We start from the raw sequence: 43175 nt of genomic DNA on the forward strand, positions 1-43175 counted from the left end.
AGCTTCCAGTTGCCGCTCCGTCCGGGGCAAGCCCGGCGGAAGCACTCAACGTCGCGGTGAGAATGAAACCTGCGCAAACGAGAACTGATGCAATACCAAAGATTTAGCGGTCCAGGCATCGCCCCGCGCGTCGTGCGGCACCGAACGCGCGGGGCGATGCCCAACGCGGTTAAACGATTTAAAAACCCTTCACGGCGTTGGGCGTCAGCCCCGCGTAGACGAAATCGTGGACAGAAAGTCCCGAAGGGGCGACAGCAATAGGATCCGTAGCTAACATGCTGCCACCCCTTCGGGACTCCCGAACTAGCTTTCCTATACATTTTGGGGCTGTCGCCCAACGCCGTGAAGAGTTTTGGTCTCGGAAAACACGTGTTAGTTCGTTTAGCCGCGTGGGCATCGCCCCGCGCGGTCGGTGCCGCACGACGCGCGGGGCGATGCCCAACGCGGTTAAACGATTAAGAAACCCTTCACGGCGTTGGCTGTCGCCCCAGGCTAAATGCTGTCGCCACTTCGTGGCTGAAAAGCACTTCACCCCAGCATTCCTCTCATGACAAATTTCCAACGAGGCCCCTACCCTGCCACGCGCATGCGACGCACCCGACGACATGATTGGGCGCGACGGATGGTGGCGGAAAATCAACTGAGTGCCAGTAACCTGATTTGGCCGCTTTTTGTTTTCGATGGCCAGGGTCGTCAGCGCATCGATAGCCTTCCCGGTGTGGATCGATTGGGAACCGATCAGATTCAACTTGAAGTCGAACGGGCTGTCGAACTAGGCATCGCCGCTATCGCCATCTTTCCAGCAACCGATCCTTCGTTAAAGACTGAAGACGCAGCGGAAGCAATCAATCCAGACAATCTGGTCTGCCGAACGGTTCGACAAGTCAAACAAGCATTCGGTGATTCCATCGGATTGATTTGCGATGTCGCGTTGGATCCCTACAGCAGCCACGGACAGGACGGATTGGTCCAAGATGGCTACGTCGTCAACGATGAAACGATTCCGGTCTTGCAGCAACAAGCAATCGTCCAAGCCCAGGCTGGTTGTGACATCATCGCGCCGAGCGACATGATGGATGGGCGGATCGGTGCGATACGAAAATCGCTGGACGCATCTGGTTTTACCGAAGTTCAAATCATGTCGTACGCCGCCAAGTACGCCAGCGCGTTTTACGGACCGTTTCGCGACGCCGTCGGATCATCTGGCAATTTGGCCGGTGGCAGCAAAGCGACTTACCAACAATCGCCGACTCAATCCGACGAAGCCCTGCATGAAGTCGCTTTGGATTTGGCCGAAGGTGCTGACAGCGTGATGGTCAAACCGGGGATGCCGTACTTGGACATCGTTCGCCGCGTCAAAGATACCTTTGCGGTACCAACCTATGCGTATCAAGTCAGCGGCGAATACGCGATGATCAGTGCGGCGGCGCAAAATGGTTGGCTGGATCGAAAGGCATGTGTGATGGAAAGCTTGATGGCATTTCGGCGTGCCGGCGCGGATGGCGTGCTAACCTACTTTGCCCCCGAAGCCGCCCAGTGGATTCGAGAATCAGAGTCACAATCATGAATCAGCAAAGTCAGGAAGCACTCGATCTTGCACAGCACAAAACCTTTAATTTTGCTTGGCACTGGGAAACCACCCGCATCGCTGGCCGTGATCTGCCGCTAGCTGTCGCGTCAGACCCCGACGGCATGTTGATCGATGCGTGCGAGCGCCAGGATGCTGGCGAACAAGGCGTGATCGATCCGTTTTGGGCCGCCACATGGCGTGCGGCGTCAGGGTTGGATCGATATCTCGAACAAATTCCCATTACCGGAACCAGGATCTTGGAAGTCGGCTGCGGAACGGGACACGCAGGAATCGCCGCTGCCGTACGAGGTGCTGATGTCACCCTGACCGATGGCGTCGATGATCCGCTGGGATTGGTCGAAACGAGTGTCCGTAAGAACGAACTTGATTGCCAAATTCAGCGATTACGATTTGGACAAGACCAAATCGATGGCGACCGCTTTCCGCTGATCTTGGGCAGCGATGTCACCTACTTGCGAACGCTGTGGCCAGAGTTGATCCAGTGCCTAGAAACGCACCTAGCCGACGGCGGGCAAGTTCTGTTGAGCGATCCTTATCGAATCATCGCGAATGAGTTTCGCCAGTGGATCAAAGATCATCCGTGGCGATACGAAGAACATCAAATCGATCTAGAAGATGACCCGGAGCATCCCATCCGCGTGATGCGACTGACGCGAAATCCTTAAACCATCGCCGGACAGACGGGTTCAAATGCTTCCAGGCTTGGGTCGTGGCGACTGACCAATGCTGCGCCGATTTCGTAGCACTTGCTGGTAATTCGACGGGCGCGTCGAACGTGCAATCGACACCAGAATGTCGGCAGAACGATTCGGATGTTCTCTTCAGGAAAAATCTCAAACGAGCTCAAGAAACCAGTGCCGTTTCTTGAAAAGTCGCGTGTGTAGACACCGATCGGTTCTGTACTACGCGACCGAAACGGAAGCGAACGCTCGACCCATGCGATCCCATGCGTCCGAACCTTCAAACGCTGGCTCGAACGATCGTCGTCAACGTAGGATGGAACTTCCCCACGCTGTTCAAAGAAATCTTGCCACTGCATCGGCAATTCAATGTCCCATCGAACTGATTGGATCAGGTCTCCAAATTGCGTTGGATAATCGCTATCCAGCATTGCAAAATCTCCGGGTCAAAGGCGATGCCACTGTCACGTTGAAGCACTTCGATTGCTTTGCGATGGGGCATTGGGCTGCGGTAAGGGCGTTGGCTGGTCAAGGCTTCAAAAACATCGACGACTGAGCAAAGCTTTGCCCACGGGTGGATACAATCTTCTTTTTGACCGACGGGATAGCCTGTGCCATCGAGTCGTTCGTGATGCTGATAAGCCATCATCAACTGGGCTTCGGAAATATCCGTTCGATGAGCAAGCTTGCGAAAACCCAACAACGGATGCATCTTGATCCGACGAAATTCGCTTTCATCTAGTCGTCCTGGTTTGCAAAGAATCTCTTCGCCGATTTCCAACTTGCCAAGATCGTGAAGCAAGCCGCCGGTCGTGACGGCCTGGATATCTTCTTTGCTAAATCCAAGTTCGGCACCAAGCATCCCGCAATAAAAGGCAACGTTTGCTGAATGAGTGAACGTGGCGTAATCGTGGTGCAACACGTCAAACAAATCGCTTGTCGCAAACTCGTCACTCGTGATGATATCCGCAGTCAGGCTGCCCAGTTTTTCTGCCGCACTGATCGTTTGATCGGCATTGTCACGAGTAAACGCAGATTGCAAGACATCGCGAACGACTTCGTTGAGTGCGCCGGCTCGGGCGGTCAGGGGAATGGAGCTATTGGCGGCACTGGTCGCAAGCTTGCGAAGATACTTCTGGTAAGTCGGCTGCGACGATTTGCTAATGTACAAGCGATGGACACCGCGACCACGCAATCGATCGAGATCATCGATCGTTAGCGGATACTCGGAAGCTCGATACAGATTGTATTTTTCCAGTACTTCTTGATGGCCGGCTTGCAGCTTGCCAGGCACTTCTTGTTGAAAAAGATCCAAACCAACGACTTCAGTTGGCAACAGAGTTGCAACGCTGATCGGTACGTAGTCGGATTTGGTGGGCATCGAATCGAAACAGGCTCGAAGTGCATCAAGTGAAGGAGTGAGGAGATGTCCTCACACCAAAACTAGGACGCGTTGTTGACCCACCGCTCGAATGTTCACCTAATTTTGCCAGCGGAAGAGCGAGCCTTGGCAGGTTAACCCTTCCTTTTGTTTTTTCCGGCACAACTGGAACTTTGGAGTGTCAGCCTGTAGCCGAGTTTGTCTTAAACTCGTTGGCTTTGCAAACGAACCGAAACAGGAGGTTGGGACAACCTCCGCTACAATCGGCTAAGCGGGTGCGGACAGTTTTGCTTCCTCGGATGCAATCATCTGCGACAGAATATCTCGCAACGAAACGCGGATATCCCAATCCGGATAATCCCGACGAAGCTTTCGCAGATCGCTGATATAACAGATGTGGTCGCCCTTGCGATTATCTTCGCCCAGCTTGAAATCGATTTTGTGACCACCAATTTCTTCGATCAGCGAAATACACTCCAGCACGCTGGCCGCGTTGTCACGTCCGCCGCCGATATTGTAAACCTCGCCCGGTCGGGGATTCTTTGAAAATGCCTCGAATGCTTTGACAACATCACTGCACTCGATCTGATCACGAACCTGCTTGCCTTTGTAACCAAAAATCGTGTACGGCTTTTTGGCAACGGCAACGTGAACGAGATAACTGAGGAACCCGTGCAGTTCGACGCCGCTATGGCTGGCTCCCGTCAAACATCCGCCTCGGAACACACCCGTTTTCAGACCAAAGTACTTGCCGTATTCCTGAGCCAGAATATCGGCGGCTGCTTTGGAGGCACCAAAAAGCGAGTGCATCGTTTGGTCAATGCGGCAGTTTTCATCGATGCCATGGAAGTCTTTTTTGTCCGCATACTCCCAACGTGTTTCAAGCTCATCGAGTGGCAATTCATTGGGCGCGTCACCGTAAACCTTATTGGTGCTCATGTGGCAAAACACAGCCTCAGGTGCAAACTGCCGCGTTCCTTCCAACAAATTCAAAGTACCGTTCGCATTGACCTCGAAATCCAAGAACGGGATCTCGGCGGCCTTGTCATGCGACGGTTGAGCGGCACAGTGGATAATCAGATCGGGCGTTTCGTTCTTGAACAGATCCAAGACCTTTTCGCGATCGCGAATGTCGATTGAAACAGTACGGAAATTCTTGGTCTCTTTTTCAAGCTGAGACTGGTTCCACTTGGTGCTGCCGTCCGGGCCGAAAAAAGTCGCCCGCATGTCGTTGTCGATGCCGATGACCTCATCACCAAGAGCATCCCAGTGACGGACAGCCGCCGAGCCAATCAAACCACTTGAACCTGTAACAATGACACGCATCGAACGAATCGCTTTTCTGTTGAAATCTTGATAATCCAGCCACACCGGGCAACAGCGGCCCAGTGTAATCGCTGATCCCGGTTCTAAAACCCGATTCGTGCGTCCGCCGGAACGAAAATGACCAAGTCGATTGGTGACTAAAGAATTGGCCCAAAACAACTTCATGAGATTGGATCCCACCAAATCCCAACCCGAACGCGTAAGCGAGGGATACCGGGCGGATCCGGTCCCTTGCTTACGCGTTCGGGTTGGGACAAATTTACGGTCTGAGATCGAGAGGCGACATTTTTACGCTACGGCTGAAATTCCGGTGGCAGTGCGTATTCTTTTGTTTGTGCCGCCTGACGCGTCGTCACTAAGATCTGACGGTCGTCCGATGCCCCGGTCACCACCCAAATCAGCGATTGCTTCTCGTCCGCCGGGCCAGTCGCCGATTTGTCGGGATTGGCCGCGACGACCAAATCAGTCAGCACCTGCCGCAGTGGTAGATCTTGCTTGGCAAAATCCCGAATCTGCTGATTTTGCGTGATCCCCATCAACTGCAAATCGCCTCCGATGATTTGAATCGTTGGAACCTTGTTGCCCGACGGCAATTGTTGGCCAAGCGAATCCTTGATCGCATCGATCGCAAATTCCAACGATTCTTGTCCGAACGAAACCGACATGGGCCGATCCAGAATTTGATCGACCGTCAACAATTCGCCATCGACTTTGTCTGCATCAGCGATTCCCCCGACGGGCGTGTTCATTGCCAAAACGGTACCGAGCGATATCTGCGGCACCGCAATCGCCGGCAGGTAAACATTGGCGACCGCCGTTCGGTCATCGACTCCGACTCGGATGCGATTGGCGACAAACTTGACCATTGCCGGTAATCGCCGAGCGAGCGGTTGCCAGGATTTATCCGGACGGGCGGCGGCAGAAAACTGGTCTGCCCATTCTGGCCATTGCTCAATTCTATCACCAACCAACCTGGCAAGAGATGCACCCGTGATTCCGCCTAAGGCAGAAAACCTGATTTCCGAATACACCTGCTGCGTATCCGAAGACTGCGTCGGAGAATCCGCAACCAACAAAAACGCTGAGGTATGAGAAACTAGCAGTCGTCGTAGTGGATCGATTGCTTGCGGCATCGACTGTTGCAGCAATGATCGACCATCGGCGAACAAAAAATTCGAACTCACCAATACACAAACGTCGGTGTCCTGATCAGTCGCATCCCAAAGTGATTTCAATGAACGGGGCAACGGAATCGGTTCGCCGTCAATGGATGCCAACTCGGAAATTGAATCAATCGACCCGACTGCAAAACGATCGATCAGCTTTTCTTTCGCTTGGTCCAGCGGCAAGTAGTAGGCGTCTGAATTGGGTTCATCGCCGACATAGATGGTTTGCCCTTCACGAGTCCTGGCGGCACTGACATCCCAGACTTTTAAAAGCGATTGCATCGGTTGCGGCTGTTCTAGCGTCACCGAAACCGCAACTTCGATTGGATCACTTCCGCGGCCCGAGTAAAAGGCCGCCGTCGCGCGGGAAACTGTATCGGCGGAAACGCCCATTCGTTTGACCATCGAATCGATGATCGATTGCAGGTCGGGCGAAAACGCGTCCAACATCGACTGGCCAAACGTCGATTTCTGAAGATCGGCCAAACGTACCGAAACGACCATCGCTGGCCCCGGCGGTAACAGATCAAGCGTGATCGGATTCGCGGCGGTTTGCGAGGGCGGAGCGTAAAGCAGACGTTGATCTTGGACTAGCTGGTATTCGTCCGATTCAATCGTCGAACTAGAAGCCTGCTTCGGTTTTGTCGCGTCGGAAACCACACTCTCGCGTACCGCACGATTGGACACACGCGGGATAACGGCGGGCGGAACAAATTCGGCTCGGCGACGGACAACCGGTTGGGTTGGATCCATCAAGCTTAATGCGATGATTTGCAAAACCACCACGCCCGCCAGCCCGCCCAGCACCCATGGCGCACGGCTCTTACGTTTCCGGCGTGAACGCATCATTGGCTGCGGCGGTACGGTTGGCTGCGGATTCTCTGGCTCTACGTTTCCTGACTTTGTGCTGGCCTGCTTTTTCTCTTTCCGCTTCTCTTTTGATGCAGTGGCCTCAGGCGATCGGGACGTAGCCTGTGCCGCTGTTGCCGGAACTTCGCTTCGCTTGTTCCGGCCTACTTCAGTGCCGACAGCTTTCAGGGCGGTTGCCAATTGGCTGGCATCGGCAAACCGGGCTTCGGGCGACTTGGCCATTGCGTATGCCAGCACTCGATACAGCGGAGCTCCCTTCTCACCCTGCTCAATCGCAGTGGACAATTCGATCGGAATCTCGGTCGCATGCAGACCGAGTGTTTGCTCGGTCGTTCTGCCAACCACCGGATACCGACCACTGGCCAAGCGAAACAACAAACAACCGAGGCTGTAGAGATCCGACGACCGAGTTGGAATTGACTGATCAGTATTTCCAGAATTTGCAGAACTTTTACCAGAGTCATTTCCTGGGCTCAGTAAAAGTTCGGGTGCGATATACAGCGAAGGATCGTCGATCGTTTCGAGCCAATCATTGGCTAGCGAGGCTTGCGACATTGCCAATGCAGGGCCCGATGGTTCACGCAGCAGGATCGCTTCACCATCATCTCGAATCCAAACACGATCCGCTCGCACTGCCCCGTGAACGATGTCCGCGTCATGCATCACTGACAAGGCGCTGGCAAGTTTGATTCCTAGCGAAACGACCGATTGAGTTGACCAGGCCTGATCGCTCAGCCTCCGCGACAACACTTTCCCTTCGCCGATAGCGCTAAACACGGCTTGGTAATCACCGATGATATCTGCAGCCAGTGGTTGCAGGTTTGGTGCATCGATCGCGGCATGCTTTTCCAGCCAAGGATTCTCGATTCCAGCTCTTAGCAAAATGCCGATCGCTCCGTCTGTCGTGCGTACTGCTTGGGCGAACCGTCCAAACGGCGCAGCGGTTTTCGGATCGCGGATCAGATACGGTCCCAGCCGCAATTCGACTGGCTGCGGCGCAAGAAACGCGTCGGACTGGAACGGAGTAATCACCTTCTTCTTGACAAGAAAACGGGCGATCTCGTCTGCCTGGCTAGGTGAATTTCCGCCGCTGGCTTCTTGATACTGCTGCGTCAGCAACTTGCACCGGCGTGCGTCAAGCACGCCAGCTTGCACCAGCCGACTCCAGAATTCGTTTAGCTCGATCGCCATCGTAATGATTGTAACGAACATGACTTGATGATCCGATAGTGTTCATAACTGACAGTTCAATCCCAAGACGCCGCAGGCCAATTTGATTAAACTCAGGACCAGAACGTTCCCCTTTGGATCGTCGGTTCAGCTCGACATCAATCGTTTTGACGATTTCCAAGCCGCTTCCTCCTTGTTCAGACCTCACACGATCCATTGAATATTGTTTATTTGACGACTGAGGCAGTTCCGTTTGCAAAGACAGGTGGACTTGCGGATGTATGCGGAACCCTTCCTAAACGAATTGCTGATCTTGGGCATCAAGCGGCCGTGATCATGCCAGCTTTTCGCAGCGTTCATCAAGCTGGCATTCCGATCAAAACAACGAACATCAGCTTTGCCATTCCGCTGGGACCAGAAAACATTGCTGGCGCGGGAAAGCTGGTCGGCGCTCGATTGCTGACCACGACCTTGCCCGACAGCGATGTGCCGGTGTGGTTGATCGACCAGCCGCAGTACTTTGATCGCGACTCACTTTACGGAACCCCAGCGGGCGATTACCCCGACAACGCCGAACGGTTTATTTTCTTTTGCCGCGCAGCGATGCAGGTCATTGCTCGGATGGACTGGTCGGTCGATATCGTTCACTGCAACGATTGGCAAACCGGATTGGTGCCCGCGTTCATCAAAGCCGAATCGGATCGCTGGTCGTGGATTGGTCCGCAAACAAAATCGATCATGACCGTCCACAACTTGGCTTATCAAGGACAATTTGATAAGTCGGTGTTTCCTATGACTGGTCTGGATTGGCGTCATTTCAACAAAGACGAATTCGAGTACTACGATCAAGTCAATTTCCTGAAAACAGGGCTAGTTACTGCTGACCAAATCACGACGGTCAGTCCGCGATACTCACAGGAAATACGCACTCCTCAGGAAGGATGCGGTTTGAATGAAGTTCTCTCCACCGCTTCGGATCGCCTGACCGGAATCATCAACGGGATTGATGTCAACGTCTGGAATCCAAAACTGGATCCGCATCTGATCACCAACTTTGATGTCGATGACTGGCAAGCTGGCAAATCACTCAACAAACTTGCCTTGCAGCATCACTTCGGCATGCAAGAAAGTCGCGACGTGCCGTTGATCGGATTGGTTGGGCGACTTGCCAGCCAAAAAGGTTGGGACATGATCCTGCCGGTGCTGCGCCGACACTTAGCCGAAAAACGTCCGACTCAGTGGGTCGTGCTTGGCAGCGGTGAAGAACAGTACGAGGAAGAACTACTGGCACTTGCCAAGGAATATCCTGGTCAATTTGGTTTGCACGTTGGCTTCAGTGACAAATTGGCTCACCAAATCGAAGCGGCCAGCGATGTCTTTGTGATGCCAAGCCACTATGAACCGTGCGGACTGAATCAGCTTTACAGCCTTCGTTACGGAACGGTTCCTATTGTCACACCAACCGGCGGATTGGCTGACACCGTTGTCGATTGCAACGAAGAAACCATCAAGCTGGGAACCGCGTCGGGCTTTTACGTTGAATCAATCGATGCCGACGGATTAGATGCAGCGATCAACCGCGCCATGGAAACTCGATATCATCGACCGGATGTCTGGGCGCAATTGGTTGCCGCCGGAATGAACCAGGATTGGTCGTGGACACATAGCGCAAAAGAGTACGTAAAGCTTTATGAGCAAACTCTTACCCTTAAGCGCAATTGAGGTGACACTGCCCGCGAGGTTTTTCAAAAATCAGTCTAAAAACTATCGTTTCTGGTAGAGAAGACCGAAGCAATCAGGTAAATCTAATGTAGGTGAGCGATGCAACGTAGTATTTAGCTCCCCCCTGGGACTCTGGTTCAGTGACTTTTGCATTGTTCGGAACGCCCGAACCTGCCACCATCATTTAATATCTAAAGGCCACGCAATGTCACAGGCAGCATCTTTCAAGCATGCCAAGATCAGCGTGGATGCCCTGAATGGTGATGAGCATCCGGAAGCCCTATTCCCAGTTTCATCACCGGGAAAACCGTCGATTGGTCAAAACTCGCACACGCGGTTCGATGTGCTGCGGAATACGTGGACCGTCTATGCGACCGGTCGCGAAGATCGTCCGCACGAGTTTATCGAAGCCGGTGTTACGACGAATAAAAATCTTGATTGCCCGTTTTGCTGCGGCAACGAAGACCAGACGCCGAGCCCAACATGGGTCGGAAAAGTCGTTCGCACCAAAGATTCGGCATTCCGAATCGACACCAATCCGGATGACAAGCAACCATGTGATCCTGCGTGGACGGTTCGAGTGGTTCCAAACAAGTATCCGGCGGTGGACGCGTCACCTTTCCCGTCGGACAGCAAAACCCAGCTACCGCTCGCGCTATCAAACAGCTCGCCACTATTCCCCAGCAGCCCGGTCTTCGGCGGTCATGAAGTCGTCATCGAAAGCCGTCGCCACGCTCACTCGCTGACCGACGTCTCCATCACCGAAGCCGAACTTGTTTTTCGTGCTTATCGTGATCGTTTGCTGCACTTCCGCAACGATCCAAATGTGAAGTACGCCAACGTCTTCAAAAATGTCGGTCAACAAGCTGGTGCTTCGTTATCTCATTCGCACAGCCAGATCGTTGCGACGAACCAAGTCCCGCCGATGATCGAGCAGTCGTTTGGTCGCATGAAACGCCACCGTGCAAGCACCGGATGCTGCCTGATGTGCGACATGGTTCGCGAAGAGCGGCGTCAAAAAGAACGCGTGATCGCTAGAGATGAACACTCCATTGCGTTTTGTCCCTTCGCCAGTCATTTGCCGATGATGGTCCGCGTCACGACCAAGCAACACCAAGAATGCTTTGAAGATCTGGACGATCAATCGCTCCGGTCAGTTTCCCGGATGGTTTACCGAGTGATCGGTTGGCTGGAAACGTTGCAACCCGGTGCGGCGTACAACTATTACCTCAGCACGAAGCCAAGCGGTATCGAAGATTCGTCCGAAGCCTTTCATTGGTCGATCGACATCTTCCCAAGAATCACGCAAGTTGCTGGCTTTGAATGGGCCAGCGGATCGATGATCAATCCGGTATTGCCCGAATTCGCCGCACGCCAGTATCGGTACCGAGCGATCGCGGAAGATCCGCGTCTGACGCTTTAGAGTTTTCCAGTTAACCCTGTAAAATTTGACAGCAAGGCACCAGACTCAGTTTAAGTCAACTCTGCCAAACGCCACAACCGATACAGCTCTAACCAGGAAGCTGCGCTGACACGGTAGACCATTGCTTTGTCAGTTTCATGCGATCTGGCTTTTAACATTCTTGGTCTCCCACCCAGATAGATACCGCTCTATGACTGCTGCCCATCTTTGCTTGGTTCTTCACAACCACCAACCTATCGGCAACTTTGACAACGTCTTCGAGCAAGCGTACCAAGACAGTTACCTTCCATTTCTGGAAGTCTTTGAGCCTTACGAAAAGCTGCGGATCTCGCTGCACACCTCTGGCCCATTGATGCATTGGTTGGCCGAGCGACATCCTGAATACATCGATCGCGTCAGAATGCTGGTTGATGCTGGCCGGATCGAAATTATCGGCGGCCCTCATTACGAACCCATCATGACGATGCTGCCCGCCGAGGATCAGATCGGACAAATCCAAGCCTACAGCACTTGGCTGCATCGACAATTCGGCAGCACGCCGACTGGCATGTGGATGCCCGAACGCGTTTGGGAAACTTCACTGACCCGTAACGTTGTTGACGCAGGCATCGAGTACACCGTCCTGGACGATTACCACTTTCGCGGTGCCGGAATCAGCGACGATCAACTGACAGGTTATTTCCTGACCGAAGACGATGGCCGGATGCTGAAAATCTTTCCCGGCAGCGAACGATTGCGATACACGATCCCATTCCGCCCCGTCGAAGAAACGATTCAATACTGCCGCGAAGTATCCCAGGCGTCACCCGGTGCCGTCTTAACCTTCGGCGATGACGGCGAAAAATTTGGTACCTGGCCCGACACGCAAACCCACGTCTACCGCGACGGCTGGCTAAAGCGTTTCTTCAATGCGCTTTCCGACAACGCGGATTGGCTCAGCACGTGTACGCTGGGCGAAGCCGTTGCACAAACGCCTGCCCAGGGAAAAGCGTACCTGCCCGATTGCAGCTACCGCGAAATGACTCAGTGGTCGTTGCCTGTCGAAGCCCAAGAAACGCTGGACGACCTAAGCCATAGCATGCACGACGACCCACGATGGGAATCGCTGCAGACCTACATCCAAGGCGGATACTGGCGCAACTTCAAAACCAAGTACGAAGAAACTAACGAGATGTACGCCAGGATGATGGACATCAGCCGCCGGGTTCGCGAGGCAAAATCGGACGGCGTCGATGCAGGTGAATTGGCGGTGATCCGCGACCATCTCTATCGTGGTCAATGTAATTGTCCTTATTGGCACGGTGCGTTCGGTGGCGTTTATCTGCCTCATCTCCGCAACGCTGTCTACCAACACTTAATCGAAGCCGACACGCGACTTGATCGTGCCTTGGGCAAAGACGCTGGCACTGTTGAAGCCACCGCCCAAGACTACGACTTTGACGGGCTGCAAGAAGTCCGGCTTAGCAACAACAAACTTTGTGCCTGGATCGCACCCGGCAAAGGTGGCCGTTTGTACGAACTTGATGTCCGCGACATCAGCCATAACTTGCTCGCCACGCTACAGCGACGTCCCGAAAGCTACCATCGCAAAGTTTTGGCCGGACCCAGCAGCGGTGACGAAAACGTTGCCAGCATCCATGACCGTGTTGTGTTCAAACAAGAAGGACTGGATCAGCAATTGCAGTACGACCAGTTCGCCCGCAAGAGTTTGATGGACCACTTCTACGATACCGAAGCAACCCTCGATTCAGTCCACCGAGGTGAATCGATGGAGCGCGGCGACTTTGTCGAAATGCCATTTGAAACAAAAATCCGCCGAGGTAGCGACCGCGTTCAGGTTCAGATGCGCCGCGAAGGAAACGCGTGGGGAATTCCCATCACGATGACCAAAGCGGTCACGATGGTGGCCGACAGCGATCGATTGTCGATTGCTTACCTGTTGGAAAACCTGCCACAGGACCAACCGCTCCACTTCGCCATCGAGATGAATTTCGCTGGCCTACCCTCCGGTGCAGACGATCGCTATTTCAGCGATTTAGACGGAAACCAACTGGGCCAACTCGGCCAACAATTAGACCTTCACGGCGCGACCTACTTGGGCCTGTCCGACCGTTGGCTAGGAGTCGACATTTCGCTAGGCATTGATCGCCCCAGCGGAATCTGGGCTTTCCCCGTGGAAACAGTCAGCCAAAGCGAAGGCGGTTTTGAAGCCGTCCACCAAAGCGTCTGCGTCCAACCCCACTGGATCGTCACCCCCGACGCCAACGGCCGCTGGGCCGTACAAATCGAAATGGCAACCACCTGCGAACCAAGCACCCTCGCCATCAACGACCAGCAAACCATCGAGATCTAATCACAACCAACGAAGCAACTGTCCTGAAACAAGTTCCTTATTTGGCAAACTCTCTCGTAGCTGGGCCCGCCAGGGTTCAGTCGGGTAGAGCTCAACGCCGTGAAGAGTTTTGGTCTCGGAAAACACGTGTTAGTTCGTTTAGCCGCGTGGGCATCGCCCCGCGCGTTCGGTGCCGCACGACGCGCGGGGCGATGCCCAACGCGGTTAAACGATTGAGAAACCCTTCACGGCGTTGGGCGATGCCCATGCGGTTTAACGGATTGTTATTGGTCCGTTACTTCTGCTTCGCGAGCCTTTGCCATCTCTGAAGCCTGGGCCTCGAACTTCTTGGTCAATTCTTGGACGTCATCCTTCAGCGTGTCGCGTTCGTCTTCGCCAATCTCTTTCTCTTTTTCGGCGGTGTCGGCGGCCTTGTTGGCATCGCGACGAATGTTGCGAATCGCAATTTTGGCATCTTCGGCTAGCTCTTTGATTCGCGAAACCATTTTCTGACGCACTTCGGTCGAAAGCGGTGGCACGTTCAATCGAATCAAACGGCCATCGTTTTGCGGGTTCAGTCCAAGATCGCCCGCGACAATCGCTTTTTCAATTTCCTTGATCGTCGCCGCGTCGTAGGGGCGAATCACGATCTGCTGAGGCTCGGGCGTGCCGACCGAAGCTAGCTGTTTCAGCGGAGTTGACGAGCCGTAAACATCCACCTTGATCGAATCGACCAATCCGGGCGTGGCGCGGCCGGTACGGATTCCAGACAGATTGTTTTGCAACACCGAAATTGCTTTTTCCATGCGTTCTTCGGCGTCCATCAATGTTTCTGCGACTGACATGATGCGTCCTCTTTTTGACGAGTGCTGTTGCTAAAAGTAAAAACGTGAAGGGTAAAGATTGAGTCGAAAATCTGGGTCAAGCTTTGCCGATCCAGGTGCCAACGGTATCACCTGAAATTGCTTTGACAATGTTGCCATCTTTCTTGAAGTTAAAGACCAAAATTGGCTTGGCATGTTCATGACAAAGCGCGATCGCGGTAGCATCCATGACCTTCAAGTTTTTTTCAATCACATCCTTGTACGACAAGGATTCGTACAAGACGGCGTGAGGATTCTTTTCCGGATCATCGCTGTAGACGCCATCGACTCGCGTTGCTTTCAGGATCACGTCGGCATCCAATTCTAACGCGCGTTGCGCTGCCGCGGTGTCGGTGGTCACAAATGGGTTACCGATTCCCGCGGCCAAAATCACGACGCGATTTTTTTCTAAGTGGCGAATCGCTCGACGGCGAATGAAGGTTTCGGCGAACTTTTCAATCGGGACAGCCGACATGACTCGGGTTTGCAGCCCAACGTTTTCCAGGGCATCCTGCATTGCCAATGAATTGATGACGGTCGCCAGCATTCCCATTGAATGGGCGGTCGATTCCTGAACAAACGAATTGCTACCCGAAAACTGAGCACCACGCAGAATGTTGCCGCCGCCGATCACGATCGCAATCTGGCATCCACTTTTGTGAGCGTCTGCAATCTGGGCCGCGATCTGGCCCGCTTCTACACCGCTAATCCCACGACCACCACCGTCGGCCAAGCTCTCACCGCTGAGTTTCAAAATGACGCGTTGGTATTGAAGCGATGACGGTTCAGGATCGTTTGACATGAGCGGTATGCAAAAAAAGTAACAGGATGAGTGAGTGGCCGATGAATTAGATCATAAACAAAAAAACCTCGCTGAACCGAGTGGGCCAACGAGGTTTCTTTGTAGTTTGGATTCGGCCAGGACAGGCCTTCAATCACAACCCGAACGCGTAAGCGAGGGATCTACGTGAAATCCCCGGCTTACGCATTCGGGTTGCGAAAAATTCAGTGCTAACCTACTGAAACGCGACGGAATGCAACGATTTCAGCTTCCGAGCTAAGATCCTTGGTAGCAGCTTCCACTGTCTTGCTATCGTCCAAAGCAAAGAACTGGCTCAGCAGACAACGCTCTTGATCCAACAGCGTGTTGTCGGCGATGAAGCGGTCCATCTTACCGGGCACGATCTTGTCCCAGATTTTCTCTGGCTTGCCTTCGGCTTTCAGTTCCGCCTTGATCGCGTCCTCAGCAGCGGCCAAAACCTCCGGCGTCAACTGACGACGACTGGCGAACTGAGGAACATTCTTGACTGGCTTGCCAAGGTTTTCCTTTTCGTTCAATTCATTTTCGGCGATGATCTGTGCTTGAAGCGACTCGCACTCTTTCGCAACAAAATCTGCCTCGAATTCATCGGGATGCAGAATCGATGGGCTCATCGCGGCGATGTGCATCGCGACACCGCGGAAGAACTGCGACGCTTCGTCTTTGCCGCCGTCTTTGTAGGAAACCAAAACGCCGATCTTGCTGCCCGCGTGGATGTACGAGGTGATGTTGTCGCCTTCGATGACTTGAAAGTCCGACACTTCGATCTTTTCGCCGATCTTGCCGGTTTCCAGAACCAAACGTTCGCCGACGGTGGTGTCGTCCATCTTCAGACCGATAACGTCTTCCTTGGTCTTCGCACCCGCGTCCATCGCAAGCTTGGCAACGGTTTCGGTCAATTCGATGAACGCTTCGTTCTTGGCAACGAAGTCAGTTTCGCAGCTTAGTGCCAACAAAATGCCTTTGTTGCCTTCGGTCATCGCGACGACCACGCCTTCGTTGGCTTCACGATCGGCACGCTTGGCGGCGACCTTCTGGCCCTTCTTGCGAAGGTAATCCAAAGCACCTTCCAAATCGCCACCGGATTCTTGCAACGCCTTCTTGCAATCCATCATGCCAGCGCCGGTCGACTTCCTCAGTTCGCTTACGTCTTTTGCTGAAATAGCCATATTTCTTCTTCCTACAAGATCTTAAATTTTCGTTGATTGAAACATTCTTGGAACAGCCCCGACGTCGAAAGGTTCGGGCACGCTGAACCGAAAAGAGGAACGCCGGGCCAATGCCTTGGCTCGGCGTTCGCTTAAATTATTGACCGAACGCGTTCGTCGCCGGCCGCTTTACCAGGAATGGCCTAGCCTTCGGCTGGTGGGTCCGCCGCAGGGGCAGCTTCTGCAACCGGTGCTGCTTCCGCAACGGCCTCGGCCGCTGGTTCCGCTGCAGCAGGTGCGGCTTCGGCAGCAGGTGCGGCTTCCGCAGCAGGTTGCGGTGGCGCGGCTGCTGCTGGAGCTGGTTTCTCGTCGCCGCCCTTGCTCATCGCGTGCTGGCCCTTGCCGGCGATCACTGCGTCCGCCATTTGCTTCAGGATCAATTCGACGCTGCGAATTCCGTCATCGTTACCGGGAATCGGCAAATCGACTTGGCTGGGATCGCTGTCAGTATCGATCAGCGCAACCGTTGGGATGCCCAATCGCTTGGCTTCGCGAACTGCATTGCGTTCTTTGCCGGGATCGACAATGAACAAGCACTCAGGAAGGCGGTTCATGCTGCGCAAACCGTTCAAGTTGCGGTACATCTTGCGGTATTCGCGGTTGAGCGACGACTGCATCTTTTTGCTGTACTCATTGATCCGCTCGCTGGTTCGCAATTCTTCCAGCTCTTCCAGGCGGGTCAATCGGCTGCGAATCGTGCGGAAGTTGGTCAGCGTTCCACCAAGCCAACGCTCACTGACGAACGGCATGCCACAACGAGTTGCCTGGGCTTCGACGGCTTCACCAGCTTGACGCTTGGTACCGACAAACAGGATCAGGCTACCGCCAGCGGCGACTTGGCTGAGGTATTTTTTGGCTCGGAGCATTCCGCGAAGCGTTTCACGGATGTCCATGATGTAAATCTGGTTTTTGCGACCAAAGATGTACGGAGCCATCTTTGGATTCCACAAACTGGTTCGGTGGCCAAAATGCACACCGGCTTCGATCATTTCTTTGACGATCGGATTTGACACTAGCGTAGTTTCCTTAGTTTTTTTCCCGTCGCGGGCTACGAGAGAGAGCTTTGCGGAATCAGATTCGGTGAATCTAATCAGATTCGGTGAACCAAAATGACGCGAAATCCCGACTCCAGGGCATTCGTGGACGTCAATCGACGCCTAACTCACGGTCGCCCTTCGTCCCTTTTGCGAAGGATTTGGGTGTAAAAAACTGCGAGTCCCTAGGAAAGTCCATGGAATTCCCGCAGTAATTGGGATGCGAAGATTAGCGAAACACGGGCGTGGAGGCAAGACACTGTTAAAGACACTGTTAAAGAACACTGTTAAAGACACTGGCAAAGCACCCCGGCAAGACACTGGACTAATCGGTTTTCTGAGCGAGGGATTTTCTATCCAGACAAGATCCCTCGCTTACGCGTTCGGGTTGGCAAACGGGGAACCGTTTCTAACTCAACAAGCTGTTGCGATGCCAGTCGCTAACCACACCGAAGGGCGTTTCCCACCCCCTCTTTGTCGCATCATTAAACCGGGAGTTTATTGCGGATAATGCTATGTGTTTGTCGCGTTAGGTATGCTGCAAGGTGCAACTGCAGGGCACAAACACTCTTTTTCCCGAATCGCGATCTCTTCGTTCATGATCAATGCAACCCGCCGATTCAGTCGTCGAAAGCTATTTTCTGAAACACTGGAAACTCGACGAGTGATGGCGGCGACTCCCATCATTTCCGAATTCCTCGCATCAAATTCGGGTGGCCTGGAAGACGTTGACGGCGATTCGAGCGATTGGATTGAGATCTACAATCCGACCAGTGAGACGTTTAGCCTGGATGGATGGGGCTTAACCGATGACGCCGACGAACCGGACAAGTGGACTTTCCCGGCCGTTGATTTAGAAGCCGGCGAGTCCATCGTCGTTTTTGCTTCGGGAAAAGATCGAGCCGTTGCATCGGAGCAGCTACATACGAACTTCGGCTTGTCTTCAAGCGGTGAATACCTAGCACTCGTTCAGCCCGACCAAACCATCGCTACGGAGTTCGCGCCCGAGTACCCGCCGCAATCAAACAACTTGTCTTATGGATTCGAATTCCAAACCGACACACTGGTCGAACTTGGTGCAACAGCAAGTTACCTGATCCCGAATGCATCCATCGGGAATGCTTGGCAAAGCGTCGGCTTTAACGACAGCGGGTGGAATTCGGGCAACACCGGAATCGGTTTTGGCGTTGCCACGCCTGGCTTTGATGTCCGCTACGTCAAGGCTCAACCGGCAAGCGGATACAACGGGCGGCTCGATAACATCACCGAAGCGGAAACGCTGTTGGCGACACCGGCCTATCAAGCGTCCGTGGCGACGGATCAAGTCAGCGTTATCAACTTTTTAAACACGGGTCTTGGTGGCAACTTTGGTAACGACTTGACGTTTCCTTCGTTGACCATTGGTCAAGACGTCGATCACTTTGCGATCGAGGCAACGTCGATCATCGAAATACCATCGGCCGGCCCTTGGAGTTTTGGCGTCAACAGTGATGATGGATTTCGATTAACGCTTTCCAAAGACGGAGTGGACTATCAATCCGAATGGCCTGGGACACGCGGTGACGAAGATTCGATTGAAACCTTTAACCTGCCAACCGCAGGCGAATACAGCCTGCGGTTAGTCTTTTTCGACGCCGCGTTTGGCGGGTCGGTGGAACTGTTCGCTGCACCAGGCAATCAGCCATCATTCAACAATTCGTTTGAACTGGTAGGCGATGTCGCATCGGGCGGATTGACGTCACTGGCTGGGCTTCCGCTCGACCAACCCGGCCTGGTTCAAACCGACGTGGAATCCACGATGCAGGGTGCGAATGCATCCGCATTCATGCGAATCCCTTTCAACGTCAATGATCGCAATGATATTGACACCGTGTTGTTGAACATGCGGTACGACGATGGATTCGTGGCGTACATCAACGGAGTCGAAGCGGCTCGCAGAAATGCACCAACATCGCTGGCTTTTAATTCCTCAGCAACCGCGGATCGACGGGCCAGCGACGTCCTGTCGCTAGAGCCTATTTCCATTTCCAGCGATTCGCTCGACGCCATCGTGACCGGCGAAAATGTGTTGGCGATTCAGGGGCTAAATTCTGCCGCTGGGGACAGCAGTTTTCTAATTGCACCGGAGTTGATTAGCCAATCAGTTCTTGATTCGTCGCCCACCTTTTTCGCGACGCCTACTCCGGGAACCGCTAACGTGGATCCCGTGCTCGGCTTGGTCGATCGAGTCGAAGTAAGCTTGCCAGCCGGTTTTTATCAATCACCACAAACGGTTGCTCTTTCCACACCGACCCCCGGTGCAACGATCCGCTTTACCACTGATGGGAGTGAACCATCAGCGACTAACGGAACCCTTTACAGTGGTCCGATTCCGATAACCTCGACAACCACGCTGCGAGCGATTGGGACAAAGCAAGACTTCTTTTCGCGACCCAGCGTGACTCGCACTTATCTGTTTCTTGACGATGTCCTGACCCAATCCAACGACGGATCCACCCCAGCGAATTGGCCTACCGATTACGGCAACCGCGCCATGGACTTTGGGATCGATCCGGAAGTCGTCAACATAGAAACAGCGGCGCGGGTCAAAGCCGCTTTGCTGGATCTGCCCACGATCTCATTGACCACCGACCTGGACAACCTGTTCAACCCAAACACCGGCATCTACGCCAACCCGCAGCAAGATGGTCGGGATTGGGAACGGCCTGCGTCGGCCGAATGGATCAACCCGGACGGCAGCGAAGGATTCCAGGTCAATGCGGGGCTGCGAATTCGCGGCGGATTCAGCCGAAATCTCGATAACCCCAAGCACTCGTTCAAACTGTTCTTTCGCGGAGTCTACGGCGACTCGACGCTGGAGTATCCCGTTCATGGCGATCGAGGTGTGTCAGAGTTCGAAAAACTAGATCTACGCAGTCCGCAAAACTACGCATGGAGCAGGGAGGGCAATCCGAGCAACCAATTTGTCACCGAAGCTCTCGCCAGAACGACGCAATTGGAACTTGGTCAACCGTCAACGCGAAGCAAATGGGTTCACTTGTATCTCAACGGCCAATACTGGGGCATGTATCAGACTCAAGAACGGGCCGACGCCAATTTTGCCGAATCCTATTTTGGGGGCGACGCAAACAACTACGACGTGCTCAAACCCGAAGGCGGTTCGGGACTGGCCGTTGAAGCGACCGATGGAAACCGTGACGCATTCGACGAACTGTGGCAGCAAGCTGCCGCTCGCGATGGCAACACCAACTTGCCCGCGTTCGTCGATAACGCAAACTACTTGAAGGCTCAGGGAAAGAACCCCGACGGATCCGACAACCTGAATTATCCAGTGTTGTTGGACGTCGAAAATCTGATCGTTTACATGGTTGATACATTGCGATCAGGCAACCTGGATGCGCCGATTTCCAACTTCCTGGGCAACGAACGCCCCAACAACTTTTTTGCGATACGAGACCGCACCGCACGCGAAGGATTTAAGTACTTTCAGCATGACGCCGAACACGCCTGGCGCGATCCCAACATCGACCGAAACGGCCCCTTCAATTCACCCAACTTCGACAACGATTCGACCTACTTTAACCCGCAGTGGTTGCATCAACAGTTGATGGCCAACGATGAGTATCGGATTGCTTTTGCCGACAAGATTCAAGAAACGTTTTTCAACAATGGACTGCTAACTGTCGAGGCCACTCAAGCGAGAATCGATCAGGCAACGTCCGAAATCGACCTGGCCGTGATCGCTAACTCGGCACGTTGGGGTGATGCACAATCGGGGACACCGCGTTTACGAAGTGATTTTCTAAACGCGATCAACGACCTCCGGAACAGTTTCATTCCAACACGCGTTCCAGTGGCGTTGGAGCAGTTCAAGAACACTGAGCTTAGGTTGAAAGACGGTGCAGGAAATTACACGGTGCAGGTTCCCGCACCACTATTTCCTGACACCGATGCACCCGAATTTTTTGTCGCAGGAACGTCACAACTTGGCGGGGTCGTGGAACCCGGGACCGCAGTCACTCTGGTCGGATCCGAAGGCACGATTCATTACACAACCGACGGCAGCGATCCACGTGACTTTGGTGGCGGCATTAATCCCGCTGCGGCTTCGGTGGCCACTGGAACGACAAACCTAACGCTGATCGAACAAGGATCCGTCTGGAAGTACGACGACACCGGCAGCAATCTTGGGACGACTTGGCGATCGACCGGATTCAATGATTCGCTTTGGCAATCGGGGCCTGCGCCGCTGGGTTACGGGAACGATGGCGAAGTCACGACGGTAGGTTTTGGTGGGGACGCCAACAACAAGCACATTACGACTTATTTCCGAAACCAGTTTACGGTTCCCGCTGGGCAGATCGCTTCGGCGACACTTGACTTGAAGTTTGATGATGGCGTTGCGGTTTACATCAATGGGGTCGAGGTCACTGAAGCGAGACGAAACTTGCCCGCCAACCCGGCTTTTGATCAGTTTGCGACCGGAGTCATCACCGACGCTTCCTTCACCTCGTTTGCAATTCCCAGCAGTTATTTAGTTCCAGGAAACAACACCATCGCGGTGGAAATTCATCAAGTCAGCCGCACCAGCAGCGACATTGGTTTCGACGTTTCATTAGAAGTCGCAACTTTTTCAGATGCAGCGGCTTCGTCAATCAATGTCGATCAAGCGACGCAAATCAAGGCACGTGTTTTGACCAACGACGGAACCTGGTCAGCACTTTCCGATGCGACGTTCGACGTGAACGCGACGGTGCCCGCCGACGCAAGCAATCTTCGATTGACGGAAATTCACTACAACCCGGTTGAAGGAAACAACGCTGAATTCCTTGAGCTTCAAAACATCAGCGACTTCACCATCGACCTTGGCGGCGTGACACTGACCGATGGACCATCGACTGATTTTGTGATCCCGTCAGGTGTTTCACTTGGCCCCGGTAAGTTTGCTTTGATCGTCAGTAACGAAGCAGCTTTCCGCAGTGCCAATTCCACCGACATTGGCGACAAAGTCATCGGACAATGGGCAACGGGTGCGTTATCCAACGGGGGCGAGAACATTCGGTTGGAAGATGCGTCAGGCAACGAAATTGTGGACGTGGATTATGACGATCGTGATCTATGGTCAGTAACGGCGGACGGCAACGGTGCCAGCTTGGAATTGGTGGATCCCGTTAACACGCCAGACAACTTGGCGTCCAAACCGTATTCGTGGCGCGGCAGCGTGACCGTTGGCGGGACGCCGGGTGCCGCACGAGTCGCTCCACAGGGAATCGTGATCAACGAAATCTTGGCACACACGGACTTGCCGCAATTCGATTCAATCGAAGTGTTCAATCCAACCAACACAGCGATCGACATCGGCGGATGGTACCTAAGCGATGACGTGGAAGCACCGCTTAAATACCGAATCCCATTGAACACCAGCATTCCCGCGGGCGGCTACCTTAGCTTTAACGAAACAGACTTTAACACCGGAGCCATCCCGTTCCTGCTTAATTCAGGCGGCGAACAGGCCGTGCTTTCGCAAAGTGACGATGGCATCACCGTCAGTCGCTTTGAAGATGCGATCGAGTTTGCTGCAACCTTCAACGGCCAAAGCCTGGGGCGAATCCCCGGCAACTTGCCGCGTCTAGCTCCGCTGGCTTCCGAATCGATCGGCCGAATCAATGGCGGATTCGCGTGGTCGGATATCACAATCAGCGAAGTTCACTATCACCCAACTGATCCAGACATTACGGGCGTGTCCGATCGAGACCTTGAATTTGTGGAACTGTACAATCCCGGATCGGACGACGTCTTGCTGACCGATTGGCGACTGGCGGTCACCAGTGACACCGACTTGAATTTTGTTTTCGATGGGCAGTCAATTCCAGCGGGCGAAACACTGGTTGCCGTCACCTTTGATCCCGTGATTAACACTGGATTGCGAGACGCGTTTCGCAGTCACTACGGCATCGACCAGAACGTGGTTCTGGTTGGGCCGCTCGGTGACACGCTCAATAACAGCCATGGAATCGTCAAACTGCTGCGCCCCGATACCCCGGGACTTGATGAGACGGAAATCCCCAACGTCCTGTCCGACGAAGTCTTCTACGACGACCAACTACCGTGGGCGATCGCTGCCGATGGCGACGGTCAATCACTCAACCGGATCGCATCAACAACGCTCGGCAATTTCTCCGATAGTTGGACCGGTTCATCACCGACGCCGGGTCAGTATCAAGGCTCAGGAAACATCAGCTCGATCGTTATCAACAACGATCGACAAACACGATCCGAAATCACATCGATCACCGTTTCCTTCGACGGTTCGGTCGATGCAACAGTTGACGACTTTCAAATTACCAATCTTGATACCAACGAAGTTGTCACCGGCGTGCAACTTAACATCGCCGGACAAGTCGCAACGTTAACATTCACCGGCGGCGATTCTGTCGCGGGTGATTTAAGCGATAACAACGAACCAACGTTATCAAACGGAAACTACGAACTAAAATTCAAACGCAGCGGCAGTTTCGCCAGTGTTGCACCGGAACCGATCGACAACTTCTTCCGCAAGTACGGCGACGCTTCAGGCGACGACCTAGTCGGACTCACCGACTTTGCCAATTTCCGCAGCAGTTTCGGCAAAAAAATCAATGAAGACGGTTTCAACAGCAGCCTCGACAGCGACCGCGACGGCCTAGTAAGCCTAACCGACTTCGCAGCCTTCCGCCAAGCATTCGGCAGGTAACGATTGTTGTTTGATTCTGGATGAACCAACAGTAGAATCCGGGGATGTACCGAAAACCGTCAATCCGTTGGCTCACTTGCATCGCACTCATCATAGCTGCGGTTTGTTGGATGGCCGTTGGCGGGTCTGGCGAGTCTACCGCGAAATCGGATGAGACCTTCTTGCCGTTGTTGCCACGTCCACAAGAAGTCGTCTCGCCGCGGGCATTTGTTTCCAGCGACGGTCAGTTTTCGCTTGAGGTTTGGCCGAGTGATCAAAATGGCGTAGGTGGGGCGACGTACAAGCTACGCACTGGAACGGAATCGCTTTGGTCAATGCAACATCCGTTCACGCTTGTGAACGTGTGTCTGACCCAAGCGGGTGAAGCGATTGGCTACGCCTATAGCCACGGGATTCAAGGACGAGTACATGGGGATGGCTACGGGGATTTTCAGGTCGTGATCCTGGATCGTTCAGGAAAGGTCCGTCTAAGAGACCGCGTCGAGCGAACGGGAAGCCGGTTCCTGCATGAACCTCCCAGTCCAATAGCGGATGGGTTGATTGTGCATGAGGAACACGATCATTTCTTTGTGCAACTGTTGGATCCTGACGTCAATCGACGTCAACCGACTTGGTGGTCTTACCAGATTTCGACCGGGACCAAAAATGCTGAAGTACAACCACCGACCATGCGAGATGAGCATTCGTCGCATGGTTTCGTGATTGCCGCTAAACCGATTGCTGGCACGCCGCTGACAATCGTGCATCAATCCCATTCTTGGTCAGGTTACGGCCGCGACGGCAATGACGAATACGGCGCGAGATTCTTTGTTGTCGACCAGAAAGGAAGACTGATTTGGAACAAACTGCTACGTCACGACTATCAAGTCGCCCATACCGATAGCGACGCTAAAATGGACGGTGAAAATGAAAAGATTAACAAGTCAGTAAGAAATCGCATTTTCCAATTCGGAGGTATCCTTCCAGACAAAAAATCGATGGAGTTCGAACTCTACTTTGCACGCGATTCACGGCGGGTCACCTATCGTGTGGAACGATCCGCAGAACAGAACTCCACCACGAACAGTTCGGAACAATTAGCCTGGAACGTCACCGAAGTCGCCAACGAGCCATCGAGTCTGCCGCAAATCGCAACAGCGAAACAGGATCAAGCACTTCGCGAAACGTTGCGAATCGGACAGGATTCACGAATCCAAGTTGCTGTCGTGGCTGCAAATTTTCCGTCATTGAAACCACTGTCATCTATCGAACTGGCGCAGCGCGAGCCAGAGTCACCAATCCATAGCATCTATCATTTCGCGGGCGGTGGACCGGGCCGGCTAGCTTTCATCCGATCAATCCCCGGCGGCCAGAACGTGTTCGTGTTGGTCGGTCTCGATGGCGAGTTGGTGCTGGAATTCAAACTTCCTGAACATCCCGCCGAAGGTCGGTGGCAGACTTGCTGGCTACAAGGAGATACGTTTTTAGTTACCGTCTCGCCGTACGGAGTGGAACAAAAGTCGACCGCATGGGTTTTGGATACTAAGAGTGAATCACTCTCGAAACTAGATGCATTTGATTGCGATTCCATCGATGACCTTGCTCGCCTACCCGATGGTGGTTTTGCAGCCTTGGCAACTGCTCGATATGAATACACGATGGTGTCGGGCCTGCATGGATTTTCCCCTGACGGACGATCGCGTTGGCATATCGAGCAGGACTACTCAAAAGGTCCGCAAGCCTTGTTCAGCCCGGAAGCGATCACGCTGACATCATCGGGCGAAGTCGCTGTTCTGGACAACATTCGAGATTCGCTGCAGTACTTTTCGCCCCAGGGTCAGTTTCTTAGATCCGTCGATTTGAAAGAAGCATGGGGCCGCGAGCCGAACTACCCAACCGACCTGGCAACAACACCCGATGGGTTAGTCGTTTACGATTTCGACGCTGCCAAACCGTATGTGCGAGTGGATTCCGAAGGTAAGCAACAGTCCTGGTTTCAACCACGTCAGGCTGATGGACGAGTCGTTGACTGTGCTGATTTCGAGACGGATTCGAGGGGTTTTGTTTGGGTGACGGATCGGCATGCACTGCTACGTTTAGACTCCCAAGGCGTCGTGGATCGAATCATCGGTGCCCAGCCTGATCCGAATCAACTTCGCAATGTCGCGATGTTAGAAATCGATCGTTTGGGCAAGCGATATGTTGTCGATCAGCAATCTGCGACCATCCACGTTATGAACGCGGACTGGCAACTTCAGCACCGATGCGTGGTGTCCCCTGACGACTTTCGTGGCGAGTTGTTTCAGCCGCTGTTGACCGTTACCGACGACGGAGACGTATCAGTGTGCGTATCAACAGTTGGACGCAGAGGGCACTTCGTTCGCTTTTCAAAAACAGGTGAACCTATAGTCGTCCCGCCATCGCAGGAATGGAAGGGAAGACCTGGGCCAGGTACCCGCACGCGAATCATCGAAGACTATGACTCGTTGTTCTGGATCGAAACTGACGACTCTGGCAAGCGAACCAAACAAAAAATCACAGCCCGTCCCGATGGTCACTGGTTCGAACGAATCATCGATGTGCGTTTTGACGATGACGGATGTTTCGCTGTGTTGGCTGAAAGCGATTCGCTGAAGGAATGCTCGATCAACTTATTTGACGCGTCAGCGAATCCGCAAAAGGTGATTGTGTTACCGAAAGAGGTTGGTGACTCCCCCAAATTTGACTATCGAGAAAAATACCTCGCCGTGATCGGAAATAGCATTCTGCTTTGGATGGATCTTGACGGCCGCATGATCGCCAGAAATGAACTGCAACCTGACAGAACAAAGCTGCCGTCCCCCAAAATCGTGCCCGGAAAGCACGAACTAATCCTGTCGCCAGGGCGTGGAACAAGCTTGGTACGCTTTGAATTGCCATAAAAAAACTCTGAGCCTCGATCGATCGAGGCTCAAACATACAGAGGGCCGCATGATCCGGGGGCGTGATCCGAACCTAAACTTAAACTCAAACTCAAACTCAAACTCAAACTCAAACTCAAACTCAAACTTAAACTGAAACTTAAACTTAAACTCAAACTTAACATACAGAGGGCGGCGTGATCCGGCCGCGTGATCCGGGGGCGGAGCACAACGCCGTGAAGGGTTTCTAAATTGTTTAACCGCGTGGGCATCACCCCGCGCGCCGTGAGGCCAGCACGACGCGCGGGGCGATGCCTGGCCTGATAAAAATCATTGCAACGCAGCAAATTGCTTCGGCTAACTGTTAAACGAAACGTGACGACTATTTAAATAAATCAACAAGCCGCCAAGAGTTTCGGCAACTCGACAAACCGAAAGTCTTGGCGACTTTCGCTACCAATTTTCCCGCCAATAATCGTTCAGACGTTTCCAAGCCGGACGTTCTCTTACGCGTCCAGTGGCTCTCGGTGGTCAATGTGCCGCGGGAATCGATTTCGGGCGCAAGTCTCTTGTCAAATCGTCTGCCACCATTTCTTCGAGCACGCATTTCCGGTGTGACAAAAGACTTTGCTGCAGCGAATCGTCCCAAGGGGTTTCGATGATCGTTTGGGTCGCTGGCAGATCGAGATTGGTTTTAACAGCGGCCCAGTTTAACGAGCCAATGCGAAGCCATGGACCGTTGGGGACATTGATTTGCGTGAGAAACGCTAAGAAAATGCCAAGAAATCGGACACGTCTGGCGAGCGGCCAACGCTTGTGAATTGGCAACAAATGATAACATTCAGCGAGAATGCTGATTATCGAGAGAAATCTAAGCCGTCCATCGTGACGATTGAATGAATCTCTATCGCAGTCAACCAACCGCTGTCGGTCGGTGCTTCGCGATAACAGACTTGCAGTTCTTTTATTTCGCCAGTGTGCGACGCGCCCTTTGTTTGGGCGAACGCTTTGACATCGTCAGGAGAAACCTGGCAAGCTGCCATCAAGTTTGCGAGCGCGGACGTGGGAAACGGCGTTCCTTTGGGGCGAATCGGTGGCTTTGATCGGCGCTGTGACGTCCGGCCGTATTGCCAAGGTAGCGGTAATGGTTCGGTGCTGGCGATGATCCATACGGAACAGGTTCCTGAGGACAAAGTGTCGTCGGCGGTTCCCGAGGATTCTTGGCCTCCGATCAGCGCAGCATCACCCGGAATCGAAATCGAAAGCATGCTCTCGAGTTGCTGGAGCGAAGGTGGTTCAGGTTTGCCCCGGCCGCAGCTCGGCAGTGCGAGCAGGATCAGGGCGAGCGAGATTTTCCGAATCATGGGCTGCAATAAAGCTACTGATTCCCTTGGATATTTTCGGCACCGTTGATGCTACCGAGCGACCACCAAAGTGGCAAATCAATGGAATCCGATCGAAAGCTAACACTTCCGTCAGCCATCAATACATGCACGCCGCCGGTGTGATAGCTTCCGGGCGTGACGATATTGTTTCCGTCATCTTCACCGCCATAGAGGTGACAGTTTCGTTTGCCGATCGGCATGACGTGCATGTAGGTGTTTGCAGCAAAAGTCCATCCGCTGATCCAAGCATGTCCATGCTTTTCTGCATAGCTGGGATCACTCTGCGTTACCGATCCGCAATAATTCACCCAATTGTCGAGTGCCCGTGAAGTACCTGAACCACCACAAAAAGACTGCATGTTTTCATCAATACTGTCAGGCACGTAGGAGCCGCCAAATGGACTCTCTACGACGGGAGCCACACTGATCTTCCGTTCCGAACTTGCTGCTGTATTGGACAAGCCATCAGTGATGTCCCGGAACTTAACGTTGGGAACGTGCCAAGGATCGACGATCGAGGGATTGTACAAACCGAAAACACCGTTCTGTCGAGCAAGCGGATGGGTGTCACCTGGCCAGTGGGAGTCCTTCGGCCATCCGACATTGGCTGCGTAGCTGCCGGGAGCCAACTGTTCCCCATCTTCGTGTAATTGGACAACTGCCGCTGGATCCGAGGGACACAAGTAAGTTTGAACGAGCGTTCTTGCGGCTACCGCGTTGGGATGACTCGGTGCAATGTCGTAATTCAGGTACTCGCCACTGAAGGTGAAATTGCAATGGTTGGACAGTGACTGCTCGAAGTCAATCTGGTCGTACAGACTGCTTTCTTCGACAAATGGCAACAGCATGGAAAGCCAACTGTAGAATCCGTGCCCGCACGTGCCGCCTTGTGAATCGGGTCCGGTCGTGGTGGTTGGAATCGAGCGGTGTGCCGAATGGTAGTTGTGCAATCCTAGTCCGACCTGCTTCATGTTATTGAGGCATTGGGTTCGTCGCGCCGCCTCTCGCGCCGCTTGGACAGCGGGCAATAAAAGCGCAACCAGAATACCAATGATCGCTATCACGACCAGTAATTCGATCAGCGTGAAGCCGATTCGGGAATCGCGTCGATTGGAGGAGTCCATGTCAGTTGTCCTTGGGGATGTCGTTTGAATGATTGTATTTTTTTGAAACGTTTAGGCGTTTGTCCAACGCATCGGACTGTTCGGAATCGCTAAACCGAGGGACGATTTTGGGGCCAGGCCAGCGCTGCCTATCGGACCTGTCGTCGTCGGCAAAGCAGCTTGGTAATGATTGCGAAACTCGCCGAGCGATTGAGTCAGTCAGTTTGTGTTTGTTTTGTTTCGCATAGTCCAGCTCCAACAGGCCAGTCGCTAGCGTCATCAGTTCGGACTTTTCCGGGAAATCTTGGTTCGGTTCCTTCGCGGACTCCTTGGCACGCGAGCGGCAAAAACGGATCCAGTTCGCAGCGTTAAAGTACTTTTTTCCAGGGTCGGGTGAAAGCCTTACTGTCGCTGCGGAATACTCCAGCGATGGATCGCTCAGCGAGACCAACCGAGATTGGTTCTGCTGGGACTTCCACTGACCTAAGTATAGCAATCCAACGCCTGAACGATGTCGCAATAACGGGTCGCTGATGCTGTTGGACTCACGGAATTGGTCACATCGATTACGCACTCGATTCCAATCCAACCATTCCGATCGCTTACTTCCCACCAACGCCACCATCGGTGCACCGACACGAAAGTGATTCATGAACAGGTGAGTTTCTGGGAAAACGCTGGCGAATGTCTCCGCAATCCGGCGGAAATGCTCCGGTGTTAATTGGTACATCGGAAGCCATTGGCAAAAAATGCCATCAGACTTCAACGCTTCCCTGACCGACGAAAAGTGCTCGATGCTATACAGACGCGATGTCCCCGGGGACCAGGGAAGAAACAGATCCCCAGTGATGACATCAAAACGATCCGGCAGCGAAGCGAAGTAAGTTCTACCGTCGCCGATCACCACCGAAGCTGATTGATTTGAAAAAATGTCGTGGTTGAAATCTTGAAAGTAACGTTCGGCCGCACGGGCAACCGATGCAGATATCTCAATCGCTTTGACTTCGTTGACTGACGGAATCGCCAAAGCCGCACCGGGCGTGATGCCGGTGGCCAGCCCGATGCAACCGACGCTGGACGGATTTTTGTGCAGCACGATTGGCAGCAACACTTGACGCTCTTGATCAAAACGGACTGCGGTTCCACCAAGCACGTATTGATTGTCGACCAGGATCGACCGGCCACCGTCACGAGTTTCCATCACTGCAACCGTCCCTTCGCGGCCCGATTGGATATCAATCGCTTCGATGCCCGGCGGTGGATTGACGACTGGCAGGAAGGAATTGATCAGCCCCATGGTCAAAACAACCATCGCCGACATCGAAGCCAGCACCCGACTGCCATACCTGGACTGCGACGGTTTACTGAACAGAGAGATCGTAATGGCGGCCAGAACAAACCCCAAACCGATCGCGGCTAGTGCGCCATAAACGCCTAGTCGGGGCAGCAAAACTCGATAAGTAAGTTCCGCGCCCAGTAATCCACCCAAACCATTAACCGCCAGCAGCAACCCGAGCCGTTGGCCAGCCTGCTTGGGTGAGCAGTCGCGACCGGCGACCGCGACGGCTAGCGGAAAGATCAATCCGGAAACCAGCCACGCGGGACCGATCGACAACAATGCCAGCAAGCCGAGCTTGATGAAGAACTGCGTGGCACCCCCGTTATCAGCAAACCAGTTGGATCGCTCGGCGATGCCCATGAAAATTTGCGGAGCCAGCACGACAAGGATTCCGCAAGCAACCAGAATCAGGACGGTCGTTCGCTCCTTTGACTTCGAGACAAATGTTGACTCAAAGCGGGCGAAAATCGCGGCGGAGGTCCCCAACGAAGTGATCGCGCAAAACAGAACCGCTGCCGGTGAAAACAGTGAGATCGTTGCCACCAACTGAAACATTTGGAACGCAGCAACCTCCAGCGACAATACCGCCATGCCAGAAAAGAACGCCAAGCCAATCTGCTGGCTTAGCGGATTTGGCGTTGGCGCAGCTTCCTTGTCTTTTGATTCGCTTCTCAGTGTTTTTTCTTGGCCGTCTGTCACGTTTGCGGAAGCTCTGGCGACAAACAGCAACGCGACACCAACCGCGCCGTCGATGGCGCCTGCAAGTAACATCGAGGCAAAATTACCCAGTTGTGGTAGAGCCACCATCACCGTCAGCAGCACACCGCATGCGCCACCCAAGGTATTGATGGCATAAAGGGTGATGCCGGATCGACCCAAACCGCCACTGCCCAATCGCAACACACCAGCAACGATCAATGGGAACGAAAGTCCCATCAATGCCGACGGCGGAAATACAAACCCCAGCGTCAACAGCGACTTGATGACGCCTTCGCTATTGCCCAGCGAAGATTGCGAGCCGATGAGCGGCCAAATCCATTCTGTTAATTCAGAAAGGAAGATCACCGGCAGCACCAGCAATGGAATGCATAGCTGCACCAAACCAGCCAATCGAAGCGGGTTTTTCGTGCGGCCAACCAAAAGTGCCGCGACGGCAGAACCGATCGACAACCCCAGAAAGAATGTTCCAAACACTCGTGCCGATGACTCGGCGCTTGCGCCCAGTAAATCGACCAGCCTTCGGGTCCAAAGCAGTTGATGCCCCAGCGCCGCCATCCCACTTAGGAAGACCAGAAGCCCGAAAAGAATTCCGGACTTCCGTTCACCAAGAGCTAGAGGGAATTGGGGCATACAACAATTTTCCAATGGCGAGAAGTCACTTTTGACTTCGCAAGATCAGTGCAGAACAACCGTTTGCGGCTTGCGTCGGCGGCGCGCGTACCAGCCCAATGCACCAAACGAAATGAGCGCGAGACTGCTCGGTTCGGGAATAGCAGTTAAGTCGCCAACAACAAACCTGAATGTTGTGGGATCGCTTTCGACTAAGTTTCCGTTCTGAAAACCGCTGGCTGTCAGTTGGATGTCGTAAACGCCTTCCTGAGTAAAACCGAACTGGTAATGGTCGTGACCGGTCAATCCGACGTTCAGCATGTTGTCATTCGGCGGCTGTCCAGGAACAACCGCAGTCTGCCAGAAAACGTCCAATGCACCATTGTTGACCTGCCACAGAGCAAAATTTCCTGGACCATCGACATCAGTCATGCTGAGCGTGAGGGACGCAAAACCGGACGACCCAAAGTTGTGACTAGCAATTCCCAAAAACGGTACGCCGGCATCTTGGCTTCGAGGCAACATCCAAAGAGGCTGGTTGCTTTCCAAACCCAGGAAGCCCAAAGGAACCGAAAAGTTCGTCATTGTTGAGCTTGGGACACGCACAAAGTAATCGCTCGTATCAGCTTCAAAGACGCTCGTTTGCACGACGTCGTCCAAAACCGCGCCCTCACCGAATTCAAAAACTAAATCAATGTCGCTTCCGCTTCGGTAAGCGACACGAATATCAGCGTGTCCTGCAGAGTATTCGGTAAGCGCTGCCTCGGCGTTGTTCAACGATAGTGCGATCACTGCCGAGACGCAGTAGATCAAAGCTGCTTTTGTAATGAGATGATTCATCTCAACCTCCTGAAGGAGTTTCAATAAAGGATGTAAGGAAAGGAAATGAATTGTCCTGAAATAATTTCCACGTTTGGAAATATCTTTCGCAGCAGCGCCGCCATGCTGACACTGTGAAGCAATTCTAAATTGTTAAACCGCGTGGGCATCGCCCCGCGCGTCTTGCGGTGCGAAACTCGTGGGGCGATGCCCACGCGGCTTAACGGTTTGGCATCATGTTTTACTGGAAACAAAACCGGGAAGATGTAACGTGACAAATCCTACAGTTGTGATTAGTAACGAAGTCGGGAGAACGAAGTCGGGGGGCGGGGCATTCGTCGTGACGTCAAACAACGCCCCCCGATCCTTCCTAAGTTTTCAATCAAATTCGTATCTGAAAGACTTAGGATCGACGCCTTCTTGCCAGACCAGCGAAAGCCCCCAGCGATGCCAACATTGCAAAGCTGGTCGGTTCAGGAATCGCGGTGGCACTACCCACAGCAAACCTGAACGTCTCTGTGTCGGTTGCGGTACCGCCTCCGGCGAGATTTCCAGACGCCGTCAGCTCAATCTCATAAACACCTTCCTGCGTGAAGCCGAAGTTGGCGTGACCGTGCTCTCCAACCATCAAGCTGAATGTATCAGCAGAAATCGTCCCACCGTTGGTTTGCATGAACACCGTTTCGTCTCCGGGCACAGACCCTTCACGCCACAACGCAAAATCTCCGGGACCGTTGAAGTCCGTCAGCGTCAGCGTAATGTCTGAGGTGAAATCACTGGCTTCCAGTTCCTCGGCGGCAAGGCCAACAAAGGGAAGACCCAAATCCTCGGCTCCAGTCATTGAGCCGTTGGAATTGGACTCAGGGAGAACCCAGTAGTTTTGTCCACCAAGAGAGTTCGTTCGAAAAGCGTTGTCTGCTACGCGAATGTAGGCTTGATTGGGTTCAAGTTCTAAATCACTGCCCGGATCACTACCGTTCACACCGTCTTCAAAGTGATAGTGAAGTTCGAGTTCGTTTCCACCTTCGTAGCCGATTCCAATGTCACCGTGTTCCTCGAACCACTCAGTGACCGCAGCCGAAGCGTTGCTGGCAAGCAGGCTTAGAGCTGCAAAGCAGCAGAGGTGAATTGATTTTGTAAACAGGTTTCTCATGTTTTTCTCCAATAGAAGTTAAATTCAAAGTGTTGTTGGCGACGTTTGTTTGGGGGCGTCGCCGATCATGGAAGTCCATCACAACGGTTACTTACCGCGTGTGGTAATCATGCCTCCGGTGCAGAGACCAGGAACAACCCTGGGACTCACGATCCATCGGCGTGGTTTGTTGGTGTTGAAACTCTTTCCCGCAAAGCAAGGCCCAGGAATAGCCCGCTCACCTCGATTGCTTCACAAGCAGTAGCTTCACAAGCATTCGTGGAACGAAGCAGCATCCATCAAATGGGCGCAACAGATCTACGGAGAGAGTTCAGTCGCATTCAGGGCCTACGAATAATGCGCAGCAGTCCTCTGACTCTCGATCTAAACAAGATCTAGAAGCAGTCCGCCGGTGGACCCCGAGAAAATGGGATCGAGAAGGGCGTTGATTTGGCGGAAACGGCGTGAACGACCTGCGCGAAATCAACCAACAGCATGCTTGGTCGAACGGTTTCAAACCGCCAAGCGACGCCATTGGATGTTGCCAAGTACTGGCAAAGCGAACATGAGCCCGAACCATGATCATCGTGCGAATGCTGCGATTGGGTTTCGGTGACCGCAACACGCTTGGTCAATTCGCGTTCGCTTGTCGCACCGTGTGCATCGGGACAATGGCAACAAGCACGGTTCGCTTGAACGAAACCTTTGTCCACACCAATTTGCGTTGCGGAGTCGCATCCAGATTCACATCCATTGACATGCAACCACGCGGGAGCACGGCCAATGAAGGCCGCCCCACATAGAAGAATGACGACAGTTGCGCGGGCTACTGGGAACATCGGATGCGTTTTAGGGACAATTCAGTGATGGCTTGGGGAAAGAACCAAGCAGCTTGGGGCAAGTTTCACTGCAGTCAAAAGTTCCCCAAGTTGAGTCGGACTATAGCGAAAATGCGGCTTAATGCAACCCAATTGCAATTACGGCGGGTCTTTGGACGCTAAGGAGACGTTAGACACTGTTTAAGGAAATGTTCTTCGCCGTATGGGAGTGAGAGCGGGTGACATTGGGCATTGTGGATTGGGAAATCGGGCAGTTATTTCGGGACAGCCGATTAGCGTGCCTGCACCCGCCTCCATGCCCCCATGACTGGTCCGCTGTTGGCCTCGACGATTCCCAGCCTTGGCTGCTACATTACCGGGCTACCATTTTCCCCTCCTAGAATGCTGCTTAGCGCTTGGCCGCCCTGCCGTGATTTTAATCCTTAAAAACAAAGCTACCGACGGGCAGATCGACCATGTTCTGGCTCGTGTGGAAGAGCTAGGGTTGCAGCATCACCTTAGCCGCGGAACTCACCGAACGATCGTCGGGATCATCGGTGACGAAGACAAGCTCCGCGAAGAACCTTTGCGAGCTATTTCCGGGGTCGCTGAAGTCATTCCTGTGCTACCTCCCTTCAAGCTCGCCTCCATCGACGCTCATCCTGATCCCAGCGTGATTGACGTTTCAGGCGTCAAAATTGGTGGCGGTAACTTGGGAATGATCGCGGGCCCGTGCAGCGTCGAAGAGCCCGACCGCATGTTCCGCATCGCTGAATCGGTTGCCGAGTCGGGAGCGAACCTGTTTCGCGGCGGAGCTTACAAGCCTCGCACCAGTCCCTACGCGTTTCAAGGCACCGGCGAAGATGGTTTGAAACTGTTGCGTGAAGTTGGCGATAAGTTTTCGATGCCGGTTGTCACCGAAGTCACCGACCCCAGGCTGGTTGAATTGGTTGCCGGTTACGCCGACATGCTGCAAGTCGGTGCTCGCAATATGCAGAACTTTGCACTGTTGACCGAAGTCGGGAAAACCAAGCGACCGGTTTTGCTGAAACGTGGAATGAGCGCCACGATTACTGATTTGTTGATGTGTGCTGAATACATTTTGTCGCAAGGCAACCCGAATGTCGTGTTGTGCGAACGAGGCATCAAGAGTTTTGATCCGTCCACGCGAAACCTGTTTGACGTTGCCGCGGTGCCGATGGTTCATAGCCTGTCGCACCTACCCATCATCGTTGATCCGTCGCACGCGACTGGCCGACCTGATTTGATTCCCGCTTGTGCATTGGCGGGCATTGCCGCTGGTGCGGACGGCGTCCATGTCGAAGTCCACGACTGTCCCGAAGTCGCCAAGAGCGATGGACCGCAAGCATTGTTACCTGAACAGTATGCCGAACTGGCTGGCCAAATGAGAAAGATGGCAGAGCTGCTTGGCAAGCAAATATCCCCCTTACCGGAGACACTGGTTTGACCCGTCGAATTTTGATTGCTGGAAACTGGAAGATGAACACCCGCAGCGCCAGCGCTGTTGAACTCGCCAAGGCTGTCGTGGCCAAGGTTGGTGAAAATCCTAAGGTCGATGTCGCGCTTTGCCCGCCGTCGGTTTACCTAGCCGCTGTTGCGGACGTCGTCGCGGGAACACCCGTCGGTCTGGGTTCGCAAAACGTCTACGCCGCCGACGATGGTGCGTACACCGGCGAAGTCAACGCATCGATGTTGACCGATGTCGGATGTCGCTACGTCATTTTGGGCCACAGCGAACGCCGCGCGATCCTGGGCGAAACCGATGCCATGATCAGCGAGAAATTGCACGCCGCACTGGCCGGTAACTTGGTGCCGATTGTCTGCGTCGGTGAAACGCTGGAAGACCGTGAAGCTGGCAACACTGAAAAGGTCGTTGAAACGCAAATCCGCGGATCGCTTGCGGGGCTGGATGAAGTCCGAGCCGCTGGGATCGTGATCGCTTACGAACCGGTTTGGGCAATCGGAACTGGCAAGACAGCGTCGCCGGAGCAGGCCGAAGAAGTTCACGCGTTCCTGCGTAAGTTGCTGGGCGAGATCTTTTCGGCCGATGTCGCTGACCAAATCGTCATTCAGTATGGCGGCAGCGTCAAACCTGGCAATGCCAAGGAATTGCTGGGCCAACCGAATATCGACGGAGCACTCGTTGGTGGTGCCGCACTGAAGGCAGAAGATTTTATAGGAATCATCGAACCTGCTTAGGGCTTGGCCTTTGCAGTAGTAGCCTGTCTATGAAAACGATAAACCAATCGCAATGGTGAGCCGCTGACCGTAAGGCCTCGGGCTTGCTCGGTTTGCCCGGCCGCTTACGCGTCGCGGCTCACTTTGACATTTACATACCGACGCCCCCAAGGGCAACAGTGTATGCCCGGCCGCTTACGCGTCGCGGCTCACTTTAATCGACAAACCGAACACTGGCCGGTGGGAACCGGCTCTACAATTTCCAACTACCCTCACACGCAAAATAACTATGTCAATCGTTTTACTTGGTTCGCTCTCGGGCATGTTGCTCGGATGGCTGATGGGATTTTTGTCCCTGTTCTTGATCCTGTTGATTCTTGTCCAACGCGGTAAAGGCGGCGGGCTCAGCGGTGCTCTTGGCGGTCCCGGCGGACAGAGTGCGTTTGGCAGTAAAGCCGGCGACACGTTCACCGTCATCACGGTCGTCGTCGCAAGCATCTGGGGATTCACTTGTGCGTTCACGATGTGGTTGCTCGGGACGCATGCACCCACCACCGCGATCACGGATTCAGCAATGTCGGCTGGCCCCAGCGAAGATGATGCAGCCGCAGACAGCGGATTGATCGTTCCACCGATGGACGGTGGCGAAGCCGGTTCGATCAGCGACGGCATCGGACTTAGCGGGATCGGGGATGCCGAATCCAGCGAAGGTTCAGAAGCTGCAGTGGAAGAAGGTGCAATGGAATCGTCCGACGCTGAAGAGGTTGAACTGACGCCTGCTGACAGTGAGTCTGCGGACACGGAAGAAGCTAACACCAACGCACCCGAAACTGAAGCAAAACCTTAGTGTCTCTTTCGACTTGCGATGGTGTTCGCAGCATGACCGGCCAAGGTCATGCGAGCGACGAAGGGACACTCGGTACAATCCGAGTCGAAGTCCGAACGGTCAACAATCGCGGACTCAAATGCAATCTACGGCTCAGCGATTCGCTCTCAGCGATGGAGGGCAAAGTCGATGCGTTGGTGCGATCCTTGATTTCTCGCGGCAGTGTTTCTCTTTCAGTTTCCTATCGCCAACCGGCGGGGCTTAGCATTCCGCCAATCAATGTGGATGTTCTGACTGCCTACGCCAACAAGCTAGCGGAAGTCAAAGCGGGCGTTGTCGGCGACGCTGTTGTTTCGATCGACTTGGCATCTTTGATGACATTGCCCGGCGTCATTTCGTCGGACCGCGGCGAACGAAGTGAAGACGAAGGTTTGTGGCAGTTCGTTCGTGGCGCGATCGATGCAGCGATGAGCAACTTGGATCAGATGCGGCAAACCGAAGGCAGCAACATGGCGACCAGCCTGCGATCCGATGCGGCCGTGATCGCTGAAAGATTGGAACAGATTCGCGAGCTGGCCCCCGGCGCGGCCGATCATTATCGCAATCGCTTGGAATCCAAAATCCAGCGAATTTTGACCGAGCGAGAGATCGAATCGCAGCCGATTGATCTGTTGCGGGAAGTCCAGATTTACGCCGACCGGGTCGATATCAGCGAAGAGATCACGCGGCTGGAAAGTCATTTGCAGATGTTTGACAGCGTGATTGCGGGCGAAGCCGAACAGAATGGCAACGCCAAATCCGGCGGGCGTCCTGAACCGATGGGGCGGAAACTTGACTTTGTGATTCAGGAAATGTTTCGCGAAACCAACACGATCGGAAGTAAGGCTTCCGATTCATCCATCTCGGCTCATGTGGTCGAAATCAAGTGTGCGATCGAACGGATGCGAGAACTCGTGCAGAATCTAGAGTAAGATCTGGCATGGCAAGTGAATCGAAGGGACGTTTGATCATTGTTTCCGGCCCCAGTGGAGCCGGAAAGAGCACTGTGTTGCGCGAGCTGCGGAGCCGCTGCGAATTGCCGCTGGCGGTCAGCGTTTCAGCGACCACGCGTCAGCCCAGGCCCGGGGAAATCGACAAAGTTGACTATTTCTTTTTGTCTCCCCAGGAATTCGAGCAGCGAAGGAAAGACGGCGAATTCCTGGAATGCAAAGAGGTTTTTGGACGCGGGCACTGGTACGGAACCCTTCGCGATCAGGTCGCCACTGGCCTAAATCAAGGCAAGTGGGTTATTTTGGAGATCGATGTGCAGGGGGCGATGACGATTCTGGATAACGATCTGTTCAACCCTGTTACCTTGTTCCTGCATCCCGGCAGCATGGAAGAACTCGAAAACCGGCTCCGATCCAGGGGCACCGAAGACGAAGCCGCCATCACCGCCCGGCTGGAAACCGCGGGCCGCGAAATGGCGTTCATGCATCATTATCAATACGAAATCATCAATGGCGACGTTGACATTGCTGTCACCGAAATCTGCGAAATCTTGAAAGAGAAAAAGGGAAAACAATCATGCTCGAAGAGCTAAAAGAAGAAGAAATCGTCAACAAAGTCGGTGGCCGTTTCAAACTCAGCACGCTGATCCAAAAACGCCTGGTCCAACTCAACCAAGGCAGCCGTGCGTTGGTCAGTGTTGATACTCACGACAAAATGTCGATCGTGTTGCAAGAAATTGTGCAGGACAAGATCGTTCTGAACATGGAAAACGAAGTCGAAACCGTTCCCGATTTGGACGCAGCGATGGCCGCCGCGGAAGGTCCAGAATTGGATCCGTCGGATCTGTAAGCGACCAGGCAGATTTTGGTTTGCCTAGCTGGACAGCGTGAGGGTCGGAGGACGCGGCATTCATTGACGCCGCATTAATGACGGCACTTTAGGCCCGGAGGGCCGGCAGCTCCCTGCCGGGTGCGCGAGCACCCGGATGACTGCCGTCCACATCATTATCCTTGCTCGGTTTCGCGGCTATGCCGCGAAACCGAGCAAGGAAAATGGGAAATTCAGTGCCGCCATCCGTGGATTTACATCCCCGGCAGAGAGCTTCCGTCCCGCCGGGACTATTCACGAACGTTCCGATCGTGGAGCGATCAAGGACTATTTGCATTGAACCTTTCGACGTCCCTCAACAAAAGTGGCGACAGGAAAAGTGGCCTCAGTAAAAGTGGCGACATCAATCCGGCAGTAACTAATGCGACGTCCGGAGGGAGATTGAAGTAAAGTGTTGGCGAAACAGCACTTCCATCCTGCACGACCTTCCCTGCAAAAGAGTCGGATCCAACGCCACGCCGTGAAGGGTTTTGGTCCCGGAAAATACGTGTCAGTTCGTTTAGCCGCGTGGGCATCGCCCCGCGCGTTACATTCCTTGTGGACGCGCGGGGCGATGCCCACGCGGTTAAACGGTTTAGAAACCCTTCACGGCGCTGGATCCAACGCCACGTAGCAGCCTTCCCAACTTGTCGGATTTCTACCCATGAGCAAAACCCAACCGATTGTTTTGCTTGCCATTGGCGGCGGGATCGCTGCGTATAAATCCGCGATGCTGTGCAGCCAACTGTCACAAGACGGCATCACGGTTCGTGTTGCGATGACGCGATCGGCGACCGAGTTCATTGGCCCGCCAACGCTTGCCGCACTTTCGGGGCGTCCGGTTGCGATCGATTCGTTTGACCCTCGCTATCCCTTGGGGGCTCACATCGAACTGGCCAAGGACGCTGATCTGATGGTCGTTGCCCCAGCGACCGCTGGCGTGATGGCAAAATTCGCTTGCGGCATCGCCGATGACTTGGTTTCGACGCTGTATTTGCAAGTCGCTTGCCCGGTGATGCTCGCACCGGCAATGAGCGACCCGATGTGGAGCAAGCCATCGACTCAGCGAAACGTCGGGCAACTTCGAGAAGATGGTTGTCAGATCATCGGCCCTGAATCAGGATGGCTGTCGTGCCGGGTTCGCGGCGAAGGTCGAATGAGTGAACCTGATAGCATTGCCAAAGCGATCAGGAAGGTAATCGACGGAAAAGTTGCCTGACAGCGATGGTCAAATTGAACTTTAAATCTCGAAGCAAACGGTATCAAAAAAACGAATGAGCGTTTTTGTATTTGGCCATCGCAATCCCGACACGGACGCGATTTGCAGCGCACTGGCCTACGCTGATTTCTTGCGACGCACGACACGCCCGGACGCCGTTGCGGCATGTTGTGGCACGCCGAATGAACGTACCGAATTTGCACTCAAACGCGCCGGCGTACAACCGCCTCGCATCATCATGGACATTCGTCCTGAACTCGAAGACGTCTGCAATCGTGCTGCGGTGACGGCCAGCCGTGACGATGTGTTCTATGACGTTTACCAGCGGATGCACGAACACGAAATTCGTTCGATCCCTGTGCTCGATGAAGAGGGCTGCGTCACCGGCATTGTCACGCTCTTGGATCTGCTTGAATTGATGTTGCAGGGCGGCGTCGATCCCAAACGTTCGCGTGAAGTCCGAACATCGCTCAGCAAGGTCAATTCGGTGGTCGATGGACGATTCCAGCATGCAGTCGATCCCGATCGAACCGATGATTTTATCTTGACCGTCGGTGCCATGAGTGCCACTGGGTTCACCGAACGCATGCAAGCTTTCCCGGCCGATCGATTGTTGGTTGTCAGCGGCAACCGGCCCACAATTCAGTTGCCCGCGCTTGAAATGGGTGTGCGAGGTTTAGTCGTGACCGGTGGCTACGCACTTTCCAGCGGGTTGATGCAATTAGCCGAAGCGCGAGGCGTCTCGGTGATCAGCAGCCCGTTTGATACCGCGACGACGACGATGCGGATCAAGGCGGCGCAGCGAATTGAATCGATCATTGAAGACGACTTTCTTTCGCTATCAGCGAAGCTGCCCGTGGCGGCCGCCCGGGCTCAAGTTTTTCGATCCAACCAAACTGTTTTTCCTGTGGTCGATAGTCGAAAGTTGGTTGGGGTTCTTAGCAAGAGCGACTTGGTCAATCCACCGAAACCTGAATTGGTTTTGGTCGACCACAACGAACTTTCCCAAGCCGTGATTGGTGCCGAAGATTGCGAGATCATCGAAGTGCTGGACCATCACCGATTAGGCGGTTCACTAAAATCAAGCCATCCAATCATTTTCCAAATGGAACCCGTTGGATCGACTTGCACGTTGGTGGCTAGAAAGTTCAAACAAGCCGGTATCGATCCATCGCCGGGGATCGCGTTGTGCATGGCGTCTGGCATGATCAGCGACACGCTGTTTCTACGCTCACCGACGACGACCGATGTTGACCGCGAAATACTGGAATGGTTGGAAGGCTTTTGTGATTGTAGCCTGGAAGAGTACGCACATGAGTTCTTCCGAGTCGGTTCGGCGCTTCGCAATTGCACGCCCGAACAAGTTGTGCGTGAAGACTGCAAAGAGTTCGAGGAGAACGGAATCCGTTTTTCCATTTCTCAAATCGAAGAAATTGGTTTCGACCGATTCTGGGATCGGCAAGACGAGCTGACCGCAGCACTGGAAGGCCTGTGCCGAGAACACAGTCTTGGCTTTTCAGCTCTATTGGTCACCGACATTTCCAGCAACGGAAGTTTGTTGCTGATGAGCAGCGAACCCGATGGCTGGGAAGAGATCAATTATCCTCAACTGGAGGAGAAACTGTACGAACTCGAGCAGGTCGTCAGTCGCAAAAAACAATTGCTGCCGCTGATCATTAGCTTGCTAGACGCGTCCCCAGCAACAACGTAGCCGCCTGTCTTTGAGGCGGTGCAATGCAGTGTTTTCGTCCATTTCACCTCTCCCGCCCCGCGGGTGGCCTGATGAAAATCATTGCGACGCAGCAAATTGGGCAAGCTGCACCATGGCCGACAACACGAATTGGAACAACGGCACATTCCCTGATCGCCAGCACGTAGGCCGTAGCGAGCCATAGCGAGTTACGGCAATTCGCGCAACGCCGTAACTCGCTATGGCTCGCTACGGCCTACT

General features: G+C 53.7%; 29 protein-coding genes. 16 read left to right on the forward strand and 13 right to left on the reverse strand.

The window, feature by feature from the left end:
* Positions 1-586: 586 nt before the first annotated feature.
* Both hemB and RC85_RS12890 read left to right on the forward strand, forming a co-directional pair.
* Entirely contained in the window at positions 587-1567 is a 981-nt protein-coding gene (gene hemB, locus RC85_RS12885; protein ID WP_084422616.1) for a porphobilinogen synthase, read from the forward strand.
* Positions 1564-2256: a methyltransferase domain-containing protein gene (locus tag RC85_RS12890; protein ID WP_068263321.1), complete on the forward strand. Its 693-nt coding sequence runs from the start codon at positions 1564-1566 to the stop codon at positions 2254-2256. Before hemB ends, RC85_RS12890 begins: the two co-directional genes overlap by 4 nt.
* On the opposite strand, the gene RC85_RS12895 is transcribed toward RC85_RS12890, so the two are convergent.
* From RC85_RS12895 to RC85_RS12910, 4 genes are all read right to left on the reverse strand, one after another.
* A complete protein-coding gene (locus tag RC85_RS12895) occupies positions 2253-2702 on the reverse strand; it encodes a hypothetical protein (RefSeq protein WP_084422617.1) in 450 nt (149 codons plus the stop codon). The two genes, RC85_RS12890 and RC85_RS12895, sit on opposite strands and share 4 nt — an antisense overlap.
* A complete protein-coding gene (locus RC85_RS12900) occupies positions 2663-3652 on the reverse strand; it encodes an HD-GYP domain-containing protein (RefSeq protein WP_068263324.1) in 990 nt (329 codons plus the stop codon). The genes RC85_RS12895 and RC85_RS12900 overlap by 40 nt, the downstream gene beginning before the upstream one ends.
* 267 nt (positions 3653-3919) lie before the next feature.
* Entirely contained in the window at positions 3920-4978 is a 1059-nt protein-coding gene (locus RC85_RS12905; RefSeq protein WP_068263393.1) for an NAD-dependent epimerase/dehydratase family protein, read from the reverse strand.
* Between the two features lie 293 nt (positions 4979-5271).
* Entirely contained in the window at positions 5272-8226 is a 2955-nt protein-coding gene (locus RC85_RS12910) for a serine/threonine protein kinase (RefSeq protein WP_149752833.1), read from the reverse strand.
* Positions 8227-8400: 174 nt separating this feature from the next.
* On the opposite strand from RC85_RS12910, the gene glgA reads away from it, so the two are divergent.
* From glgA to RC85_RS12930, 3 genes are all read left to right on the forward strand, one after another.
* Positions 8401-9906 (forward strand): glycogen synthase GlgA, encoded by a 1506-nt coding sequence (gene glgA / locus RC85_RS12920; RefSeq protein WP_068263333.1) that lies wholly within the window; start codon positions 8401-8403, stop codon positions 9904-9906.
* 205 nt (positions 9907-10111) lie between these two features.
* Positions 10112-11329 (forward strand): galactose-1-phosphate uridylyltransferase, encoded by a 1218-nt coding sequence (locus RC85_RS12925; RefSeq protein WP_068263336.1) that lies wholly within the window; start codon positions 10112-10114, stop codon positions 11327-11329.
* A gap of 190 nt (positions 11330-11519) precedes the next feature.
* Complete coding sequence (locus RC85_RS12930; RefSeq protein ID WP_068263339.1) at positions 11520-13682, forward strand: alpha-amylase/4-alpha-glucanotransferase domain-containing protein; 2163 nt, start codon at positions 11520-11522, stop codon at positions 13680-13682.
* A 263-nt stretch (positions 13683-13945) separates the two neighbouring features.
* Here the strand turns inward: RC85_RS12930 and frr are convergent, their stop codons facing one another.
* The 4 genes from frr to rpsB all read right to left on the reverse strand — a co-directional run bounded on the left by frr (position 13946) and on the right by rpsB (position 17565).
* Positions 13946-14506: a ribosome recycling factor gene (gene frr / locus RC85_RS12935; protein WP_068263342.1), complete on the reverse strand. Its 561-nt coding sequence runs from the start codon at positions 14504-14506 to the stop codon at positions 13946-13948.
* Positions 14507-14582: 76 nt separating this feature from the next.
* A complete protein-coding gene (gene pyrH / locus RC85_RS12940; protein ID WP_068263344.1) occupies positions 14583-15326 on the reverse strand; it encodes a UMP kinase in 744 nt (247 codons plus the stop codon).
* 209 nt (positions 15327-15535) lie between these two features.
* Complete coding sequence (gene tsf / locus RC85_RS12945; RefSeq protein ID WP_068263345.1) at positions 15536-16513, reverse strand: translation elongation factor Ts; 978 nt, start codon at positions 16511-16513, stop codon at positions 15536-15538.
* Between the two features lie 182 nt (positions 16514-16695).
* Positions 16696-17565, reverse strand: coding sequence for a 30S ribosomal protein S2 (rpsB, locus tag RC85_RS12950; RefSeq protein WP_068263348.1), 870 nt, complete (start codon positions 17563-17565; stop codon positions 16696-16698).
* Positions 17566-18184: 619 nt separating this feature from the next.
* Between rpsB and RC85_RS12955 the strand changes: the two genes are divergently transcribed.
* Positions 18185-24319 (forward strand): lamin tail domain-containing protein, encoded by a 6135-nt coding sequence (locus RC85_RS12955; RefSeq protein ID WP_068263351.1) that lies wholly within the window; start codon positions 18185-18187, stop codon positions 24317-24319.
* A 161-nt stretch (positions 24320-24480) separates the two neighbouring features.
* The gene (locus tag RC85_RS12960) at positions 24481-27219 is read left to right on the forward strand and encodes an NHL repeat-containing protein (protein ID WP_162273207.1); all 2739 of its coding nucleotides are present in this window, start codon (positions 24481-24483) and stop codon (positions 27217-27219) included.
* A gap of 836 nt (positions 27220-28055) precedes the next feature.
* On the opposite strand, the gene RC85_RS12970 is transcribed toward RC85_RS12960, so the two are convergent.
* The 5 genes from RC85_RS12970 to RC85_RS12990 all read right to left on the reverse strand — a co-directional run bounded on the left by RC85_RS12970 (position 28056) and on the right by RC85_RS12990 (position 34326).
* On the reverse strand, positions 28056-28466 hold the full coding sequence (locus RC85_RS12970; protein ID WP_157593924.1) for a hypothetical protein: 411 nt from the start codon (positions 28464-28466) through the stop codon (positions 28056-28058).
* A gap of 110 nt (positions 28467-28576) precedes the next feature.
* On the reverse strand, positions 28577-29707 hold the full coding sequence (locus RC85_RS12975) for a DUF1559 family PulG-like putative transporter (protein WP_068263358.1): 1131 nt from the start codon (positions 29705-29707) through the stop codon (positions 28577-28579).
* A gap of 1 nt (position 29708) precedes the next feature.
* Positions 29709-32375, reverse strand: a complete 2667-nt coding sequence (locus tag RC85_RS12980; protein ID WP_084422619.1) for a spermine/spermidine synthase domain-containing protein — start codon at positions 32373-32375, stop codon at positions 29709-29711.
* A 45-nt stretch (positions 32376-32420) separates the two neighbouring features.
* Positions 32421-33194 carry a choice-of-anchor M domain-containing protein gene (locus RC85_RS12985; protein ID WP_068263364.1) on the reverse strand — a complete coding sequence of 258 codons (774 nt, stop codon included), beginning with the start codon at positions 33192-33194 and terminating at the stop codon, positions 32421-32423.
* 382 nt (positions 33195-33576) lie between these two features.
* On the reverse strand, positions 33577-34326 hold the full coding sequence (locus RC85_RS12990) for a choice-of-anchor M domain-containing protein (protein WP_068263367.1): 750 nt from the start codon (positions 34324-34326) through the stop codon (positions 33577-33579).
* A gap of 557 nt (positions 34327-34883) precedes the next feature.
* Between RC85_RS12990 and RC85_RS28475 the strand changes: the two genes are divergently transcribed.
* The 9 genes from RC85_RS28475 to RC85_RS13040 all read left to right on the forward strand — a co-directional run bounded on the left by RC85_RS28475 (position 34884) and on the right by RC85_RS13040 (position 42935).
* Entirely contained in the window at positions 34884-35108 is a 225-nt protein-coding gene (locus tag RC85_RS28475) for a hypothetical protein (protein WP_238383130.1), read from the forward strand.
* 445 nt (positions 35109-35553) lie between these two features.
* Positions 35554-36591: a 3-deoxy-7-phosphoheptulonate synthase gene (gene aroF / locus RC85_RS13000; protein ID WP_068263372.1), complete on the forward strand. Its 1038-nt coding sequence runs from the start codon at positions 35554-35556 to the stop codon at positions 36589-36591.
* Positions 36588-37343: a triose-phosphate isomerase gene (gene tpiA / locus RC85_RS13005; protein WP_068263375.1), complete on the forward strand. Its 756-nt coding sequence runs from the start codon at positions 36588-36590 to the stop codon at positions 37341-37343. Before aroF ends, tpiA begins: the two co-directional genes overlap by 4 nt.
* A 268-nt stretch (positions 37344-37611) precedes the next feature.
* Complete coding sequence (gene secG / locus RC85_RS13010) at positions 37612-38169, forward strand: preprotein translocase subunit SecG (protein ID WP_068263378.1); 558 nt, start codon at positions 37612-37614, stop codon at positions 38167-38169.
* Complete coding sequence (locus RC85_RS13015) at positions 38169-39119, forward strand: YicC/YloC family endoribonuclease (RefSeq protein ID WP_235033375.1); 951 nt, start codon at positions 38169-38171, stop codon at positions 39117-39119. The genes secG and RC85_RS13015 overlap by 1 nt, the downstream gene beginning before the upstream one ends.
* Before the next feature lie 8 nt (positions 39120-39127).
* Positions 39128-39730, forward strand: coding sequence for a guanylate kinase (gene gmk, locus RC85_RS13020; protein ID WP_068263381.1), 603 nt, complete (start codon positions 39128-39130; stop codon positions 39728-39730).
* Positions 39715-39987 carry a DNA-directed RNA polymerase subunit omega gene (locus RC85_RS13025; RefSeq protein WP_068263384.1) on the forward strand — a complete coding sequence of 91 codons (273 nt, stop codon included), beginning with the start codon at positions 39715-39717 and terminating at the stop codon, positions 39985-39987. The genes gmk and RC85_RS13025 overlap by 16 nt, the downstream gene beginning before the upstream one ends.
* 682 nt (positions 39988-40669) lie before the next feature.
* A complete protein-coding gene (locus RC85_RS13035) occupies positions 40670-41224 on the forward strand; it encodes a flavoprotein (protein WP_068263386.1) in 555 nt (184 codons plus the stop codon).
* A gap of 55 nt (positions 41225-41279) precedes the next feature.
* Complete coding sequence (locus tag RC85_RS13040; protein WP_068263387.1) at positions 41280-42935, forward strand: putative manganese-dependent inorganic diphosphatase; 1656 nt, start codon at positions 41280-41282, stop codon at positions 42933-42935.
* Positions 42936-43175 lie beyond the last annotated feature (240 nt).

This window comes from Rubripirellula obstinata, from assembly GCF_001642955.1.
GTDB classification, from domain to species: domain Bacteria; phylum Planctomycetota; class Planctomycetia; order Pirellulales; family Pirellulaceae; genus Rubripirellula; species Rubripirellula obstinata.

Bases quoted from the DNA above. Each gene is read 5' to 3' on its own strand.
- hemB (WP_084422616.1), top strand. From the start codon at position 587: ATGCGACGCACCCGACGACATGATTGGGCGCGACGGATGGTGGCGGAA.
- RC85_RS12890 (WP_068263321.1), top strand. From the start codon at position 1,564: ATGAATCAGCAAAGTCAGGAAGCACTCGATCTTGCACAGCACAAAACC.
- RC85_RS12895 (WP_084422617.1), bottom strand. From the start codon at position 2,702: ATGCTGGATAGCGATTATCCAACGCAATTTGGAGACCTGATCCAATCA.
- RC85_RS12900 (WP_068263324.1), bottom strand. From the start codon at position 3,652: ATGCCCACCAAATCCGACTACGTACCGATCAGCGTTGCAACTCTGTTG.
- RC85_RS12905 (WP_068263393.1), bottom strand. From the start codon at position 4,978: ATGCGTGTCATTGTTACAGGTTCAAGTGGTTTGATTGGCTCGGCGGCT.
- RC85_RS12910 (WP_149752833.1), bottom strand. From the start codon at position 8,226: ATGTTCGTTACAATCATTACGATGGCGATCGAGCTAAACGAATTCTGG.
- RC85_RS12925 (WP_068263336.1), top strand. From the start codon at position 10,112: ATGTCACAGGCAGCATCTTTCAAGCATGCCAAGATCAGCGTGGATGCC.
- RC85_RS12930 (WP_068263339.1), top strand. From the start codon at position 11,520: ATGACTGCTGCCCATCTTTGCTTGGTTCTTCACAACCACCAACCTATC.
- frr (WP_068263342.1), bottom strand. From the start codon at position 14,506: ATGTCAGTCGCAGAAACATTGATGGACGCCGAAGAACGCATGGAAAAA.
- pyrH (WP_068263344.1), bottom strand. From the start codon at position 15,326: ATGTCAAACGATCCTGAACCGTCATCGCTTCAATACCAACGCGTCATT.
- tsf (WP_068263345.1), bottom strand. From the start codon at position 16,513: ATGGCTATTTCAGCAAAAGACGTAAGCGAACTGAGGAAGTCGACCGGC.
- RC85_RS12955 (WP_068263351.1), top strand. From the start codon at position 18,185: ATGATCAATGCAACCCGCCGATTCAGTCGTCGAAAGCTATTTTCTGAA.
- RC85_RS12970 (WP_157593924.1), bottom strand. From the start codon at position 28,466: ATGCTTTCGATTTCGATTCCGGGTGATGCTGCGCTGATCGGAGGCCAA.
- RC85_RS12975 (WP_068263358.1), bottom strand. From the start codon at position 29,707: ATGGACTCCTCCAATCGACGCGATTCCCGAATCGGCTTCACGCTGATC.
- RC85_RS12980 (WP_084422619.1), bottom strand. From the start codon at position 32,375: ATGCCCCAATTCCCTCTAGCTCTTGGTGAACGGAAGTCCGGAATTCTT.
- RC85_RS12985 (WP_068263364.1), bottom strand. From the start codon at position 33,194: ATGAATCATCTCATTACAAAAGCAGCTTTGATCTACTGCGTCTCGGCA.
- RC85_RS12990 (WP_068263367.1), bottom strand. From the start codon at position 34,326: ATGAGAAACCTGTTTACAAAATCAATTCACCTCTGCTGCTTTGCAGCT.
- RC85_RS28475 (WP_238383130.1), top strand. From the start codon at position 34,884: ATGATCATCGTGCGAATGCTGCGATTGGGTTTCGGTGACCGCAACACG.
- secG (WP_068263378.1), top strand. From the start codon at position 37,612: ATGTCAATCGTTTTACTTGGTTCGCTCTCGGGCATGTTGCTCGGATGG.
- gmk (WP_068263381.1), top strand. From the start codon at position 39,128: ATGGCAAGTGAATCGAAGGGACGTTTGATCATTGTTTCCGGCCCCAGT.
- RC85_RS13025 (WP_068263384.1), top strand. From the start codon at position 39,715: ATGCTCGAAGAGCTAAAAGAAGAAGAAATCGTCAACAAAGTCGGTGGC.
- RC85_RS13035 (WP_068263386.1), top strand. From the start codon at position 40,670: ATGAGCAAAACCCAACCGATTGTTTTGCTTGCCATTGGCGGCGGGATC.
- RC85_RS13040 (WP_068263387.1), top strand. From the start codon at position 41,280: ATGAGCGTTTTTGTATTTGGCCATCGCAATCCCGACACGGACGCGATT.